At 41.8% G+C, this 57471-nt stretch carries 58 protein-coding genes, 1 tRNA gene and 2 pseudogenes (1 of these 61 only partly in view); 10 read left to right on the top strand and 51 right to left on the bottom strand.

Going from position 1 to position 57471, the window contains the following annotated elements; all coding sequences use genetic code 11:
* On the bottom strand, positions 1-41 hold the 5' end (the start) of the coding sequence (locus FZ941_RS08330; protein ID WP_045499275.1) for an efflux RND transporter periplasmic adaptor subunit. Its footprint begins 1111 nt before the window's first position; the window shows 41 of its 1152 coding nt (coding positions 1-41); the start codon lies at positions 39-41; its stop codon lies off the left edge, out of view.
* 212 nt (positions 42-253) lie between these two features.
* On the opposite strand from FZ941_RS08330, the gene gorA reads away from it, so the two are divergent.
* The gene (gorA, locus tag FZ941_RS08325; RefSeq protein ID WP_148887528.1) at positions 254-1603 is read left to right on the top strand and encodes a glutathione-disulfide reductase; all 1350 of its coding nucleotides are present in this window, start codon (positions 254-256) and stop codon (positions 1601-1603) included.
* 640 nt (positions 1604-2243) lie between these two features.
* Entirely contained in the window at positions 2244-2798 is a 555-nt protein-coding gene (locus tag FZ941_RS08320) for a biotin transporter BioY (protein ID WP_045499270.1), read from the top strand.
* 9 nt (positions 2799-2807) lie between these two features.
* Here the strand turns inward: FZ941_RS08320 and FZ941_RS08315 are convergent, their stop codons facing one another.
* Positions 2808-3023, bottom strand: a complete 216-nt coding sequence (locus tag FZ941_RS08315; RefSeq protein WP_005590703.1) for a YdbC family protein — start codon at positions 3021-3023, stop codon at positions 2808-2810.
* Positions 3024-3112: 89 nt separating this feature from the next.
* Between FZ941_RS08315 and FZ941_RS08310 the strand changes: the two genes are divergently transcribed.
* Positions 3113-3469, top strand: a complete 357-nt coding sequence (locus FZ941_RS08310; RefSeq protein WP_045499267.1) for a hypothetical protein — start codon at positions 3113-3115, stop codon at positions 3467-3469.
* A gap of 145 nt (positions 3470-3614) precedes the next feature.
* On the opposite strand, the gene FZ941_RS08305 is transcribed toward FZ941_RS08310, so the two are convergent.
* From FZ941_RS08305 to FZ941_RS08220, 18 genes are all read right to left on the bottom strand, one after another.
* Positions 3615-4901, bottom strand: a complete 1287-nt coding sequence (locus FZ941_RS08305) for a U32 family peptidase (RefSeq protein ID WP_045499264.1) — start codon at positions 4899-4901, stop codon at positions 3615-3617.
* Between the two features lie 209 nt (positions 4902-5110).
* Positions 5111-6817 (bottom strand): C69 family dipeptidase, encoded by a 1707-nt coding sequence (locus FZ941_RS08300; protein WP_148887527.1) that lies wholly within the window; start codon positions 6815-6817, stop codon positions 5111-5113.
* A 323-nt stretch (positions 6818-7140) separates the two neighbouring features.
* Positions 7141-8004 (bottom strand): SAM-dependent methyltransferase TehB, encoded by an 864-nt coding sequence (gene tehB, locus FZ941_RS08295; protein ID WP_148887526.1) that lies wholly within the window; start codon positions 8002-8004, stop codon positions 7141-7143.
* A 214-nt stretch (positions 8005-8218) separates the two neighbouring features.
* Complete coding sequence (gene smpB, locus FZ941_RS08290; RefSeq protein ID WP_002894882.1) at positions 8219-8686, bottom strand: SsrA-binding protein SmpB; 468 nt, start codon at positions 8684-8686, stop codon at positions 8219-8221.
* Positions 8649-10991: a ribonuclease R gene (gene rnr, locus FZ941_RS08285; RefSeq protein WP_148887525.1), complete on the bottom strand. Its 2343-nt coding sequence runs from the start codon at positions 10989-10991 to the stop codon at positions 8649-8651. The genes smpB and rnr overlap by 38 nt, the downstream gene beginning before the upstream one ends.
* Positions 10992-11076: 85 nt before the next feature.
* Positions 11077-11310, bottom strand: a complete 234-nt coding sequence (gene secG, locus FZ941_RS08280; protein ID WP_005590722.1) for a preprotein translocase subunit SecG — start codon at positions 11308-11310, stop codon at positions 11077-11079.
* Positions 11311-11351: 41 nt separating this feature from the next.
* Complete coding sequence (gene rpmG, locus FZ941_RS08275) at positions 11352-11501, bottom strand: 50S ribosomal protein L33 (protein ID WP_005590723.1); 150 nt, start codon at positions 11499-11501, stop codon at positions 11352-11354.
* Positions 11501-12697: a multidrug efflux MFS transporter gene (locus FZ941_RS08270; RefSeq protein WP_398587576.1), complete on the bottom strand. Its 1197-nt coding sequence runs from the start codon at positions 12695-12697 to the stop codon at positions 11501-11503. The genes rpmG and FZ941_RS08270 overlap by 1 nt, the downstream gene beginning before the upstream one ends.
* A gap of 10 nt (positions 12698-12707) precedes the next feature.
* Positions 12708-13304 (bottom strand): dephospho-CoA kinase, encoded by a 597-nt coding sequence (coaE, locus tag FZ941_RS08265; protein WP_148887523.1) that lies wholly within the window; start codon positions 13302-13304, stop codon positions 12708-12710.
* A gap of 5 nt (positions 13305-13309) precedes the next feature.
* Entirely contained in the window at positions 13310-14134 is an 825-nt protein-coding gene (gene mutM / locus FZ941_RS08260; RefSeq protein ID WP_148887522.1) for a DNA-formamidopyrimidine glycosylase, read from the bottom strand.
* Positions 14135-14141: 7 nt separating this feature from the next.
* Complete coding sequence (locus FZ941_RS08255; protein ID WP_148887596.1) at positions 14142-14585, bottom strand: GNAT family N-acetyltransferase; 444 nt, start codon at positions 14583-14585, stop codon at positions 14142-14144.
* A gap of 8 nt (positions 14586-14593) precedes the next feature.
* The gene (locus tag FZ941_RS08250; RefSeq protein WP_148887521.1) at positions 14594-15118 is read right to left on the bottom strand and encodes a DinB family protein; all 525 of its coding nucleotides are present in this window, start codon (positions 15116-15118) and stop codon (positions 14594-14596) included.
* A gap of 52 nt (positions 15119-15170) precedes the next feature.
* Positions 15171-15647, bottom strand: a complete 477-nt coding sequence (locus FZ941_RS08245; RefSeq protein ID WP_015605448.1) for an NUDIX hydrolase — start codon at positions 15645-15647, stop codon at positions 15171-15173.
* Between the two features lie 56 nt (positions 15648-15703).
* Complete coding sequence (gene era / locus FZ941_RS08240) at positions 15704-16603, bottom strand: GTPase Era (RefSeq protein WP_061422545.1); 900 nt, start codon at positions 16601-16603, stop codon at positions 15704-15706.
* A gap of 15 nt (positions 16604-16618) precedes the next feature.
* Positions 16619-17023, bottom strand: coding sequence for a diacylglycerol kinase family protein (locus FZ941_RS08235; protein WP_148887520.1), 405 nt, complete (start codon positions 17021-17023; stop codon positions 16619-16621).
* The gene (ybeY, locus tag FZ941_RS08230; RefSeq protein WP_061909641.1) at positions 17004-17501 is read right to left on the bottom strand and encodes an rRNA maturation RNase YbeY; all 498 of its coding nucleotides are present in this window, start codon (positions 17499-17501) and stop codon (positions 17004-17006) included. The genes FZ941_RS08235 and ybeY overlap by 20 nt, the downstream gene beginning before the upstream one ends.
* 138 nt (positions 17502-17639) lie before the next feature.
* Positions 17640-17712, bottom strand: a tRNA-Thr gene (locus FZ941_RS08225).
* A 49-nt stretch (positions 17713-17761) separates the two neighbouring features.
* Positions 17762-18331: a GNAT family N-acetyltransferase gene (locus FZ941_RS08220; protein ID WP_148887519.1), complete on the bottom strand. Its 570-nt coding sequence runs from the start codon at positions 18329-18331 to the stop codon at positions 17762-17764.
* Positions 18332-18506: 175 nt separating this feature from the next.
* On the opposite strand from FZ941_RS08220, the gene ald reads away from it, so the two are divergent.
* Entirely contained in the window at positions 18507-19619 is a 1113-nt protein-coding gene (gene ald / locus FZ941_RS08215) for an alanine dehydrogenase (RefSeq protein ID WP_148887518.1), read from the top strand.
* Positions 19620-19806: 187 nt separating this feature from the next.
* Here the strand turns inward: ald and FZ941_RS08210 are convergent, their stop codons facing one another.
* The 9 genes from FZ941_RS08210 to FZ941_RS08160 all read right to left on the bottom strand — a co-directional run bounded on the left by FZ941_RS08210 (position 19807) and on the right by FZ941_RS08160 (position 26835).
* Positions 19807-20367 carry a DUF3267 domain-containing protein gene (locus FZ941_RS08210; protein ID WP_148887517.1) on the bottom strand — a complete coding sequence of 187 codons (561 nt, stop codon included), beginning with the start codon at positions 20365-20367 and terminating at the stop codon, positions 19807-19809.
* Between the two features lie 13 nt (positions 20368-20380).
* Positions 20381-21073, bottom strand: a complete 693-nt coding sequence (locus FZ941_RS08205) for an ABC transporter permease (RefSeq protein ID WP_148887516.1) — start codon at positions 21071-21073, stop codon at positions 20381-20383.
* Positions 21066-21899, bottom strand: coding sequence for an ABC transporter ATP-binding protein (locus FZ941_RS08200; protein ID WP_005590738.1), 834 nt, complete (start codon positions 21897-21899; stop codon positions 21066-21068). The genes FZ941_RS08205 and FZ941_RS08200 overlap by 8 nt, the downstream gene beginning before the upstream one ends.
* A gap of 209 nt (positions 21900-22108) precedes the next feature.
* Positions 22109-22849, bottom strand: coding sequence for a DUF3169 family protein (locus FZ941_RS08190; protein WP_148887515.1), 741 nt, complete (start codon positions 22847-22849; stop codon positions 22109-22111).
* 15 nt (positions 22850-22864) lie between these two features.
* Entirely contained in the window at positions 22865-23218 is a 354-nt protein-coding gene (locus tag FZ941_RS08185) for a PspC domain-containing protein (RefSeq protein WP_148887514.1), read from the bottom strand.
* Positions 23219-23386: 168 nt separating this feature from the next.
* Positions 23387-23593, bottom strand: a complete 207-nt coding sequence (locus FZ941_RS08180) for a helix-turn-helix transcriptional regulator (RefSeq protein ID WP_005590740.1) — start codon at positions 23591-23593, stop codon at positions 23387-23389.
* Positions 23594-23604: 11 nt separating this feature from the next.
* A complete protein-coding gene (locus FZ941_RS10810) occupies positions 23605-23799 on the bottom strand; it encodes an aspartyl-tRNA synthetase (RefSeq protein ID WP_262366288.1) in 195 nt (64 codons plus the stop codon).
* A gap of 396 nt (positions 23800-24195) precedes the next feature.
* Complete coding sequence (locus FZ941_RS08165; RefSeq protein WP_262366287.1) at positions 24196-25083, bottom strand: hypothetical protein; 888 nt, start codon at positions 25081-25083, stop codon at positions 24196-24198.
* Between the two features lie 126 nt (positions 25084-25209).
* A complete protein-coding gene (locus tag FZ941_RS08160; protein WP_148887510.1) occupies positions 25210-26835 on the bottom strand; it encodes a hypothetical protein in 1626 nt (541 codons plus the stop codon).
* A 116-nt stretch (positions 26836-26951) separates the two neighbouring features.
* Between FZ941_RS08160 and FZ941_RS08155 the strand changes: the two genes are divergently transcribed.
* From FZ941_RS08155 to FZ941_RS08145, 3 genes are read left to right on the top strand one after another with little or no spacing between them, the layout of a single operon-like run.
* On the top strand, positions 26952-27938 hold the full coding sequence (locus FZ941_RS08155; RefSeq protein WP_148887509.1) for a hypothetical protein: 987 nt from the start codon (positions 26952-26954) through the stop codon (positions 27936-27938).
* Entirely contained in the window at positions 27916-28707 is a 792-nt protein-coding gene (locus FZ941_RS08150; RefSeq protein ID WP_148887508.1) for a hypothetical protein, read from the top strand. Before FZ941_RS08155 ends, FZ941_RS08150 begins: the two co-directional genes overlap by 23 nt.
* Before the next feature lie 2 nt (positions 28708-28709).
* Complete coding sequence (locus FZ941_RS08145; RefSeq protein WP_148887507.1) at positions 28710-29177, top strand: hypothetical protein; 468 nt, start codon at positions 28710-28712, stop codon at positions 29175-29177.
* Between the two features lie 183 nt (positions 29178-29360).
* Here the strand turns inward: FZ941_RS08145 and alaS are convergent, their stop codons facing one another.
* From alaS to FZ941_RS08100, 9 genes are all read right to left on the bottom strand, one after another.
* A complete protein-coding gene (gene alaS / locus FZ941_RS08140; protein ID WP_148887506.1) occupies positions 29361-31979 on the bottom strand; it encodes an alanine--tRNA ligase in 2619 nt (872 codons plus the stop codon).
* A 33-nt stretch (positions 31980-32012) separates the two neighbouring features.
* On the bottom strand, positions 32013-32591 hold the full coding sequence (locus FZ941_RS08135; protein WP_187418405.1) for an LURP-one-related/scramblase family protein: 579 nt from the start codon (positions 32589-32591) through the stop codon (positions 32013-32015).
* 138 nt (positions 32592-32729) lie between these two features.
* Entirely contained in the window at positions 32730-33806 is a 1077-nt protein-coding gene (gene prsA, locus FZ941_RS08130) for a peptidylprolyl isomerase PrsA (protein WP_148887504.1), read from the bottom strand.
* A 110-nt stretch (positions 33807-33916) separates the two neighbouring features.
* Entirely contained in the window at positions 33917-34600 is a 684-nt protein-coding gene (locus FZ941_RS08125; protein ID WP_148887503.1) for an O-methyltransferase, read from the bottom strand.
* A 1-nt stretch (position 34601) separates the two neighbouring features.
* Positions 34602-36404, bottom strand: a complete 1803-nt coding sequence (gene pepF, locus FZ941_RS08120; RefSeq protein ID WP_148887502.1) for an oligoendopeptidase F — start codon at positions 36402-36404, stop codon at positions 34602-34604.
* 20 nt (positions 36405-36424) lie between these two features.
* Positions 36425-37384: a competence protein CoiA gene (locus FZ941_RS08115; RefSeq protein ID WP_148887501.1), complete on the bottom strand. Its 960-nt coding sequence runs from the start codon at positions 37382-37384 to the stop codon at positions 36425-36427.
* Positions 37385-37542: 158 nt separating this feature from the next.
* On the bottom strand, positions 37543-38709 hold the full coding sequence (locus FZ941_RS08110) for an MFS transporter (RefSeq protein ID WP_187418408.1): 1167 nt from the start codon (positions 38707-38709) through the stop codon (positions 37543-37545).
* 87 nt (positions 38710-38796) lie between these two features.
* Positions 38797-40131 carry a DUF1958 domain-containing protein gene (locus FZ941_RS08105; RefSeq protein WP_148887499.1) on the bottom strand — a complete coding sequence of 445 codons (1335 nt, stop codon included), beginning with the start codon at positions 40129-40131 and terminating at the stop codon, positions 38797-38799.
* Between the two features lie 104 nt (positions 40132-40235).
* The gene (locus tag FZ941_RS08100) at positions 40236-40943 is read right to left on the bottom strand and encodes a glucosamine-6-phosphate deaminase (protein WP_148887498.1); all 708 of its coding nucleotides are present in this window, start codon (positions 40941-40943) and stop codon (positions 40236-40238) included.
* Between the two features lie 316 nt (positions 40944-41259).
* Here FZ941_RS08100 and queA point away from each other — a divergent pair, with 316 nt between their 5' ends.
* Positions 41260-42288, top strand: coding sequence for a tRNA preQ1(34) S-adenosylmethionine ribosyltransferase-isomerase QueA (queA, locus tag FZ941_RS08095; protein ID WP_148887497.1), 1029 nt, complete (start codon positions 41260-41262; stop codon positions 42286-42288).
* 13 nt (positions 42289-42301) lie between these two features.
* Positions 42302-42772: an arginine repressor gene (locus FZ941_RS08090; protein WP_125382432.1), complete on the top strand. Its 471-nt coding sequence runs from the start codon at positions 42302-42304 to the stop codon at positions 42770-42772.
* An 89-nt stretch (positions 42773-42861) separates the two neighbouring features.
* Here FZ941_RS08090 and FZ941_RS08085 read toward each other — a convergent pair whose 3' ends face one another.
* The 12 genes and pseudogenes from FZ941_RS08085 to FZ941_RS08030 all read right to left on the bottom strand — a co-directional run bounded on the left by FZ941_RS08085 (position 42862) and on the right by FZ941_RS08030 (position 55545).
* Positions 42862-44196, bottom strand: a complete 1335-nt coding sequence (locus tag FZ941_RS08085; protein ID WP_148887496.1) for a dipeptidase — start codon at positions 44194-44196, stop codon at positions 42862-42864.
* 20 nt (positions 44197-44216) lie between these two features.
* The gene (locus FZ941_RS08080) at positions 44217-45731 is read right to left on the bottom strand and encodes a YfcC family protein (protein WP_045499182.1); all 1515 of its coding nucleotides are present in this window, start codon (positions 45729-45731) and stop codon (positions 44217-44219) included.
* 212 nt (positions 45732-45943) lie between these two features.
* Positions 45944-46891 carry a carbamate kinase gene (arcC, locus tag FZ941_RS08075; protein ID WP_015605470.1) on the bottom strand — a complete coding sequence of 316 codons (948 nt, stop codon included), beginning with the start codon at positions 46889-46891 and terminating at the stop codon, positions 45944-45946.
* A gap of 158 nt (positions 46892-47049) precedes the next feature.
* Complete coding sequence (argF, locus tag FZ941_RS08070; RefSeq protein ID WP_005590765.1) at positions 47050-48066, bottom strand: ornithine carbamoyltransferase; 1017 nt, start codon at positions 48064-48066, stop codon at positions 47050-47052.
* Between the two features lie 57 nt (positions 48067-48123).
* The gene (arcA, locus tag FZ941_RS08065) at positions 48124-49353 is read right to left on the bottom strand and encodes an arginine deiminase (RefSeq protein WP_005590767.1); all 1230 of its coding nucleotides are present in this window, start codon (positions 49351-49353) and stop codon (positions 48124-48126) included.
* Between the two features lie 304 nt (positions 49354-49657).
* Positions 49658-50344: a Crp/Fnr family transcriptional regulator gene (locus FZ941_RS08060; protein WP_148887495.1), complete on the bottom strand. Its 687-nt coding sequence runs from the start codon at positions 50342-50344 to the stop codon at positions 49658-49660.
* Between the two features lie 273 nt (positions 50345-50617).
* Positions 50618-51397 (bottom strand): YhfC family intramembrane metalloprotease, encoded by a 780-nt coding sequence (locus FZ941_RS08055; protein ID WP_148887494.1) that lies wholly within the window; start codon positions 51395-51397, stop codon positions 50618-50620.
* Positions 51398-51594: 197 nt separating this feature from the next.
* Positions 51595-52647, bottom strand: a complete 1053-nt coding sequence (locus FZ941_RS08050; RefSeq protein ID WP_148887493.1) for a serine hydrolase — start codon at positions 52645-52647, stop codon at positions 51595-51597.
* Positions 52648-52760: 113 nt separating this feature from the next.
* Positions 52761-53366: a superoxide dismutase SodA gene (sodA, locus tag FZ941_RS08045; RefSeq protein WP_062005403.1), complete on the bottom strand. Its 606-nt coding sequence runs from the start codon at positions 53364-53366 to the stop codon at positions 52761-52763.
* A gap of 91 nt (positions 53367-53457) precedes the next feature.
* Positions 53458-54495: a DNA polymerase III subunit delta gene (gene holA, locus FZ941_RS08040; RefSeq protein ID WP_148887492.1), complete on the bottom strand. Its 1038-nt coding sequence runs from the start codon at positions 54493-54495 to the stop codon at positions 53458-53460.
* Between the two features lie 99 nt (positions 54496-54594).
* Positions 54595-54820 (bottom strand): annotated as a pseudogene (locus tag FZ941_RS10805) (XRE family transcriptional regulator).
* 26 nt (positions 54821-54846) lie between these two features.
* Complete coding sequence (locus FZ941_RS08030; RefSeq protein ID WP_148887491.1) at positions 54847-55545, bottom strand: hypothetical protein; 699 nt, start codon at positions 55543-55545, stop codon at positions 54847-54849.
* Between the two features lie 106 nt (positions 55546-55651).
* On the opposite strand from FZ941_RS08030, the pseudogene FZ941_RS08025 reads away from it, so the two are divergent.
* A pseudogene (locus tag FZ941_RS08025) lies at positions 55652-56209 on the top strand (transposase); the annotation flags it as partial.
* Positions 56210-56483: 274 nt separating this feature from the next.
* Here the strand turns inward: FZ941_RS08025 and FZ941_RS08020 are convergent.
* Positions 56484-57471 (bottom strand): LPXTG cell wall anchor domain-containing protein (locus tag FZ941_RS08020; protein ID WP_316246084.1); only part of this gene is annotated, 988 nt, incomplete at its 5' end.

The following is a 57471-nucleotide window of genomic DNA, read 5'->3' as shown; positions in this document are numbered from 1 at the left end:
CCGATAATACTAAATAGCTGCCATTTTTTCAGCTTTTTCATCTATTTTCCTCCTCTTGATGAAAACCATTTTTCTTTTATACTACATTATATCATAACCTATCATATTGTGATAGGAAAAGGGACAAAATCCCTAAAAGACCATTTTTCCTCTAAAAAAGCTGCAGGATCTCTAAATCATAGCAGATTTTTGCATTCATTTTCTAAAAAAGGTACAATTACCTCATATTGATTAAAGGAGCTTCTATCTAACTATGAAAGAATTCGATATTATTGCAATTGGCGGTGGCAGTGGGGGCATTGCTACCATGAATCGCGCTGGTGAGCATGGCGCTAAAGCAGCTGTCATTGAAGAAAAGAAATTAGGGGGAACCTGTGTCAATGTCGGTTGTGTCCCTAAAAAAATCATGTGGTACGGTGCTCAGATTGCCGAAGCCATCCAGCACTATGGACCAGACTATGGCTTTACTTCAGATAATCAGCACTTTGACTTTGCTACCTTACGAAAGAATCGGGAAGCCTACATTGACCGCGCTCGCTCATCCTATGATGGTAGCTTCAAACGTAACGGCGTTGAACTGATCGAAGGTCGCGCTCATTTCGTTGATAAGCATACAGTGGAAGTCAATGGAGAATTGATTCGCGCCAAACACATCGTTATCGCAACAGGTGCTCATGCAGCCATTCCTCAGATTCCTGGTGCCGAATACGGCGAGACTTCTGACGATGTTTTTGCTTGGGAAGAGCTGCCCAAGTCTGTTGCCGTTGTCGGAGCAGGCTATATCGCTGTGGAGCTTGCTGGTGTCCTCCATACTCTAGGTGTCAAGACGGATCTCTTTGTCCGCCGCGACCGTCCCCTCCGCAATTTTGATAGCTATCTGATTGACGGATTGGTGGCTGAGATGGAAAAATCTGGCCCTAGTCTTCATGCTCACAAGATACCCGAACGAGTGGAAAAACTTCCTGATGGTCAGCTACACCTCTACTTCCAAGACGGTAGTAGCCATATTGCCGAACGGATTATTTGGGCTATTGGCCGTAAGCCAAATGTCCAAGGGCTCAATCTTGATGCTGCAGGGGTTACCCTAAATGACCGCGGCTTCATCGCTGTGGATGAATACCAAAATACTGTCATACCTGGTATCTATGCCTTGGGCGATGTGACGGGCGAAAAAGAGCTGACGCCCGTAGCAATCAAGGCTGGCCGCACCCTGTCTGAGCGCCTCTTTAACGACAAGACAGATGCCAAGATGGATTACTCCACTATTCCAACTGTCGTCTTCTCCCATCCCGCTATTGGAACAGTGGGGCTGACAGAGGAAGAAGCTATTCGAGATTATGGTGTTGAGCAAATTCATGTCTACACCTCTAGCTTTACCTCTATGTACTCAGCTGTTACCCAACACCGCCAACAGGCCAAGTTTAAACTTATCACTGCTGGTCACAATGAAAAAGTTGTCGGCCTCCATGGCATTGGCTATGGCGTAGATGAAATGATTCAAGGCTTCGCCGTTGCTATTAAGATGGGAGCTACCAAAGCCGATTTCGACGCCACCGTTGCCATCCACCCAACTGGCTCCGAAGAATTTGTCACCATGCGCTAAAAGTTTCTTCTTTGGCCTTTCTAAAGCTCATTATTATCATAAAATAAAGAAGAGAAGGCAACCATAACTTATCCTTTCATTTTTGATTTTTATCTTACATTTTTGTAAGAAAGAAGTCTTATACGATTTGATAGAGCTAGTCACACTATCTGGCTTTGTTCTTTGGCTTCTTACTTTATTTTAAAGCATAAGATTCAATTATCATTCAAGAAATTCTAAATTAATTCTAAAATTAGGGGAGATTTATGTAAAGAATCTTCCTCTTTTTTATTCAGCATGCTTACTTGTTCTAAACAAGCTTATAAGTTGTAATTTTTCAAGACAGTCTTATTTTCTTGCTGTATTTACTTGCCAGCCATCTTTTACCCTTTCTGCTATTCAAGAAGAGGAATTTTTGATATGATAAGAAGAAATACTAAGAGAAAGGGGATTGGAAATGAGCAAAACGAAAAAATTATTAGCAGCTCTAGGAATTATTTTCTTTAATATTTTTGGCTTAATCGCCTTTATCTTACTCCTCATTCGGAGTCGCAAAAAGCGGAAATAAGCAAACAACTGTCTAGTCTGATGTAAAAAGACTTGACTTTTTTTTATTTTGATTTAGAATAGTTACCATAATTCAAAAAAGAGGTTTACTATTATGAACAAAAACAAAGCATTTCTTCTTGCCCTTCCAGCTATTGGTGCTGCTTTCCTAGCTGTGCTCTCCCAGCTTAGTTTCTCCATTGGGACCATTCCCATTACGCTACAGACCTTTGCTGTTGGTTTGATTGCAACCATTTTTAGAACCCGCGAAGCTGTCTTGTCTGTTCTGCTCTATCTGCTGCTGGGTGCTATTGGCCTGCCGGTCTTCGCTGGAGGAAGCGGTGGTTTTCAAGCCCTCTTCGGACCAAGCGCGGGCTATCTTTGGGCTTATCTGCTCTTTGCATTGGTCACTTCTAGTTTGACAAGTAAGGATAGCAAGTTTTACACGATCTTTTTGGCTAACCTGCTCGGAGATGCACTGGTTTTTGTCGGTGGCGTAATCGGACTTCATTTTCTGGCTAACATGGGATTTTCCAAGGCCATTGCTGTTGGTGTCACACCTTTCATTCTTCCTGATCTTTTAAAAATTGTCGCCATCACTCTCATCAGCATTCCTATGTTTAGGAGTCTGGCTTTTCATTCCTATTTTTCAGACAATAAAAACGGATAGACTTTGCGTCTATCCATTTTTAAATGCATCCAAAAGAACTTGAAATTCTTCATTGGAAAGGGTAATTCCCTTGCCCATCTTGCTGTGGTCAGGACTCCAAGTTCGGATATCGTACTTGGCTGGCGCACCGTTAAAACTTACGCGGTTGAGTTCTTTGGTCCATCCTTTTTCATTTTCCGATAAAACGAGCAATTTTTCCTCGATTTCAAATTTAAAATCTGCCATACTTTACCTCTTTTCTACTTTCTATCTCATTATTCGTAAAAGATTTTACTTTTTTAATTAATTTATTATATAATATATTGTAACAAGTTATGGAGATTTTATCTATGAAAAAATATCTCGAAATGATTTTACAAAAGACGAATGAGTTTATTAACTATAAAAAGACGGATAAGGAAGAGGACGACAACAGTCATATCCTACATACGATTGACTTGGCTCTGCGAAAAAATTCTGGTGTCCATGTTATTTTTCTGGATAAGAATTTTACTGGAGATATTGTCAAATATGACCGTGACCGCCAGCAGTTGATTGTCAAAAATTTCAAAAAAAACATGACGACCATCATACGTGTGCCTGATATCCATCGCATCAGTCTAGTCCCCAATAACATCCGTGAGGCCCAGAGAAAAGATATTCGACTCGAAAACCGCAAATTCAAAAAATAACTCTTCAAATCAAAAGCGATTTGAAGAGTTTTATTTTTAAAGCCAATGGCCGAATTTTTAGAACAAGGACTTCCGCTATCTATTCGTATCCACCATGTAGGCAAGGCCTACTTGATGAGCGCATTGCTCTAACTTTCGTGCCTGATTAAGCCCGAACAGTCACACTAGTGCCATCTTCTTTATACAAATTGATTAAACCTTCCTTGCGGGCACGGACCATATCACCAGGTTGGACTGGCTGCGGAACTGTAATCGTCAGTAATTCCATTGGGTTTGGCGCACGGTCAATCTTATTCCCTTTTTCATCATGGAGGTCAGTAATATAGGTTTCAAAATGGCGGAAACCAGGTCCATAGAATTCCACCTGATCGCCTTCATGGATAACATTCCTCTGGCGAATAGTCGCAGTTTGTGTCACTTCATCATAAGCAACTACTTCTGCTACAAATTTGTATTCTGGAATCTTACGGCGGGCTCCGAAAAGCTGCTCATTCTCAGTTGGCGTATGGTAGTAAAAACCAGTTGCCAGCTCACGTTGAGCTACTTTCCACATTTCATCTACTAGATCTTGCTTAATAGCTTCAAACTTTTCTGGGCTTTCCAAATAGGCGTCCACAGCTGCTTTGTAGCAGTTAGTTACTGTTGAAACGTAGTGAATGGATTTCATCCGACCTTCGATTTTCAAACTATCAACACCATTTTCAATCATATCAGGAATGCGGTCAATCATGGACATATCAACAGCTGACATAGAAAATTCTTCTGGAATTTCACCTTTCAAGCTCTTGCGTTCTTGTCCGAAAGGCATGTCGTACAAATCATATTTCCAGCGACAAGATTGCGAACAACCGCCGCGGTTAGCGTCGCGCATACTCATATGATTGGAAAGGGTACAACGGCCAGAGTAAGAAATACACATAGCCCCATGAACGAAAGCTTCGATTTCTACATCGGTACGCTTGCGAATCTCAGCTAGCTCAGCCATGGAAACCTCACGCGCCAAAACGACCCGGGTCAAACCAAGATTTTTCCAAAACTCAAGCGTTTCATAGTTGGTTGCACTAGCTTGCGTTGACAAGTGAATTTCTAGGCCAGGCGCTTCAGAAGCTGCAATCGCAATCAAGGCTGGGTCAGAAACAATAACAGCGGCAATCCCAATGTCTCTCAAACGACGGAACCATTCTCCAGCACCTGCTTCATTTCCTTCGTGCATAACCATATTGGCCGCTACATAGACCTTGGCACCATGTTCAGCCGCAAATTGGACACCTTCTTCCATTTGCTCAAAAGTGAAGTTCCCCGCACGACTGCGCAAACCATAGGCTTGACCACCAATAAAAACAGCATCTGCCCCATAGCGAACAGCTACTTTCAACTTTTCTAACGTACCAGCTGGTGACAGTACCTCTGGACGTTTTAATTTTTTTGTCATCTTTTCTCCTATTTGCAATATAAAAGTATTGATGTTTAACCCTATCTATTTTATAGCAATTTACCACTAAAAGCAAGATGGAGCCTAGTTTTTTGACAATTCTAATCTTCTATCCTCATCTCCTTACTAAGTATTTTAGGATATAGGTTTATTGTCTTAGAAAGAGGAAAAAAGCCAGAAGTCTTAAACTTCTAGCTTTCTTTCAAAATTTATTCTTCCACCTTCTTCTTATTAAATTGTTTGTATCCGAAGAATCCAGCAACTAGCACAACCAATACGCCGATGACAATCCAAGTAGTTTGACTTGAGCTATCTTTCTTCGTATCGCTAGCTTTGTCCGCTGATTTTCCTTTTTCTGCTTCAGCCAGGAGGTTTGCTTTGTTATAGCCTGTATAGACAAGATCTGCATCTTTACCTTTTTCCTTCTTAATCTTTTCTTCCATCTCTGCTTCGACTGCTTTGATTTCCTTAAAGATTTTTTCTGAGCGTTCCAAGGCTTCCTTCGTCACTTCTGGTCCAGCGGCTTTGGCTTGTTCATCTGTGTAGTTTGCATATTTGGCATCACGTTCGGTTTGTTCTTTATCCCATTCAGCTTCTTTTTCTTTCCATTTTTCTTGGATGCTGTTACCAAAGATTTCTGGATATTTCATAACCATTTGGTCAATATGCCAAACAGTCCAATACCAAGATTTTCCGTCATATTTAGTAGAGCGGTTCTTGAAAGCTTCGTAAGTATCTTCTACATTACCATAGAATGGCACATATGGTGTGTTGCGACTTTGTGCCAGACCTAGCCACATAACACCGCCAAAGGCATTTGGTAGGTTTGGTTTGATTTGATAAACGTGCGCGTCGATTACGTTTTCGTTACCTAGTGCATATTTGTAAACATTGCCATCGATCTTCTTACCGACTTCAACTAAGTCATCTGCTTTATATTCTGGCAAGTGTTCAAAACGATTTCTTTGTTCAGCGATCACATCATGAACTGTGTATTTCTTATTTGGATCAGTTGGTTCGCGCAAGAGATCAAAAGCTTCATCGTCATAATTTACTTTTGCTTGTGGATCCATCCACTTGATACCTGCATAGGTCCGAGAACGGTTACGTTCCATATATTTATCAGGTCCATAAGATTTAGCAATCATAAAGTTGCCATCTTTGTCGGTCTTATAGTTGTCTGCTTTTTTAGCTACTTCTTCCACATCTTTAGAAGCAATGACATTTTCCTTATCGTTCAAGTCAACATGACCAAGATAGTAAGTGTTCGCAAAGACAGCATACTTATTTGTTGGGAATTTGATGGCTACATATTGGTGACCAGACAGGATTTCCATATACCATAGCTCATTTTTATCTGCTGCAACGATGATATTTCCTTCTGCTGACCCCTTTTCATCCAGAACTTTCGCAACTGTCTCAATAACTTCACGTGCTGTTTTTGCACGAGGCAAAGCAAGGTCAACTAATGATGCTTCTGGAAGACCATCTTTTACAAGTGGGTCTTCTTTTAACACTTTGTCATTTGGTGTTGCTGAAACGGTCGCTGTCATAGCTACACCAAGTTCATTAAAGCCATGCGCAGCGAAGTTTCCGTTACTTCCGTTGTCACGATCAGAGTCGTAGACAGCTGTGTATTTCATTTCATTCGCTAAATGCGGATAGGTAAAGCCATTTGACTCATCTTCTATCTTATCGCCATCTTTATAGGTCTTAGCTGGCACAACTACATAGTTTTGATTGTGCCGACCACCGTCAGGGGCGTATGGGTAGTCCTCTGTCCGACCAAATAGAGTAGAGCCATCTGCTGTCAGATCTTTACCGACAATAAAAGCAGAACACGCTTGTGCCACATGAACAGGCAAAAGAGCAACTAACATTGCAAGGAACATTAGTCTGAGCAGTATTTTCTTCATAGTCTATCTCCTTTTGACTATCTGCGGGGCTGGAATCAACTCCCAGTCTAAACAACATAAACCGTAATACCTTAACATTCCTATTTTAGTATACTCTCTTTCTAAACTTTTTGCAAGCGTTTACATAAAGTTGTGTATATTTTTTATCTAATCTATATTTCCTCTACTTTTTTCTCAAATCAGAGCAGATAAACAAAAAATAGCCCCATCTTATTTAGAGGAAAGGCTATTATTTTTTATCTTATCGGAAAACATCCTGCTATAAAATATTTATAAGCAATTCACTGAAGATTTTGGCAGAGCCGACTTGAGCTTCAAAGAATTTATCTCACTTTTTTAGCTAACATCGTCGCAAAGCGGAGCTGAATTCGATTGCCGTTTTCATCACGGCGGTGGAGGTGGCCAGGATTTTCATTGTACTTAACCAGCTCCCAGTCCTTGTAATACTCCGCAAGCTCCCCTTCCTTAAAAGTAAAAGGAAAGGGCACAGAGCAAGGGAAGTCCTCTGTATCCATAGCACAGACGATGAGATTGTAGCCACCAAGCGCTGTATGTTCTTGCATATTGCGGATAATATCTGGAATCCGCTCTGCCTGCAGAAACATCAGAACAACGGTAGAGACGATCAAGTCATAAGTCTGAGTCAGACTAGCTGAGTTGATATCGTAGGTACCCACTGGCAGATCCAAATCTTCCTGCTCGACAATGCTACGTAAGATTTCCAGTGCCAGCTCATTCTGATCTACAGCCGTTACTTCAAAGCCCTGCTTGGCCAGAAAGAGAGCATTGCGACCTTGACCACAACCTAGATCTAAGGCCCGTCCTGGTCGGACCGTCTGCATGGCTTCCAAAACCTCTGAGTGAACTGGATTGCTGCCGTATTTCTTGGGGAAATAATCCTCAAGCCGACAGTAAAACTCCAAATACCACTCCAAATCATCTGTCAAAGCTTCAACCCGATGCCAAGCTTGGGGCTGGACAAAAGGATTGTCCTGACCCGCCTCAAAGATGTGCTCAGCCAACTCCTCACCTTCCTCTGACATCTCAACAAACTTAAGGCGTCCCTTGAGAACCGTGATTTTGCCCCAAGTTCCCTCTTTGGTATTGTGCTTATTCTTGACCAATTCGGGCATGGTCTCAGCTGTCCACACTGGCATGCGTTTATAGGCTAGCAATTTTTCTGTCATAAAAAATCCTTTCTCTGAAAGCCAAATTTCAAAATTTCAACTGTCTTTATCATACTCGAAAAGAGCGGACTTGACAAGTGCTAGGATATTCAAGGTATCACTAGCAAAAAAGCAAGAAATGATTCAGTAGTCAATTCTTGCTCATATCATACATTAAGTTATATTTCCTAAATTATATCCCTGCATCTTATACGGCAGCTTGTCCTGAAGTCTTTCATCTTGTATTAAAGTTCTTCATTTGTCTTGCGATGTCGCGGTTTTGCTCGCGGCGTTTGATGGACTCGCGCTTGTCATAGTCGTGCTTCCCTTTGGCTAGCCCCAGGAGCAGCTTGGCATAGCCGTCCTTGAGATAGACCTTAAGCGGCACCAGCGTCATGCCAGTTCCCTTGGTCTCCTGCTCCAGCTTTTGGATCTGCTTCTTATGCAGCAGCAGCTTTCTGCGGCGCTCAGGCTCTTGGTTCCAGATATTGCCCTCTTCATAAGGGGCAATATGGACATTGCTGAGCCAGGCTTCGCCATTCTTGATCTGAGCAAAGCCGTCTTTGAGATTGATGCGGGCTGCGCGGACGCTCTTGATCTCCGTCCCGGTCAGCACCATGCCGGCCTCAATGGTATCTACGATGGTGTAGTCGTGTCTGGCCTTTTTATTTTGCGCGACGACCTTTCCTTCTCCCTTTGCCATGCTTGGCTCCTTTCTTGACTAGTTCCTTGTAAAATGCCTTCTGGCTCTTGCCTTTCTTGGACTTTTTGTCTTTCTTATAGCCTTTTTCTTTGGCAGAATGGCTGCGCTTATCATCCTCACGACGTTTCTTTCTGCCTGACTTGCCTCTGCCAGTCTTGCTAGTCTTTTCTACCAGGTCAAATTCACTTGGCAGGTATTCAAAGTCAATCTCGCCCGTAGCCTTATCCGCTCGAACCAACTTGATGCGAATCTGCTGACCGACCTTGAAGACCACGCCTGACTTTTCGCTTTGCAGGGTCATAGTCCGCTCATTGTAGCTGTAAAACTCTGGCAGGTTGGTAACATGAATCAAGCCTTCGACCGTATTGGGCAGTTCGACGAAGAGTCCAAACTTGACCACGCTTGAGACCACGCCGTCAAACTCTTCCCCAACAAATTCTTCCATGTACTCAGCCTTCTTCATGGCTTCGACTTCTCGCTCAGCCTCGATAGCCCGACGCTCTCGGCTGGAAGACTGACTAGCAATCTCTGGAATCACTTGCTCAAAATGCTCTGCTATTTCTTTAGATTTGCCATAATCCCGTACCATTCGGTGAACCAGAAGGTCAGGATAGCGGCGAATGGGACTGGTGAAATGCGTATAAAACTCCGCTGCCAGACCATAGTGACCGTGATTGTGCTCAGAGTAGCGAGCCTGCTGCATGGAGCGCAAAAGCATCATGGACAGGACATCTTCGTAAGGCTGGTCTTTGACCGCCTCCATAATATCCTGCAGCGCCTGCTGACTCATAGAGCTAGCTGTCCCATAAATCCGAATCCCAAAGCTAGAGGCATAATCAATAAACTTCTGCACCTTCTCCGCCTTAGGCTCCTCGTGGATCCGATAGATGAAGGGCAGATTTAACTTAGCAAAATGTTCAGCCACTGTCTCATTAGCCACCAGCATAAAGGACTCAATCATGCGCTCAGCAATTCCCCGCTGACGCAAGACAATATCCAATGGCCGTCCTTCCTTGTTGACGATAATTTTGGCTTCGTTGGTGTCAAAGTTAAGGGCACCGCGTTTGAAACGCATGTTTTCTAGTATCTCATGTAGCTGGACCATACTGTCAATACTAGGCACAATGGCCTTGAACTGCGCAGCCTTTTCCTCATCTCCTGCGATGATGTCGTTGACATCGCTATAAGTCATGCGAAAGGTCGTTTTAATGACTGTCTGCGTAATGGTATGCTTGAGCACGCGCCCCTTGGCATCTATCTCCATGATAGCCGACTGGGTCAGCCGGTCCACATTGGGATTGAGGGAGCAGATACCGTTGGACAGGCGCTCCGGCAGCATGGGCACAACGCGGTCGGTCACATAGACAGAGGTCGCCCGATTGAGGGCTTCCTTGTCCAGCTCAGAGCCTTCTTTGACATAGTAGGATACATCAGCGATATGGACGCCCAGTTCAAAGTTCCCATTTTTCAAGCGCTTGATATGGACAGCATCGTCCAAGTCTTTGGCATCCGCTCCATCGATGGTAAAGGTAATCTCATTGCGTAGGTCCAAACGCCCTTCCAAATCACTCTCTGAAAGTGCATCCGGAACGCGTTCAGCCTCTTCCAAGACCTTTTCTGGAAACTCGGAGACAATATCCATGGACTCCAGCACTTCCAGTACATCTATGCCAGGGTCGTTGATATGGCCGACCACATCTACCAGACTGGCCACGAAGAAATCGTGTTTCTTGGTCGGATATTTGTCAATTGCGACCTTGAGTACCTCTGTGCCATCTAAAACCATGGCTGGTTTTTTAACATAAATAGGCTGACGGATTTTCTGATTTTTCGAGCGGATATAGCCGGCATACTTGGGCTTTTCTTCATCTAGAACCAGCTGGCCAACTGCCGACGTCAGGCTATGCTCCAAAATATCGATAATCTTAGCCTCAGCTGATGTTCCCTTAATCCGGTCTGCCACCTTTGTAATGACCACTTCCACCGTATCGCCATCAATGGCATGATTGACATCATTACGGCTAACAAAAAGATCATCCTCTTCTTCATTCAAGGTGACAAAACCAAAGCCATTTTTGTGGGCATGAAAAACACCCTTGAGCGTCAGACGCTCCTGTTTTTTCTTCTCGTAAAGCTCAATCCGCCCCTCATCATCAAAGCGAATCTGATGCTTTCTTTCCATCTGGGAGATGGTCTTGACCAAGGCACTAAAGTCCTTGGAAGACTCTTTCCCCAAAGCAGCTGCCAGTTCATGTACGCTAGCTTGCTGCCTGTCTTTTAAATATTCTATAATTTCTTCTTTCATACTTTCTTTCTATACTATGAGGGGCTCTTGATATTCCCCTCTTTTTAAACTTTAAAAAAAGGCCAAGACATAGTCAGAGCCCATTTTATTTACTAGATAATACTGCCAAAATCAAGGCAATCAGCAACCAGACAAAGATAAGAAATCCGGTCAGACGCTGCATTACAGCTTCAAATCCACGTGCTTTAGACCGCTCAAAAAGGTCGTTGGCACTAGAATCAAACACGTTACTAGATTGGTTTTTTGTTGGTTGCATAAAAATAGCAATGACAATAAAACCTGATAAAATGACTAAAATCGTTAATAATAGGCTATACATAAATAAAACTCCTTAAAATCCTTTCTATTTTACCATAAAATCTACTTAGATTCAAGATGTAAGGTTACTTTTCTTTCCTTGGGACAGTACTTCAATACCTCAATCTTATCAGGATGAGTCTTACTATTCTTACTAGTCAGATAATTCTGACTGCCGCAACTGGAGCATTTCAAATGAATTTTAACGCGCACTAGATTTCCTTCTTTTTCAATAAATTTCCAAAACAAAAAAGGTTGCTAAGGAGACTCAATCCCACTAAGCCTGCTGTAGCATAAAAGACTGAATGATAGCCTGCTGTCGCTGCAATAGCCGAGCCTGACATGGGGCCGATGACACCACCCAGATAAAAGAAAATCTGGTTGTAGCTAAAAATTCGAGAAATCCCAAACTTAGGCGTGATTTTGCTCAATAGAGCATTGACCCCCGGCACCAAAGCTCCGGTCCCTAAACCAAACAAGAAACGGTAAAAACCGAGTTGGAGTGGGGATCCTGCATGAGCACAGAGCAGGTAAATGATAATAGAATAAAACTGAGCTAAAACCAGCAGGCGATGATTGCCCATGCGATCCCCCATGCGGCCTAAAATACTTGAGCTCAGCATACTGGACAGTCCCATACTCGAAACAATCAGGCCAGATACAAAAATCAAATTGTCCGTTTGGCCTAACTCCCGAATGTAAAGGGAGAGAATTGGGCCGATAGACTGGGCTGCAAACTGGATAACAAAGCTAGTCAGAAAAAGAGTGAGCAAGAGCTTGGGATATCTAATCTGGCGAATGAGTTCCCCAAAGCCAATCTCCTCTTCCTTGGTGACTGGCCTAAAATCTTCTCTGATAAAAGCAGCCGTCATTAAGGTCGCAATTAGGAAGAAAAAACCAATCAGTAGAAAAACATTGCGGATACCAAAAGCTTCAGCAATCACTCCACCAATCAAGGGCCCCATGAGATTGCCCGCAACAACACCTGTTGCCAAAGTTCCCAGCGCATAACCAGTCTTTTCCTTAGGAACCTGACTGGCAATCAAGGCTGTACTGTTGGGCACATAGCCCGCAAAAACGCCGTTGAGAAAGCGCAAGACTAAGAGCCAAAAAATATTGGGCACAAAGGCAATGCCGCCCATGGTAAAGACCATAGCCGTAGCAGCCCGAATCATCATCGGCTTACGGCCATAGCGGTCTGCCAAACTACCCCAGACAGGAGATAGAAAGGCTGCCGAAACAGCCGAAAGAGCAATGCCAAGACCTGCATAATACTCCACCTCATGACCACGCGCTCCTAGCTGCTCCACAAAAAGGGGCATGAAAGGAGTGACTAGAGAAATGCTGGCACCTGTCAGGAAGTTCCCAAACCAAGCGATTTTCAGATTATGTTTCCAATTTACTTGTATCGTGATAGAATCATCTTCTTTCTAATTTCTGCAAAGCATCGCAAATCTGCTGTCGTGTTCCCTCAAGCGAGCCATTATTATCAATCAGAACGTCCGCCCTCTTGCGTTTTTCTTGGAGAGATAGCTGAGCTGCTATGCGTTTTTCTGCTTCTTCCTGGTTCAGAGCATTTCGATTCATAAGGCGACTGAGTTGGGTTTCTTCACTCACATCCACCAACCAGATTTGGTCAAACCAGTTATCATATTCTAGCTCAAACAGCAAGGGAAGATCCATGAAAAAGATATCTTCTGTCTCTGCTAGTAGGTCACGCCGGTGAGCCAGTTCCTCGCGGATAATCTTGTTCTGAAGCTGGCTGGACCGCGCCAAGACATCAGGATTCCCAAAAATCATAGCTCCTAGCTTGGGTCGGTCCAAGCGCCCATCTTCCTGTAAGATAGCTGTGCCAAAGGTAGATAAAAGAGCTTGATAAAGCCGTTCCCCCGGCTCCTGAAGCTCATGCACCACTTGATCCGCATCAATGACTTGGTAGCCTTGCTGCCGCAAAAACTCTGTCACAGTTGACTTACCCGAGGCAATGCCGCCAGTGATACCGATAATTTTTGCCATGGCAGCTACCTCGCTTTCTGGCAGTGAGGACAGAGATGAGTACCGCGTCCACCCAGCTTAATTTTTTCAATCGGGCTGCCGCATCTAGCACAGGGTTGACCAGTCTTTCCATAGACCTGCAGAAAATCCTGCATCGTGCCATCTTCGCCCAAAGCATTGCGGTAGGTCCGAATGGTCGATCCTCTCTTTTCAATCCCCAGCTGCAAAACTTCTATAATCTGCTCACGCAGCCGTTTCACTTCAGCAGGCTTTAGACTAGCTGCAGGCCTGGCCGGATGAATCCACACCCGCCAAAGGGCCTCATCTACATAGATATTGCCCAGACCAACGACTAAGGTCTGCTCCAGCAAATAGGGTTTGATGGGCTTCTTGGACCGACTCAAAGCTGCGGCAAAAGGTGGCAAAAGAAAGTCCGCCTCTGTCGGCTCTGGACCAAGCTTTCTGTCAGCAAAATAAGGCTCCAGCTGGTCTTTTCTAAGCAGCTCCATGGTTCCAAATTTGCGGACATCCTCATAAACAAGCGTCCCACCATCCGTCATCTCGAAAAAGACATGAGCATGCTTGCGCTCAGGCACCGCATCAGGATAAAAAAGGTACTTGCCTTCCATTCGCAGATGGGAAACCAGCACTCCACCCGTCAGGTAAAAAAGCAAATACTTACCCCGACGGCCAATCTTTTCAATGGTCTGACCTGGCAAGTCATGGACAAAAGCATCCACTCCCGTTCCAATCATCTTGGCATAGCGGACCCGCACCTGCTCAATCGTCTTGCCAACAACCAGACACTCCAAACCGCGCCGAACCGTTTCCACTTCAGGTAATTCAGGCATGAAATCTTTATCCTTTCTTATCCAAATGTAACATGTAATGCACCGTTCGACTTATTTCTTCAAATCCCGCACTCTTGTGAAAAGCTTGACTGACTGCATTGTCCATATCACAATCTGAAGCTAGCTGAGATACTCCTTTTTCTGTCGCCCACGACTGTGCAAACTCTAGAAGCTGAGTAGCAATACCATTTCTTTGAAAAGCAGGTGCTACCGCTATGCCTTCAATATATGCGATAGGAAGTTGCTCTGCTCCTTCCACATACTCCGAACGCATAGATAAGCTGATCCAAGCAACGGCTTCTCCTTCTATGTAGTACAAAAATTCATTAGGAAATTTGCCTTCAGAAAATGCTGCTAGTAATTTCTTTTTCTCTGTCTTCCAAGCTAAATGAGCAAAGTAAGCCCAGTCAGCTAGATGAGATTTTTCGACCACTCGAATTTCCCCTACCATTACCTTTTTCAATCTTCTCTTCCTAGCAGGCGGCGAGCATAGATCGCCTGACCTGAATGCATAGCAGCATCGTCAATGATCGATACTAAGCGATTCCCACGCTTAACAGCTGGAGTCCAATTCTCATCAATAACATCGTCCAGACTGTCTTCATTCACCTCTGATAAATAAGCAATTGTTGCCGCAACCGCATCAGACAGATAACCTTTGAGCAACTCAATATCTGTCACCACAACTTTATGCGCTTCTTGAGGAGTGTGATGCCAATCTTCCGTATCATCTGGTAAATCCAAAGCAAATTTTTTCTTCCAACCTTTAGAAAACCAGACTGGATTAGTCTTTGCTAAATCAGCAATCTGAAAATCCAGCTCCCGCGCCGTATGCCAAGTCAACCAAGTCACAGACTTAATGGACGGAACTGTATCCGCAACCGGAAAAGCATTCGCTTCTTCCACAGATAAATTATCCAGCACCGATAAAAAACGCTCCTCGACTCGTTCCACGTTTTCTACTAAAAGATTTACAAATTCCATTGCCCTGCCTCCTTAAAAAATTAAACTAATCACTGATTATGGCAATCTCAACTCAATGTCCCATAGCAAAGCTATCCGAGAAATACTCATCCAGCATCAGGCGGTGTTTATCCGATACATTTTCCAGCTCTGCTATTTCTTCTTTAGAAAAAAAGCCTAAACGCAGTGTTTCCTCATTATGAAAATTGGAAATATCAACATTCTCCAGTGCCTGCAATTCATACAGAAAGACAACTGTCTGCACTTTGTCACCATTAGGATAAGTTTCAGCAAAATTAGTGTAGACATTCAGCAAGCGCTTGGCTTCAACAGCAATGCCTGTCTCTTCGTAAAATTCGCGCACGGCTGCTTGCAAAGAAGTCTCCTCGAGCTCCATAGCTCCACCAGGAATCGCCCATGTTTTCTTATCGCCTCGCAACTGCAGAAGCACACGACCCTCCTCGTCTGCCAGAATTCCACCAGCAAAATTCAGGATAACTCTATCATGCCCAACCTTGGAGCGAATATAGGAAATGTAGTCTTTATTCATTCAAGTTTCCTATCTACGATTCAATCAATAATCAAAAATGAAAAATTCTTGCTCTTTTAATATTCCTTCTCATTATAGCCAAAGTCCGCCAAGTCCAGCTTCTTGTCCCGCCAGTTTTTCTTGACCTTGACCCATGTTTCGAGGAAGACCTTGTCTCCCAGCATGAGCTCAATATCGCGGCGAGCCATGGAGCCGATTTTCTTGAGCATGGAACCACCTTTACCGATGATAATGCCTTTTTGGCTGTCTCGCTCGACCATGATCGTCGCTCGGATATGAACCTTGTCCGTCTCCTCGTCTCGCTTCATGCTATCAACAACTACCGCGACTGAATGGGGAATTTCTTCACGAGTCAGGTGTAGAACCTTTTCACGGATCATTTCTGAAACCAAGAAGCGCTCTGGATGGTCGGTAATCTGATCTTCTGGGAAATATTGGAAACCTTCCTCCAGATTTTCACTAAGGATATCAATCAGACGGGAAACATTATTGCCCTGCAGAGCCGAAATCGGAACGATTTCTTTAAAGTCCATCTGCTGACGGAAATCATCAATTTGCGCCAAGAGCTGATCCGGATGGACTTTATCAATCTTATTAACCACCAAAATAACTGGCACCTTAGCCGCTTTCAAGCGCTCGATAATCATGTCATCGCCCTTGCCACGCGGCTCATCAGCCGGCACCATGAAGAGAACGGTATCTACCTCACGCAGCGTGCTATAAGCCGCTTCCACCATAAAATCACCTAGAGCCGTCTTGGGCTTGTGGATTCCCGGAGTGTCGATAAAGACAATCTGCTCCTTATCCGTCGTGTAAATGCCCATAATCTTGTTGCGGGTCGTCTGAGCCTTGTCACTCATGATGGCAATTTTTTGCCCCATGACATGATTCAAAAAAGTTGATTTGCCGACATTTGGTCGACCTAAAATGGCTACAAAGCCTGATTTAAAAGTCATTCTTCTATTCCTTCTCTAAAAAATAATATCCCACAATTTTGGCAGAAAGATAATCAAACCTGTGATAACTGCAAAAACAGAAACCACCAAAACTGCACCAGCTGCCATATCCTTGGCATTCTTAGCCCGCATAGAAAAGTGATAGTCACTAGCTAGATCCACAACATTTTCAACGGCTGAATTCATGATTTCAAAAGCGATCACCAAAAAAATACTTAGCAGCAAGAAAAGCCACTCCGTCGCTGAAATCCGAAAAATCAAACCTGCAATGATGGCAGCTAAAGCCGAAAGAACATGGCTCCGCATATTCTTTTCTTCCTTAAAAGCTGTGAAAATCCCCGTCAGAGCGAACTCCAAACTCGATATGACATCTCGATTTTTCCACTTGCGCTTGTTATTGTTATTGTCTTGTAAGTCCATAAGCTGTCAAAATTTCTTCCTGTAAGCCAAACATTTCCGCTTCTTCTTCCGGCGTATAATGATCATAGCCGTTGATATGCAGAAAACCATGCACCGCCAAAAAGCCCATCTCCCGCTCAAAGCTGTGGCCATATTCTTCCGCCTGCTCCCGCGCCTTGTCCACAGAAATGAAGAGCTCGCCAATATAAGCATCAAAATCCTCCAGCATCTCAGCCAGCTCAGGATTGTCCGCCAAATCTTCCTCGTCAAAGGCAATATCCAGCTCCGGCTTGTATTCCAAGCTGATGACATCCGTCGGCCGATCGGTGTCTCGGTACTCCAAATTGAGCTCATGGCTGCGCTCATTGGTCACAAAGGTCACAGCCATTTCCTTATTTTCTTTGCCGGTTTTTTTAGCTGCAAACTCCAAGATTTCCTGAGTCTGCTTGATGATTTCTTGAGAAACCTGACCGGTTTCATCCACCATTTCGATATACATATTTTACCTGCCTTGCTAATATTACTTTTATTATACCATATTTGAGCGCCTATGAGGACTCAAGCACACATTTTGAACTAGGAGAAATCCTGATTTAAAACCAAAAAAGGCTGAGAAAATCTCAACCTCTTTATCTAGTGCTAATTGCCGGGATCGAACCGGCGACCTCATCCTTACCATGGATGCGCTCTGCCTACTGAGCTAAATCAGCATTACCTATCTACTATATCACGTAGATAGATACTTGTCAATATTCTTTCTCATTTTTTTGCAAAATATTGGTCCCTAGTCAGATAATAATGCACCCGCGTCACTATGCGCCCTTCCTCATGCTGGTCCAAGGCTGCGTACGGATCTTCGTGCGAAAAAATCATACCTGACTTTTGCATGACACGGCCAGATGCTGGATTATCCGCATCGTGCAGCGCTACAATTTTATTCATCCCGATTTCCTCAAAAGCCAGCTCAAGCACCGCCCGATTGGCCTCCGTCGTATAGCCCTGATTCCAGTATTTTTTATTGATAATATAACCGATAGCTGCCGTTTTCAAGTCCATGCGGATCTTATGCAGGTCAATCGTCCCGATAAAGTCGCCAGTCTCCTTCAGCTCGATGCCCCAGCGTCCCAAAGGATTAGCTAGGTAAAACAAGGCAATATTATTGCGGGTTTCTTCTAGATTTCTGTTGGTCACAAAGGTATAGCGAACATTTTCCTCGTCCGCAGCATATTCAAACATGGCTGGTGCGTCATCCAAAGTCACTGGACGCAAGATTAACCGTTCCGTCTCAATTCTGGAATGTTGGCTCAGTTTAACATAGATATTTTCCATCTCTTCCTCCTGATTTTTTTTATCAGAATAGCATAATTCCCTGCCTAAAACAATCCTTTTTTTCTTGCTTTTTGCGACAGTTTCCTTTAAAATGAAAACATCACAATAATTGACCTAGGTTCCTTTGTAGTCCTGTATTCGGAGATCCTAGCGTTAGAAAAAGGAGTAAGGCTCTATGTTAATCGGAATTCCAAGAGAAATTAAAAATAATGAAAATCGCGTTGCCCTGACGCCAGCTGGTGTGCACAGTCTTGTAGGAAAAGGTCATCAGGTGCTGATCGAGACAAATGCTGGACTTGGATCTGGCTTTGCAGATGCAGACTATGAAAAGCAAGGTGCAAAAATCGTTGCCACTGCTGCTGAAGCTTGGGCAGCTGAGTTGGTTGTTAAGGTTAAAGAACCGTTGGAAACTGAATATCAGTACTTGCGTGAGGACCTCCTACTCTTCACTTACCTGCACATGGCCGCTGCTCCCGAATTAGCCCAAGCTATGGTAACTGCTAAAACTACCGGGGTAGCCTACGAGACTGTACGTGACGGACAAGGACAACTACCACTCTTAGTACCTATGAGTGAGGTTGCTGGTCGTATGGCGGTTCAAATCGGAGCTCATTTCCTAACCAAGCAAACAGGCGGATCTGGCGTTCTCCTTGGTGGTGTACCAGGTGTGCCAAAAGGTAAAGTCACCATCATCGGAGGCGGTGTGGTAGGAACTCATGCAGCCCGTATCGCTCTGGGACTAGGTGCTCAAGTTACGATTCTCGATATTAGTGCCAAACGTCTATCTGTGCTAGAAGAAGTCTTTGGCAACCAAATTCAAACTCTCATGTCCAATCCATTTAACATCGAGGCAAGCGTCCGCGAAGCAGATGTCGTGATTGGAGCTGTGCTCATTCCTGGTGCTAAGGCTCCAAAACTGGTGACTGACGATATGGTGAAGCAAATGCGCCCTGGTTCTGTTATTGTTGACGTGGCCGTTGACCAAGGTGGCGTTATCGAGACTGCTGACCGCGTGACCACCCATGATGAGCCGGTTTATGAGAAACACGGTGTCCTCCACTATGCGGTAGCCAATATCCCTGGTGCCGTGGCCCGTACTTCTACTATTGCTCTGACCAATGTCACCCTTCCTTATATCGAAGCGCTGGCTGGCAAAGGATTCAGACAAGCTATTGCAGACGACGCTGGATTGCGTGAAGGTGTCACAACCTATCACGGCCATATCACTAGCCGACCAGTTGCAGAAGGCTTGAACCTCGATTACACTTCTATTGACGAACTTATCTAATCATTTTTCTCTTATATACAAAACCCGAAGGAACTTCTAGTCCTTCGGGTTTCATTTGTCTTAAATTTAAACTTAGTATCATGCTGCCATCCATTTCGACAGGATCAACATTGCTCCACATCTTTAATTATCAAGTCGGTTACTCTTTAATAGACATTTTAAAAAAAGTATATAACACTTGTGATTGCTAGCCCTGACTAGGCTCTTCTTTCTGGTAAAAGTTCATCCCAACCTCAGTATCCTCGACCAGAATATCATCAGTCTGGCCCAACAGCAGCAAAGCGATGTAAAAGTCACCAACACAGCCCGCTGCATGAATACTAGCTAGAGGCAAGTAGAGAGTTGAACTGAGCAAGCCCAGCATGGCCAATAAAGTCAGAAGCAAGCTAATCAAAACAAAGGGAGCCAAACCAATGACCAAGAAGTCCTTACGATTGTAAAAAGTTCCTGGACTAGTCGCGTAGGCCATCCCATTTTTAAAACCAAACTTGACCTTGGCCTTCCCTTTACCAAAAAACTTGAAGAAGAAACCGTGGATGTACTCATGGATGACGACAAGGATAAAGGCAAAAACTAAAAAATAGGCAAGATCTAGACCCGAAAAATCATAATGGTCTGCACGAAAAATTAGCTGGGTCAATTTCGCAAAAAGCATTGAGAAAGGAAAAATCAGTAAGAGCCCCGCTACATTTAGACCGATTACATATTTCTTTTCTTCCATAAAGTTGATTTTTTTAATAAGTTTCATAAAAGCTCCTCCATTATTTTCGACCTTTACTCAAGACATAGGTGCTTGCACTGATAAAAATAAGAAGCCAAATCACCAAATTAGAGAAATCTTCAATTTTGAATGAATAGTCTCCTGTTTCAAAGAAGTTGATAAATGGATTCATAAAAGTAAACCGCAGAATATGCTGTATTGTTTTATCAAAACTAGCAAATAGAGGTACGAAACTAATCAGCAACAGCGGAAATAAACTATAAACCTGAGCTTGAGATTGTGTCTTGGAAATACCACCAATAAAAAGATTGATTAAAAGGATAATAACAATAATGAAGAGATTGATCAAAAGATAGATAGGCCATTTGCCGGAGAGATCTACATGCAAATAATATGGGAAAAAAAGCAAGGCAAAGACTGTAAATAGGAAGGGATAAACCAACATGGATAAGAGGTATTCGCCAGAACGAACCCCGCTCAACATTAAGGTTTTTAAATTGCGCTTCTCCTTGTCCTCTGCCATCATAATAGACACCATGTAGCCGCCACTCATAGAAAAGGTCATAGGTAGGATCATCTTCAATAGTCCTTGACCTGCATTGCCATTCTTATTTAAAATCATATTGTACAAAAAGAGGAGGCCAAAGGGCAGCAAGACGGACATAAGCAAAGAAGAGTTTGTCAATAAAATCTGAGTACGCAGCCATGTGAGAGCTTTAATTTTTTTATACATCTAGTTTTTCTCCTGTTAATTGAATAAAGATTTCTTCTAATGTAGGTTCGCAAGAATGTACTGTAATAGCCAATTTTAGGTCTTTTGTAGCCAATTCTGAGAACGAAATTTGCTCGGTTTCTCCATTTTCATAGCTAATTTTAACTTTCTTGGCTGTGTTATATTTTTGAATAATAGCTTTCGGCTCGCCATATTCTACTAATACTCCCTTATTTAGCAAGGCCAGTCGATCACAAAGGGCGCTAGCTTCATGCATATCATGAGTCGTCAGAAAAATGGTTGTTCCCTTTTTCTTCAGCTCAAGCAAAAGCTCATGAATCACCTTGGAAGTACGAGGATCAAGCCCACTCGTTGGCTCATCCAAAAATAAGACCTCAGGATTATTTAAAAGAGCTCGAGCTAGAAACATCCGCTGCTTCATACCTGTCGAAAGCTTCTCTGCTACAATATTTTTGCTTTCTAACAAACCAACCTGCTCTAAAACTTCATCTATCCGCTCATTTTTTAAACCGTATAATTTCGCATATATCTGCAGGTTTTTATAGAGAGTCATCTTCTCATAAAAGCCACTTGTATCAGATACTAGGCCAATCTTCACCAAATCCTGAGCATTAATAGCATCTGAAGCTTTACCAAGGATTTTACTTTGACCATTGTCGGCATCAAGCTGGCCTGTCAGGATATTAATTAAGGTTGTTTTTCCCGACCCAGATGGTCCTAAAAATCCGAAAATTTCTCCTTGATCGATATGAAAATTAATCCGTTCTAAAGCTTTTTTATCTCCAAAACTTTTGGAAATATTCTCTACTTGAATCACTTGTGACATAAGACCTCTTCTCACTTTCTTACTTATAATAAGGTTTAACGATTTTGTACTGGCTGACAGTAACATAAAGATAGATGACCGATACCGCAATCCAAGCTAAAATCATATCCAGTTGGAATAGAAGATTTAGCGGTATCAGTCCAATATAGATACTAGGAAAGATAAAACTCACTAATTTCAGGTGAACTCCTTTTTAGCTGACAAACAGCCTATTTGAAATATCTCTTAACTGCTCGATAAGACTCAGCATTGATATAGACAAAAATAATGGTTAAGACAATCATGCCAGATACGACCTGCATCGGTGTTCCAACTCCAAGAATAAAGAGTAAGACATAGAGGCCTGGAATGAGGCGTTGATTGAGGTTGAAGAGCGTTAAAAAGCTTTGTTCATAATGAGCCTGCAACTCTCCTTCATCATAGGACAGCGCATAGTCCTTCATCTCCTCAATGGTTGGCATAGCAGATAATTTATATTGACGAACCTTCTGAGTGGTTTTCAATACAAGAATTTGACCTAAAATCAAAGCAAGAAACAGTGCAATATCATAAAATGGAATGTCAATCGTCATGTCTGACCCTAGTAGCGGACCTAGGTAGCTCACTCCTACAAAGAGGGTGAATAGAGTCAGAGCAGACGAAATATTATATAAAATCGTCGCATATTCTAGGGTTTTAAAAGTTTGACGATAGAGCTCATAGCTTTTATCATCATCTTCTTCTCTCTGGTAAGCCCCGTGAACTTTATGCGTCTGATAGAGCAAGAAAAAGGTTACGGGATAGAGAATAAATAAACTCGCTCGACCAATGTTCTTCAGCAGTTCAACATTTAAGACGGTCGGCCAAGAGAAATGCTCAAAATGAGCCATTATAAAGCCAATTACTCCTCCTAATATAACAGCAAGAATTAAGATGCCGATATTTCTCAATATTCTTTTCTTTGTTGACATTGTTTTCTCCTATTCTTAAATAAGCGCAGTCAGCCAAGCCATGACTTGGCTAATAAAGTCAGAGGCAGTTTCCAGTATTTCACGGCCAAATAAAGGTAAAATAATCAGCACTGTCATCAGAAAAATAAAGTGATTTCTGACTTTTTTGCTCATTTTATTCCACAAATAATCCTTTTGGAACCATCCTGCCAGATAGGCATAGCCCAAGGCTACAAAAATCCCTAGCTCAGTTGACGATAGCACTACAACTGCGAAAATCAGACGAATATAAGCTACTTTTATCCCAAAATAATCTGCCAAACCTGCGCAAACACCAGCAATTTTTGCTTGTTCTTCGTTAACTTTAAAGTTTTCCATAAATTCTTGCATTGTTTTTCTCCTTGTTTTACTTTCCGTCACTTGCGGAAAAGCACTAATATACTTACACAGCTTATCAGGATCAGCTCAAGTACTACCGTGATACAGAACTTGCTTACTAGTCTTCAAGACAAGATGGCTAGCATAAAATTTCTCCAGCAACTGATTACTCCTAACGGCCTACTCTTCCTCCACTAGGCGAAAGACATTTTCGACACTTTCGTTGAAAATCTGAGCAATTTTGAGAGCAATGACCACGGAGGGCGTGTATTCATCCCGCTCCAGCAAGCTAATCGTTTGCCGCGACACGCCGGCTTTCTTGGCCAAGTCAGTTTGATTCAGCCCGTCTCTGGCCCTCAGCTCTTTAAGTCGATTTTTCAGCTTCATGACAACACCTCTCAGTCTTCTTTCAGTTCAACAGACTTGATATCGTCAATACGCATGAGCTTAATTTTTGTTTGACCTTTTTTATTGGTCTTACTCAACTTAACCCAATCGTCATCGGCATCAACAATCATCCAGCCATCCGTTCCAAAAACTTCACCGATGATGATCGGTTTTTTCCCAATCATTTCTTTAAAAAAACGTGACATTTCTCCACTCCTTTCTTTACTTCTCTCTAAACGTTTCAACTTCCTTTTTACATTTTTCAATTCACTGGATGACATCAGCCACAAGCCAGAAAATATCGGAAGTAGACACCAAAACAGTATCTCCATTTGCCCCTCCTTTTATCTTTTCTTCTTAACTTAAATACATTGTAACAGATTCTTTTCTTTTTGACAAGTATATTTGTCAAAAAAATAAAGATTTTTGTCATAAAGACTTAGATCCTTTACAAATGTTTGAGAAAGATACCATGAAGGCTGTGCAGTTGGTAAATCCGAAATAACTTTCTGAAGGCATAAAAAAAGCCCCATATGAAACCAATGAAAAGCATCATTAGAAAGATTCATATGGAACGATCTTATTTGATAAAAAGAAACTTGCTATTTTTCCTTGTATAGCTCAAGGAAATCATGATAAGACTTTAAGAGATGATCTTGGTCATCAGATGAATAAGAACGATCTAGTTTGACGTTTGTATAGAGATCGGTTTCTCCTTCAGACGCTAGAAGTCTGATACTCGTTTCATAAGAATCTTCTCCAGTTACAACCAAACTCCAGCCGCTAGCAAGTTTTTCCTCTATATTTGGAAATTGCTGGCTTAGCTTCAACTTTTTGATCTGTAAAGTTTCTTCCCCTTGAATGAGGGTAAAGTTATGTGGACTGTTGAGTAAAACCAAGCCGTACTTCTCTAGTTTATCATCCAGATTACTAGCGCCATAGACAGGATACTTGTCACGGATACTCAGGGGCTTAAAATAATCTTTTAGATAAAAGGTCTGCCCGTTTTCAATATTGGTATAGAGAGTATAGATAGGATTCTCCTCATGAGCGTTCGAGTAGTCATTTTCTTGCTTACCACCCGGTAGATAGACTTCAAAAGCAAAATAATATTGCCCATCCTGAGGATCTTGATATAGCTGATGGCTAACCTTCCCTGGTATGGCTTGACTATGCAGGCTTTGAGCCAATTGGACTAAATCGTAATCTTTATACAACGCTTCAACTTGATTAAATAGCTTAATTTTTACATGGTTCTTATGTTTATTGTCCTTAGTAAACGCCTGATAACTGTCAAAGTGAAAGGATTGATCAGAGTAATTCATTTCTTGCTGTAAGATATACTTATCAGACAAGATAGCAGAGTTAGGATTTTTCACCATATAGATCTTGTCTTCAAGTTTTTCTATCTGAACAGCCTCATCTTTCGCTCTTGTAGCTTTCTTTTCTTGGGATGTTTGAGCCTGTCTTTGCTCAGACTGAATGGTCATTTTTTCCCTCTCAGAGACATAAAAAGCTAAAAATAAACCAAGTGTAAAAGCCAAGGTATAGCCAGCAACATTCAAAAAGATTTTATTTTGAAAGCATTTTTTTATTTTTATCACTATCTTCTGCACCTACTTTTCCTCCGGAACTTTTACTTGACGAAGCTGCCCATCGATAAGAACATATATAATCCGACCAGACTTGATCATTTCATCATGATTCAAGCTAGGTACATCATTTGTCTCAAACTGTAATGAATCAAGAAGTTGATGGCCATTTTGTACTAATATTTTGGTCTTCCCTACTGCAAGATTGCTGTTAGTCCCAGTCTGATTCACTGTCATTTGCCCCTCTTCAAGACTAAATATAGAGAAGATTTTGTACAAGATTCCTTGATCCACAATTCCCTTAACGATATTCATATCGGATTCATGTACATTGTTGTTTGGTTTATATTGAAGCCAGGTGATATAGCGTGTCTCTCTCGGTTTATTGATTTTAGAATCCTCAATCATCCTACTGTAATCACTTACAGATTTTGTACCTAATTTATAAGACATGGCTGTGTCGATACTAACTTGATCAAACCGCACATCCCTTATATAGGAATAATTGGACTCTATAAAACTTAGACTATTTATATGGTCATCTAGGTTGAAATTCTGGAGATAAACAGGTCCTTTTTTGAAATCAACGGTAACTATTTCCCCAGTATTGATATCAAAGCCGATAGGAATCATCCCTTCTATCGAATTAAGTTTGCCTTCTTCTTTTACTTTCTCCATGAAAAAATCATATGAAAGGGGAGTCGATAAATCTTTTGTCTGTTTCAAAGCTCGGTCTGCCTCGTAATCTTGTTTCTGTTGAGCAGACCAAAAGGGAGCTTCACCTGGATAATTGAAAAGATTAGCAAAATTTGAAACTTGTTGAGTTAGATCTTCTTTGTATTGAAACTGTGGATAGATCGTAAAACTACCTTTTTTAGCCATTTCAAAAATATGAGGATATTCTTGGTAGAGATTGATCAGTTCTCCTCCTTGATATGGTCGCATTGTGATAGTATCATCAGTATCAATAACGAAGCTCAGATTCTTCAAGCGCTCTGCAAAGACAGGATTGGCTCTGACAACCGATAATTCCCTATTACTCCTGCTAGTGATTTTTTCCTCAGATGAAGATCCTATAAGGCGAGTAATGCGACTTTCTAAGGTCTGTAAATCAATGATAAGAGAGAACTCTCGAGCATCTCCATCAATTTCTTCCAACCCTATTTCTAAATAGGGAGCCTTGGTTGGTGAGTCAAAAGCATCTATTTTCGCCGTACTGATGATCTTATATTTCTTCTTTTCTTTGAGAAGGATATCTCTTACATCAATCTTTCTCAGTGACTGAATCCCTTCATCCTCTTTGTAAATATCAATTTGATAAAAATACTCAGACTTCTCTTTATCATAAAATGCTTGCCCCTCAGAAGGATCCTGAGTTTTGGGAATGCGATAATTCTGAGCAATAATGTAGCCTTCCTTCTGCTGGACATCACCAAACATATCAATGGCCAAAGCAAAATTTCCGATCTTTTGAAAATCTCTTACTTGCCCATAGGCGATTTGATATTTGGACTGGCTCAGTCTAGCATCTTCCTCGTTCCTGGCTGTAAGATGAGGGACAAGAGATTGATAGTAGACATGATATGTCACAAAAGCGAATAGAAAGAAACTCGATATTTTCAGGATTTTTTTGAGACGTGCTTGATTCATATTTTTCCCTTATAAAACTATAATAATACCATTTTATCATACTTTTCTTTTGCTTATAGCAGGAAGTTTACAAAAAATGATATAATAGTCCATAATCTATCTAAAAGGAGAATAGGATGAAGAAGCTAGAGAATTTCTCTTGGCAAATGTGGCAGATTTATGCTTTGGCAACACTGGTCATTTTTCTTATCGCTGGTGCTTGTTCTTTCTTTTTCACAAAAGAAGCTGCTTATGTGGTCAAAGAAAGAACTTATGTCTATAAAGGAAAGAATCAGCGTTTAACAGATTATACAACTATTGGTGAGACCGAGCCAGAATTCCCTATGATTGCTCTTTCTTTTAAAGAGAGCGACGAGTGGAGTCCGTATGATTTTGCTGTTGGACGGAAATTTTTAGCATTTCAGGATTCAAAGCAGTATGTGGGAACACTGAAAGCAAAGGACAAGGAAGAATACTTCCGAATTCGTTATTATAAACTGGGTCAGGAGCAAGGGGATGGCCAAACGATTGATGTCTTGAAACTCGTTCAAGATATGGGTTATGTCACCATAGAAGGCAAGATGGATAATCTTATGTATTCTGATGGAAAAGATGAATATGCAAAAATTCGGATAAACGATAATGATGAAATCTATGTAAACCTAACCAGTAAAAAAGCAACAAAAAAACAGCCCAAAGAGGCGATTCATTTCGGATATGGAGGGCTCTACCGGGTACTTTCAAGTCCATCATTTATCACAGGGATATATAAGTATGATAGCGAAAATGTAACTACGGATTGGCCTACTTTGTTTAGTTACAAAAAGAACGATTACCAATCACGTATAACGGATAGTGATGCTGATGATAGTGATCGCAAACCAGAGGATAGCCTACTCCTCTCAATATTGAAAAAATACGGCTATATAGTAGTTTTAAAAGAAAACATGACCCTCAACGATAGCATCACCCTAACAAAAATGTTCTTCCCCGATGCCGGCTCTTTTTACTGGAGCATTAACAAAAAGTATACAAAGAGTGGCGAAGAAGAATTAATCCGTACGGAAGAAGAGTGCAAGCAAGTCATTAAGGAGGAAGCCATTGAAAAAGAATTTAAAGATTGATACGGACAAGAGAAAAAGTTTCATGGTGCTTATATGCTTTCTAGTGGTCTCGTCTTTGTTTTTCTACCGAAATCTAGAAGCTCATCTCAAAGGCTTTTACACCAATCGTAATTTTTGGGGAGAGATTAAGATAACTGGCTTTTCCTGGGCTGAAGAAAATTGGGGCATAGATGTCAATTATACCTATACTGAAAAAATTAAGGACAAAACCATCTCTGTCCCTGTAAAAAAATCGGTCCGCTTCAAACAATTAGTCATGCCTTATTACGACAAGATGGATATAGACAAGTGGAGGAACCCTATATATGATGAATCTATCAGAGTATATGCGCCAATTATTGAAAAAGCTTTAGAAATTAACCCCGAGCGAACTAAATTGGAACAATCTTTGACGAGAAAATTAAATCAGGCTTCACACCTAAAAGGGGGAACTGTTAAGCTGAGAAGCACTCTATCTAACCAAAATAGATTTGGTAAAGGTGAGCTCTGGTATAGCGATCGTATGGAAGATGCTGTTAGCAATAACCATTCTATTCTTGAAGAATTGTACGATTTGCCTTTAAATGATGCCTTATCACATAGCGCAGTTTATGTTCAAATTATCTTACCAGAAGAAAAATACAAGGAACATTTTTATCTAAGAGACCAAATCCAGCAGTTGCTAGGACAATTAAGCTTACCTGATGGAACCTATGTATTGGGAACGATTGATGAGAAAATCGATTATTATGTTGAGGTTAAGCAAGGAAAAATCATAGAAGGGAGATAGACATGTCAGACAATAAAGAGAGAAGGAAAGAAGGTTTCTCTTGGCAAATTGGATTATTGATTGTATTTTATCTGGTCATCCTTGGCCTACCCTTTTTAAACGATAGATCACATCCAATTTATATTTTTCAAAACGAGGATTCTATCTTTTGGGGCAAAGATTTTAGAAATTTGATTAATTCTTATTTTTTAACTTGTTTTACCTTATTTTCCATTTTGCCTGCCCTAGCTCTTTTATTCAAATCCATTTTGAAAAAGAGAGGCTATCCTTTTATAGCAAGCCTACAATCCTTCCTACTTTTCATAGCTAGTTTTATCTTCATGATGTATACCCTGTTTTCTATCACTATTCAAAGAGATATTTATAGGCTAGATTGGGGATTTTACTCTTGTCAAATCATTCTTCTAATTTATATTTTTAATGATTTGCGCTTTCTGAGAGCTAGAATTAAAAGTGAGACAGTGGACTAGATAGCAAGGTATGATTCCATAGGAGTCATACCTTTTAATTTTTCTTACGAGCTATAACTTGCATTCAGAAGCATAGTAAATTTTACTTTCTTTTTTAGCTATTACAATCAAGCTAAGTCCACTCGGATTTAGCTTTTTTGCGCGTACAAAAAGACCTACCCCAGTGGATAGATCTTTATTTTCTTACAATTTACCTGCTACTGCATCCAACAAGTCTTGGATTTTCGCTTGGTTGCTTCCTCCTGCCATGGCCATGTCTGGTTTACCACCACCACGTCCATCAACGATTGGAGCCAATTCTTTGACCAAGTTACCTGCGTGGATATCTTTTATCTTGCTAGCTACAAGGACATTGACCTTGTCACCGATAGCTGCCACTAGGACAAGAAGGTCAGAGTAATCTTTTTGTTTCCAGTTATCTGCAAAGGTACGAAGGGCACCTGCGTCAGATACAGAAACTTGGCTCGCAATATAACGGTAGCCATTGACTTCCTTCACATCCTTGAAGACATCGCCAGCAGCTGCGGCTGCGGCTTTTTCTTTCAATTCTGCATTTTCTTTTTGGAGTTGACGAAGTTGCTCTTGAAGGCCTTCAACTTTATGAGGTACTTCCTTGAGTTGAGGTGCTTTCAAGGTAGCTGCGACAGCTTTAAGGGCGTCTTCTTGCTCACGGTAGGCTTCAAAGGCTTCCTTACCAGTCACGGCCAAGATACGGCGAGTTCCTGATCCGATCCCTTCTTCTTTGACAATCTTGAAGAGGCCAATCTCAGAAGTGTTGCCAACGTGCGTACCACCACAAAGCTCAACTGAGTAATCGCCGATAGTCACAACACGAACTTCCTTGCCGTATTTCTCACCAAAGAGGGCCATAGCTCCCATTTCTTTAGCAGTGTCAATGTCCGTTTCAATCGTTTTAACCGCAATTGCTTCCCAGATTTTCTCATTGACTTGTTGTTCAATGGCACGCAATTCTTCTGGAGTTACAGCTTGGAAGTGAGTGAAGTCAAAGCGAAGGAATTCTACTTCGTTAAGAGAACCTGCTTGTGTCGCATGATTTCCAAGGATATTGTGAAGGGCAGCGTGAAGCAAGTGGGTCGCTGTGTGATTTTTCATGACACGAAGACGACGATTGCTGTCGATGCTAAGTGTATATTCTTGGTTCAAGGCAAGCGGAGCATGGACTTCAACTGTATGAAGTGGCTGTCCGTTTGGTGCTTTTTGAACATCTGTTACAGTAGCCACGACGTTTCCAGCAGCATCCAAGATTTGTCCGTGGTCAGCTACCTGTCCACCCATCTCAGCGTAGAATGGAGTCTCTGCAAAGATCAGAGAAGCAGTTCCTTCAGAGACAGCTTCTACTTCAGCATTGTCCGCTACGATAGCCACCAGTTTAGAAGGCAATTGACTGGCATTGTAGTTAAAGACGCTCTCAACAGTGATGTTTTGAAGGGTTTCATTTTGCATCCCCATTGAGCCACCCTTAACAGCTGATGCACGCGCACGTTCTTGCTGTTCTTTCATGGCTGCTTCAAAACCTTCACGGTCTACAGTCATCCCAGCTTCTTCTGCGATTTCTTCTGTCAATTCCACTGGAAATCCATAAGTATCATAAAGTTTGAAGACATCTGAACCAGCAATCACTGATTGACCTTTTTCTTTCAAGTCTGCTACGATACCTTGGGCAAAGTGTTGACCTGAGTGAAGGGTACGAGCAAATGACTCTTCTTCGCTCTTAACGATTTTCTCGATAAAGTCACGTTTTTCAAGCACTTCTGGGTAGTAGCTTTCCATGATTTTTCCAACTGTTGGAACGAGTTTATAGAGGAAAGGTTCGTTGATGCCCAATTTTTGACCATGCATAGAAGCACGGCGAAGCAGACGACGAAGGACATAACCACGGCCTTCATTTCCTGGAAGAGCACCATCACCGATTGCAAATGAAAGGGAACGGATATGGTCAGCGATGACCTTGAAGCTCATGTTGTCGCCATCTTGGTCGTAGACCTTACCTGACAATTTCTCCACTTCACGGATAATCGGCATGAAAAGGTCTGTCTCAAAGTTTGTTTTAGCTCCTTGGATAACCGCCACCAAACGCTCCAAACCAGCGCCCGTATCAATGTTCTTGTGTGGCAATTCCTTGTACTCGCTACGAGGTACAGCTGGGTCTGCATTAAATTGTGACAAAACGATATTCCAGATTTCGATGTAACGGTCGTTTTCGATATCTTCAGCAAGAAGACGAAGACCGATATTTTCTGGGTCAAATGCTTCTCCACGGTCAAAGAAAATTTCTGTATCTGGTCCAGAAGGTCCCGCACCGATTTCCCAGAAGTTGTCTTCGATTGGAATCAAGTGACTTGGGTCCACTCCTACTTCAATCCAGCGGTTGTAAGAATCTTTATCGTCTGGATAGTAGGTCATGTAGAGTTTTTCAGCTGGGAAGTCAAACCACTCAGGGCTTGTCAAGAGTTCATAAGCCCAAGTAATAGCTTCATCACGGAAGTAATCCCCGATAGAGAAGTTCCCCAACATCTCAAACATGGTATGGTGACGAGCAGTTTTTCCGACATTTTCAATGTCGTTGGTCCGAATGGCTTTTTGCGCATTGGTAATACGAGGATTTTCAGGGATAATGGTCCCGTCAAAATATTTCTTAAGAGTGGCTACCCCTGAGTTGATCCACAAAAGAGTCGGGTCGTTTACAGGAACCAAGCTAACTGATGGTTCTACAGAGTGGCCTTTGCTTGCCCAGAAATCCAGCCACATTTGGCGAATTTGAGCACTTGACATTTGTTTCATTTTATTTTTCTCCTTAAATCTTTTTAATGTTTTTTATGATGAACTTTCCAGCATTTCCACATAGTCAATGGCGACGCAGAGGGAAATAACCAAATCTGAGTAAGCCTCATCATAGACACTCACCTGATAAGTGGAGGTCAGATGGAAAAGTTCCTTGGTGATCTCTGCCACGACTTGATTGCGATCATCTATTAATTTAAAATTTAAATCCCAGATATTGCCCTCGATACGAAGCCCCAGATTATCAAACTCATACTTATCTCGCCAGAAGGTCAACTTCTTACGAATAACGAAATTTGAACCGTTTCGTAACTGGATATTAAAGCGAGGAAGCAAAGTGAAAAATTCTTTGCTGATTTCACTGACTTGCTCACCATAGGCGTCATAGATTGTAAAGGTCTTGGGAATCTGGAAAAATGACCCTTCCACCTGATAAGCTACATTGCCTCGATCATCCTTGATATCAAAACGTTCACCGCCTAGGCGAAATTTTTGTTTGACAAGATAGGTCTTCATCGCTTTACCTCCAGAGTCAAGATAAAAGACAAGTTCCTTGTCTGAAGGGCGAAAAACCGCGGTACCACCTTCATTCAATGAACTTGTCATTCTCATTAGCTATTTAGTTTGAAACATGAGTAGCATGATTTTTCCTCTCACATGGCTCGCAGCACCGCCAATTCTCTGAGCTGAGATCTAGAAAATCAATTCTCAATAGTTTTATTATACTGACTTCTTGACTTTTCGTCAAGCTTATTCTGCTGCAGGAGCTGGTTTTTCTTCAGTATGAGCAGCTTCTGACTTGCTTTCTTCTGAGCTTGAAGCCTCAGATTTTGCTTCTTCCGAGCTAGAAGATTGTGATTTCTTTTCTTCTGAACTAGAAGACTGAGACTTGCTTTCTTCTTTAGACGATGAGCTAGAAGTATCTCCTTCTACATATTGGGCAAAGACATTTTGGAAAGCTGGATCCTTCACTTTCAGATTCGCTTCCTTCAATTCTTTAGAAATGACTGAACGAATAAAGCTTGCATCGTTTTGTTTTTGAGTCAGGATTCCCTCTTTTAGTTGCTTCTTGTAATCGGTCCATTTTGCAGATTTTTGAGTCTTCTTCACCAATTTAACAATGTAGTAACTTGCTGAATAATTCTGTCTACCTCTTACAGTGATCACATCAGAGACACCATTTTCTTCTAAGGCAAAAGTAGCTTTTTTAACGGCATCTGGAATCGTTGTAGAGGTTGAGTCGAATTTCACCTCGCCGCCCTTATCTTTGGTGTCCTTGTCGGTTGAGTTTTCCTTGGCCAACTGACCAAAGTCTGCTCCCTCAGCCTTAGCTTTTTCAAGCACTTCCTTAGCCTTTTCTTCACTGTCCACCTTGATAATTTGAGCCGTTACTTCTGGGGTATACGTTTCAAAGAAAGCCTTGTAGTTGTCATCTGTCAACTCTTTTTCAGCTGCTTTCTTAACAGCGTATTCAACTAATTTATTTGCGCGGATCTGGTCTCTGTATGCCTCTTCTGTCATTCCGCTTTGAGCAAGAACATTTTGGAAGGCAGAACCATAAGCGGATTTCATTTTTTCAAAGGCTTCTTCAACCTCTTTATCCGTCACTTTTTTGCCATACTTTTCTTCAAAAACTTGCTTAATGGCCATTTGAAGCAAAACTTGCTGAGAGGCACCATTATTTTTTACTTGATCGTAAAATTCATTAACGGTGATTGTCTCACCTTTCATTGTCACAATATCTTTATCTTTTGCTGTTTGTGAACATGCTGCTAAAGCCACTACAGAAAAGAGAGTTACTGCTCCTGTAAGGATTTTTTTCTTCATTATTTTATCTACTCCTTCAATAAATTCACTTTGTCTATTGTACCACAAATCTAACTTGATATCTTAATTTTTCCTAAAAATTTTTGGAAATTAAGAAAAAATCAAAGATGTCATTTTTTTCTAATCATAAGCAGTCCATCTCCCAGGGGAAGCAGACTCGCAGTCAAATCTGAACTGTCCAAAGTTGCGTCAAAAAGACTATGCAAACCACGGTAAATAGCCCGCTGGCCACGCTTAATTTCCTCAAAAGGTTTGGCAACATCTCCACCTTGGAAAACATCATCAATGAGAACCAGACCACCAGGATTGAGGCGCTTGAGGACTTTGGGCAGAAAGACCACATACTTAGACTTGGCAGAGTCCATAAAGACAAGGTCGTAAGAATCCTCCAGTGTCTCAAGCAAATCCATTGCGTCACCTTCCAGTAAGGTAATCTGCTGGCGGCTATCATACTTAGCAAAATTAGCCTTGGCCAACTCAATCATCTCTGGATTGCGGTCAATGGTCGTAATCTGAGCCTGAGGCGCATGTTCCGCCATCAAAAGGGCCGAAAAACCGATAGCCGTCCCGATCTCTAAAATCTTCTCTGGCTGCAGGCTTTCGAGTAGCAGGCGGAAATAAGCCACTGTCTCATGGGGAATCACGGGTACATTTTCAGCTCTGGCAAAATCCTCTAGTTCCTTGAGTCCACCAGTGACCGGCTGGAGACGCTGTCTCATAAAGTCTACAATTTCTTCTTTGACCACTGGCCGACGCATATTGGGATTGGAGTTTTGATTATAAGTCTCGACCATCTTATGCCAGTCCCAACTTCTCTACCAAGGCCTCGAATTCGTCTAGACGACGCTCAAAGACAGCAAAAGCAGCATTTAGGTAGTCTTCTTTTTCCATATCCACACCTGCTTTTTTGATGACATTGAGTGGATAGTCAGAGTTCCCAGCTTTCAGATAATCCAGATACTTGTCCTTGTCTTCTTGACTACCATGGACAATCTTTTCAGCCAAGGCAGAAGCCGCTGAAAATCCTGTCGAATATTGGAAAACATAGTAATCGTAGTAGAAATGCGGAATCCGAGCCCATTCGTATTGAATCTGCGGGTTGTCTTCTTTTTTCAGTCCATAGTATTTCTCGTTCAAGTCAGCGTAAAGTTCATTGAGAAACTCGCTGGTCAAAACTTGACCTTCTTGGTCAGCCTTGTGGATCGCATGCTCAAACTCTGCGAACTGGGTTTGACGGAATACCGTACCTCTAAAGCCATCCAAGAAGTGGTTGAGAATCGCAAATCGCGTAGCGTCGTCTTCTACTTCTTCCAAGAGCTTCTCTGTCAGGATGTTTTCATTAGTCGTCGAAGCAATCTCAGCTAAGAAGATAGAGTAGTCTCCGTAAACATAAGGCTGGGTCTCACGTGTATAGCTAGAGTGCATACTGTGACCCGTCTCGTGCACCAAGGTAAAAAGATTGTCTAGCGTGTCCTGCCAGTTAAGCAACATAAAGGCGTTGGTATCGTAAGAACCGCCTGAGTATGCTCCTGAGCGCTTGCCTTGATTTTCATAAACATCAATCCAGCGCTCTGAGAAAGCTGTCTTCACTCGGCTCAAATAATCCTCACCCAGAATAGCCAGAACTTCCTCAGACTTAGCCAAGGCTTCCTCATAAGTGAACTTGTAGTCTGTCTCTGACAAAGGTGTATACATATCATACATCTTCAAGTCAGAAATGCCTAAAATCTTCGCTCGCAAAGCGATATAACGCTGCAAAAGAGGCAAATGCTTATTGACAGCTGAAACTAGGCTATCATAAACACTTTCTGGAATAAAGTCAGCTGATAAAGCCGCTTCGCGGGCAGATGAAAACTTGCGGACTTTCGCATTGTAATTGTGAACCTTGACATTGGTCTGCAAAGTCTTAGCATAGGTGTGCTGATACTGCTCGTAGACGCTGTAGAGAGCCTCATAAGCTTCCTTACGGACTTCTCGATTCTTAGACTCGACCAAGGTGATATAGTTGCCGTGGCTAAGCTGAACTTCATTTCCATCTTCGTCATGCACCATTGGAAAAACAATATCTGCATTATCCAAAATAGCAAAGGTTTCGCCCGCTGCCCCAAAGATTTCCCCAGCACCGGCCAATAGCTCCTCTTCGCGCTGGGTCAGGATGTGGGCTTTCTTTTTCAAAAGCTTGTCAAAATAATGTTGGTAAAGTTGCAAACCTGGCTGCTCAGCCAAGAAAGCTTGGTACTGCTCTTCTGTAATCGCCATAAACTCAGGCTCATAGAAGGCAAAGCTTTGACCGAATTCACTATAAAGAGTCATCCCCTTAGCCTGATATTCTTGATACTTGGCCACGCGAGTATCCTGGTCGTTCTTCATATGAGCATAGGAATAAAGTTTCTCAATACGGCGCATCAAGTCCAACTGCACTTCAGTCGTTTTTAAGAGACTATCAGCCGAATCCAGCAAATGCCCAGCCAAACTAGCTGCCTTCTTCACTTCTTCTGAAACCTGCGCCAACTCCGCTTCAAAGGCTTCATCTGTTGGGAAAATTGTTGTCAAATCCCAAGTATATTTTTCTTCAATTTCATTTCTTTGTTTTGCCATAGAAATTTCCTCCATCCCTTCTATTCTATCATAAAAGTGGGGGAAATCCTCGCATAAAATACTGGTGGATAGATAATTTGAAGCTGCTTATTTTTTTCAGCCTGATAATAGCGATGAAAGTGCTGGTAATAGGACGTCAAGTCTCTTGTTATTTGGCAAAAGGAGCTGGCTTGGACAGGCCGAACCTGCGGATAAAAATCCTCGGTTGACTTGGTCAGAAGATTGTCTCCTTTTTGATAGAGCTGAGCTTGGAGCCTCATCCAGCGAGGCTGCTGGTAATAAAGCTGCTGACGAACATAGCGACAAATTTCAGGATCCTGCCGAGCCAGATAACTTTCTAGCCCTTGCTTCTGAAAGGGGCTGCGCAAGACGGATAAAAGGCAGCCTTGGCCAAAAGAAAAGGATTTGACCTTGTACTGAGCTCGTCCATGTAAGTCCTCGTGAATGAGATATTTAAGCCGAAGCTCCTGCTTTCTCTCATCCAATTCCCAAAGATGAAAGCCCATATTTTGACTGAAATAAAGAAAGTCCTTTTGCAGTCTCGTCAACGACTGTCTTAGCCATAATTTCTTGCCCAAGAGCCAGAGGACCTGATAGCCATGCTGGCGATAGGACAGGGTTCGTTCTTCAAGTCTTTCCTGACTGAGTGGACTGCATTGGACCTCCAGGGCTATACGACCGTCCAACAAAAGATCAGCAATCTGCTTTATCTCAGGCAAAAAGGCCTCCACCTGAACCTCTTGGCTTTGCTTCCCCCAGATATAAAGTCCAGCTTTCAGGTTCAAATGCTCCGCACTTTCATTTTCCGCATAAAACGAACAATTTTCAAGAGAAATATGAGCAAAATGCGGTCGCATGACCCTTCCTTTTTTGAAGCGAACCGCTCCCGAACAGGCCGGACAAAAGAGTTGTTCGCCTAGAGACGGCTGATTTTCCATGGCATTCAGCAAAATCCCCTCTTCATTTTTCGCAAGCAACATGAGTATTTCCCTTCCAAAACAATGTCTTTTATATCTTTATTCGTAATTAAAAAGCCAAAGTGAGAACTTGTGAACATAGAACAAAGAAACCACTTCCTACTTTCTTGCTAATTTCCCCAAAGAAAAACGAGCTGAAAAAATTCCAGACTCGTTTTTCCTTATCCAAATAAATTCTGATTCTTCTTTTCAGGAACTTTCAAAAAGAGGGCAAGCAAGAGTACTAGGCCGATAATGGCTGTCAACATAAGATTCATCCTATCATAGCCCAAGTGATCCAAGATAGACCCTGACATATTCTGAATGAAAATCGTGCCCAAATTTCTCCCTGTCTGGAGCAGCGCAAAGGCTGTCACCAAATATTTTTCATCTACCAGATTTGCTACGATGCGCAGACTAAGCATGGTCAGTACCATACCAGAAGCATGTTTAGAAAGCAGGGTGACTGCAATTTTCGAGCATAAGCCAAAGTTCACAGCATAAACCGCATACTGGAGGAGCATCATGCCCAAGCAAATATAGAGCAACTTTTTGACAGAGATTTTATCCATGAAAAGGTAGGAATAAAAGATTAAAGGCGCCTCGCACAGTACAGAGACAGCCACAACAGTTGTTGCCCAATCAACACTCAAACCGCTGGATTCTAGCATGGAGGGAATATAAGTGTGACCTGTATTTCCCACACCAGAGTAAAGGGCAACAAGAAAAAGATAAAAAAGATAGGTTCTGTTTTTAAGAATGGCTGAAAAGAGCGAATTTCCTCGTTTTTCAGTCTTTTTAGTTAATTTATCCCGCTTGGGATTCATGCCAAGAACCCCTATAATACTCAGCAGCATAGTCCCGATAAAGACCAGATAGATGGCCTGGGGAGAAATATTCTTATAAATCAAACCTGCCAGCTGTGAACCGACGGCGTAACCGATCGTTCCCCAAATTCGGATTTTCCCATATTTATAAGGACTTTGGGTTGCCAGTACATCCATCACGGTACCCACCCCATTGATGAGCATCAAGACAAAACTGTACCAGATGGCTAAAAGCCATAGATTATCAGCCTCCATGAAAAAGATGTCTCCCATAATAATCAGGAAAAAACTGATAAGCGAAACCCTCTTGATACCAAGTGTATCAGTTAACAGCCCCATGATTGGCTGAGCCAGCATGGAAGAAAAGAAAGAAGCTGATACGACGATAGATACTTGACCAGCCGTGTACCCCTTATCCAGCATATAAACGGATATCAAGGTCGAAAACAATGAATTGGACAGAAAATAAAAATTATACATCAAAAAATAAGCCAAATAGCTATTAGAAAACTTTTTTCCCATCATCAAAACCTCTCCAAAAATAGAATAAAACCCAGTTTTTAGGAACTGAGCTTTATTTCAGCTTGCAAGCTAAATGCAATCATTTATTTATTTTTTTCTAGCTTTTGCTTTAGCTTTTCTCGATTTCCGATTCTCAATATAGAAAATCAGGATAATAATGACAATTGGCAAGGCAATTAACCAGCGGTTGCTTAGCAAGTCACTGTACCAAGTTTTATTATTTTCTTTCTTAGTTACTTCTTCTTTGGCAGACTGGGTAACAGAAGCATCTACTTCCTCCACTTTCATCTCATCAGAGATCTTTGGAGAGAGCGTGTACAGATCATTTCCAGCCTTCAAGACACCATTCTCAACTACAGGCTTTGCCTTCGCATCTTTTTTGATTGTCGCATAAAAATCTTCTGGCAGATTGTAAGTTTTTCCATTAATCTCCTGCTTCCCTTTAGAGAACAGTTTCTTGTACTCGTAGTCAGCATAAGATTTTTCGATCAAGGCATTTCCAAATGGATGACGGTAATATTCACCGTCTTGGTCAGACCAGTCGCCAACGCCCATGATAACGCCAATCACGCGCTGATTTCCACGCTTGACAGTTGCAATGTAGTTGAAGGCACCATTTGGGCTTGAGCCCGTCTTCAGACCATCTACTCCCTCTAGAGCATAGCGAGCACCCGGCAATGAGTAATTATAAGTCTCAAATGTTTCTTCATAAGGTGTGCCAGCCTTGACAGTTACTTTAGCCTGATTGGTATAGTTTAAAATATCTGGATAGTTTTTTACAAAATTATAAGCTAAAATCCCTAAATCACGCGCAGTTGTTTGGTTGCTAGCGTAGTTATTATATCTCTGAGGAGTATAGTAACCTTTAAAGGAAACTGCTGCAGCACCACTGGCATTAAACCATTTGGTATTGGTCATGCCCAGTTCCTGCGCTTTCGCGTTCATCTTATCCAAGAAAGCATCAGGATCATTATCTGATAGGTAATTTGCCAGCATCACTGTTGTTGCGTTAGAAGAGGGCACAACTGTCATGGTAATCAGCTCAGAAACAGTATAATTAACCCCAGCTACGATTTTATTGTTGGAAATTTCATAAATTTCCGCAATAGCTTGATCTTGCGGCGTCGCTTTAATTACCGTATCTAAACTGAGTTTTCCCTCTTTAATGGCTTCAAAAACCAAGTACAAGGTCATGATCTTACTCATGCTGGCTGGATCGCGAATTTCATCAATGTTATCCTGCCACAGGATATCTCCCGTATTTCCGTCAATCATCAAAGATGACTTAGGACGATTGATTGCTTGTACATTTTCATTGGGATACATTTTTCGTGCCATATCTACCAATTCATCTGCCGCAGCAGAAAGCGGTGATAGAAAGGCAGACAAAATCAATCCAAACACCAAAAACTTCTTCTTCACATTTATCCTCCAAAAAATCATTCCTAACTAGTATATCATATTTTTAATCAGGTTTTTGATAAATATAAAAAATCCTACCTAAAAATTAGATAGGAAATAGATTATTAGGCTTCTAATGAACTCAAAGCTTCCTTGTCAGCAATAATCACGACATCTTCATGGCCTTGAAGGGCGCTAGCTGGCAAAGCTTCTGTCACCTCACCTCGAACTGTTCCTGCGATGGCTTGAGCTTTAGAAGCGCCATAGGCAAATAGAATGATTGATTTTGCATCTAAGATATTCCGAATACCCATTGAGATAGCTTGGGTTGGTACGTCCTCAATCTTCTCAAAGAAGCGAGCGTTCGCTTCGATAGTTGACTGCTCCAAATCGACGATATGGACAGTGCTATCAAAACTAGTTCCTGGCTCATTAAAGCCAATATGACCATTGGTGCCAATTCCCAAAATTTGCAAATCTACTGGGTGGTCAGCCAAGACTTGGTTGTAGCGTTTCACTTCTGTTTCCGCATCTTCTGCTGCACCATTTGGCAAAAAGCTTTCTTTAAAAGGCTTTTTATTAAACAGCTGCTCATTCATAAAGTAACGATAAGACTGAGGATTATCTTCTGAAAGTCCAACATACTCATCCAAGTTTACACTGGTCAGCTCTGACAAATCTAGGTCACTAGCAATGATTTGCTTATAAAACTCAATCGGGCTGCTTCCTGTCGCTAAGCCCAGTGTTTTAGCCCCTTGAGCCAACTTCTCCTTCAAGATTTCTAAAGCTACCTTTGCGCCTTCTACTTGATTCTCAACACGAATAACTTTCATTCTGTTCTCCTATTTTTCTTGATTGATTCCTTATTTTATTATATGGTATAGACCAATTTTTGTCAAGTAGATTCTGCTCAATTTTTCAAATTTTACTGAAGGACTTAGCGTCAAATCGTGGTATAATAAAAGAATGCTATTACCAATGCTTATAATCTTTTTACTAGAAATTGCCCTTTTTACCTCTGGGCTTTTCTTAAAAAAACATCTCGGTTGGCAACTAATTTTTTTATGCCTGGGAACTTTCTTTATCAGTATTCCCTTTTTGCTTGCCGCCTACTATATTTGGATCATGAGAACTATTTAAGGAGATAGAATGAATACTGCTGATTTTGATTTTCACTTGCCGGAAGAACTGATTGCTCAAACTCCTCTGGAGAAGCGAGACTCTTCTCGCCTGCTCATTGTAGACCGGGAAACTGGCCAGTTTAGTGACCAACATTTTGACAATATTATTGACCAACTTGAGCCAGGTGATGCCTTGGTTATGAATAACACCCGTGTCCTGCCAGCCCGCCTTTATGGAACCAAGCCTGAAACTGGTGGTCATATCGAACTCCTACTCTTGAAAAATACACAAGGAGACTTCTGGGAAGTCCTAGCCAAGCCGGCCAAACGTCTAAGAGTCGGAGCGCGTGTTTCTTTCGGCGATGGTCGTTTGACTGCCACTGTTACAGAAGAGCTGGAGCACGGTGGACGGATCGTTTGCTTTGATTATCAGGGCATTTTCCTAGAAGTTCTAGAAAGTTTGGGTGAAATGCCCCTGCCACCCTATATCCACGAGAAGCTAGAAGACCGTGAACGCTACCAGACAGTCTATGCCAAAGAAAACGGCTCTGCTGCCGCTCCTACCGCTGGCCTCCATTTCACAGAGGAATTGCTGGATAAAATTGCGGAAAAAGGCGTTAAACTCGTCTACCTGACGCTGCATGTCGGACTCGGAACCTTCCGTCCTGTATCAGTTGACAATCTGGAAGAGCATGAGATGCATTCCGAATTTTATAGCTTGTCTGAAGAAGCAGCTGAAACCCTGCGTCAAGTCAAGGCAAACGGCCACCGCATCATTGCTGTCGGCACCACGTCCATTCGTACTTTAGAAACAATCGGCAGCAAATTCGATGGTCAAATCCAAGCCGACTCTGGCTGGACCAATATCTTTATCAAGCCAGGCTATCAGTGGAAGATTGTCGATGCCTTTTCGACCAACTTCCATTTGCCAAAATCAACCCTTGTCATGCTAGTATCAGCTTTTGCTGGACGCCAACTGACACTGCAAGCCTATGAGCATGCTATCGCTGAGCGCTACCGCTTCTTTAGCTTTGGCGACGCTATGTTTATCAAATAATACAGGTGAATCTATGAATAAAATCGAAAGTAGGCATCGCCTCATCCGCTCCCTTATCATGGAAAAAAGAGTCCATACCCAGCAGGAACTCCAAGAACTACTGGAAGCAAATGGCGTCATTGTAACCCAGTCTACCCTTTCTCGTGACATGAAAACTCTCAATCTAGTCAAGGTGACTGAAAACGACAGATCTTACTATGTCATTAACAGCATCGCCCCTTCTCGTTGGGAGAAAAGGCTGCGCTTCTATATGGAAGATGCCCTAGTCATGCTCCGCCCCGTTCAGCATCAAGTCGTCATGAAAACCTTACCCGGACTAGCCCAATCCTTTGGTGCCATTTTAGACGCTCTAGAGTTGCCCCAGATTGTTGCTACCGTCTGTGGAGACGATGTCTGCCTGATCATCTGCGAAGATAATCAAGCTGCTATCGAATGCTTTGATAAACTCAAAGAATTTGCCCCCCCATTTTTCTTTAGTAAATGACAAAAGAGTTGGAAAATCCAACTCTTTTCATTTTGATTCACAGTTTTTACTTGGAAAAATCAGCAAAACTGATATCTATCCTAGCAATTTTACTCTCCTGCCAAGCGGTAAATGGTCTCAGCATAGATATCCATCGCACGATAGAGATCATCTAAAGATGCTCTTTCATTGGCTTGATGTTCCGTCTGCTCTACTCCTGGGAAAAGAGCGCCAAAGGCCACACAATTTGGCATCGTCCGAGCAAAGGTTGCCCCACCAGAGGACATAGCTGGACTAGTATCGCCAGTCTTTTCTTGATAGATAGCCATCAGGGTGCTGACCAGTTCGCTGTCCTTAGGTACATAAAGCGGAGCCAGATAGTCAAACTCTTCATAGTCCAGCTGGTAGCGCCCAGCAATATCCGCTAGTTGTGCCACTAACTGATCTTTATCCGCTAAGACAGGAATCCGAATATCAATACGGATTTCAGACCTTTCTGAGTTCAGTGTCAGACCTGCAATGTTAAAGGATAGTCTGCCAGACGGTTCATCTGAAATGTCACCAAATAAACGGCAACCAGTCGCATCTTCTCCCACCGCTTCTGCAATAAAAGCCAGAGCAGGATGAGCTTGTAAAGGCTGCAAAACTGTCGCCAGCCGAACAATAGCATTGATACCTTCAGCTGCATCCTTAGCATGCTTAGGTAGACCGAGAACAGTGACTTGCTGGTCATTTTGCTCGTAGTCAAAAGAAGCTGCTTGCAAACCTGCAACGACCTGCTTCAAAAGTTCTCCTTGATAGCTAGCCTTGCCAGGCACAACATTAAAGGCCTCTCCTGCTTCTAGCTCTAGCTGTTCTGAACCAGGACCATGCAGCTTGACCTGTAAGAGGCCTTTTTCAGCATAGGTCAGAGGGAAGGAAGAATCTGGTGCAAAGCCAAGCGTCGCTGTTTCTTCAAGTTCATTATACCGCCCCATACAGCGCCAAAGTGTCTCTTCGTCCGTACCAAAGATAAAACGAACCCGCTTTTTAAATTTTACTCCGCTATCTAACAGAGCCTTGACTGCGTAAAGAGCAGCCATTGATGGTCCCTTATCATCTTGGACACCACGTCCGAAGATCCAGCCGTCTTTGATAGTTGCCTCGAACGGCGGTGTCTGCCAATCTGCTTCATCACCTGATGGAACAACATCCAAATGACAGAGAACGGCCAGGAGCTCTGCTCCCTGACCGATTTCTGCATATCCGTAATAACCTTTAGGGTCAAAATAGGTAGTGAAACCTAAACTTCGACAAATCTCTAAAGTTTTTTCTAGGACATCTTGAATTGCTTGTCCAAAAGGTGTTCCATTTTCTCCTTCATTGAGTACCGAAGGGTAGGAGATCAAGGTTTTTAATGATGTAAGAAATTCATCTTTAACTTGATTTGTTAAATATGTTTTCATGGAATCACCTCACTCACTCTTTATAGGAATGGAATGAACGTTCCAAGGAGAAGAAGGGCGATAGTCACTACAATGATAGCAACTACAAGTTTGCCCATGAATTTCCACCAAGTACCAATGTTGATACGTCCAAGCGCAAGAGCTCCCATCACAATACCAGATGTTGGTGCGATCAAGTTCAAGACACCTGAAGCAGATTGGTAAGCAGTGATGATCAAGCTAGGACGTACATTGACAAATTCTCCGAGCGGAGCCATGATACCCATAGTCGCGCTGGCAAGACCAGATGAAGATGGGATCAAGAATGACATAGGCAGATAGAAGATATAAGTCAAAACGATAAAGACTTGTGAAGACAGACCGCTCAGGCCTTCTTTACCCCAGTTGAGGATAGTATCAGTAATCATACCATCGTTCATGATAACTTGGATACCACGGGCAATTGCCACGATCAAGGCTACACTGAGCAAGTCAGCAGCACCATTCATGAAGGCAGAGATAATCTTGTCTTCTTTAAGACCATAAACAACACCGATAAGGATACCCATAAAGGCGAAGAGCATTGCGCCCTCTGGGAAGTACCAAGTACCCAAAGCAGCTGTAGATGAGCCAACAATCTTACCGATAACTGGAAGACCAGTCAACCAAGTATTTAAGTCTCCAAAGAGAGTAATACCTAAGTCACTCCATGGAATGAAACTCAAGACCATCAAGACAAAGGTCAATACAAAGAGAACAAAGACATGTTTTTGTTTCTTAGTAAGAGTTGAATTAACGTTTTCTTCGTCTTCACCAACATTGAAGAATTTCATATCTTCATCACGTGTTGCATAAGTAAGAGACTTAGTTGGATCTTTTTGGATCTTATCAGCATACTTGTAAACGAACCAAGTGCTAAGACCAGTTAAAGCAAACCAGAAAATCAAACGAAGGATAATCCCTTCACCAAGACCTACACCTGCAGTTGATGAAGCAATACCTGTCGCAAATGGGTTCAAGGTAGATGCCAAACATCCTATTTGTGAACCGAGCAAGATAATGGCAACCCCAGTCAAGCTATCAAATCCAACAGCCATCATAACTGGCACAAGAAGAGGATAGAAGGCCATGGTTTCTTCACCCATACCATAAGTTGTACCACCGAGGGCAAACAAAGGCATGAGAACCAAAATCAACATCTTTTCGCGGCCCTTGTACTTCTTCACAATAGAAGCAATACCAGTGTCTAGCATACCAGTTTCATTGACAACACCAAGGAAACCACCAACCATGAGGATGAAGAAGGCTACATCGATCGCTGCACTTGTTTCCTTAATCAGCGAACCTTCCTCTGGATGAGTACCTAGCATAGCCCGAATCGGTGCCATGAGAACATCCCAAATCCCTTGCGGATTTTGAGGTTGGGCTTTGTAAACACCATCCACAAAGGCACCTGCAGGGATGATCCAAGTTAACACTGCCATAATAGCAATGATTATCAACAAGACGGTGTAAGATGAAGGCATCTTAAACCCTTTTTTAGCTTTTTCACTCAATTGTTTTTCCTCCTAATGTCTAACAAAGTGCAAAAAACCAACCACTTTCTTAAATAAATATTTAAGAAAAACGCTTTCTATTTATATTTATTTTACCACATTAAGGTCTAAAAAACTAGTATTTTTTGAAAATATCGCACTTATTTTCAAGAAATATTCCTAATTTGATATAAAGATGTTAGAAATTAAATACATCTTACCAGTAAAATAACTTATCCTTTTTCAATAATTGTTCCGCTTTCAGATTCAATCAAAGCTCCAAGGTTTTCAAGGGAAGTAATAACTGCTTTTCCTTCTGGACGGCCATTGACAAAAGCGATAGCTGCTTCTACTTTTGGAAGCATGCTTCCTGGTGCAAATTGGTCTTGTTTGATATATTCTTCCAGCTGAGCAACATTCACATGTTCCAATTTTGCTTGGTCTGGTTTATTGTAGTTTACAAAGACATAGTCTACACCAGTTAAGACGATGAAGAGGTCAGCTTCGACTAATTCTGCCAAGCGTTGAGAAGCAAAGTCCTTATCAATAACAGCTTCCACACCAGCCAAATGACCGTTGTCTTCCTTGATGACTGGAATTCCACCACCACCAGCAGCAACGACCACTTGACCAGCATTCAAGAGGGTACGAATTGTTTCGATTTCCTTGATATCAACAGGTTTTGGTGAAGCAACAACCTTACGCCAACCGCGGCCGGCATCCTCTTTGAAAGTCGCTCCGCTCTTTTCAGCTTCTGCTTTTGCTTCTTCTTCTGAGTAGAAGGGACCAATTGGTTTGCTCAAGTTAACAAAAGCTGGGTCATTCTTATCGACAACAACTTGGGTCACAACTGAAGCAACATCTTTTTCGATACCTTCATCCAAGAGAGCATTTTGCAAGGCATTTTGCAGCCAGAAACCGATGCTACCTTCTGTCATAGCAACAAGTGAATCGAGTGGGAAAGCAGGGTTCTTTTCAGAATCGGCAGCCAAGTGTTGGAGCAAAAGATTTCCAACTTGAGGACCATTACCGTGAGTGATGATCAAATCATCTCCATTTTTGATCAGTTTTACAAGATGCTTAGCTGTTTCCACCAAAGCTTCCTGTTGAGCTTTTGCTGACGGATCAGAAGAAAGAATCGCATTTCCTCCCAAAGCTACTACAATTTTACGATTTGCCATAAATTCTCCTTTATCACATTCAATTGAATGCCTTTAGATTTCTGTTTAATATTTTTTCAAATTTTTATAAGAAATAACAGATTTCCATCATATAAAAGAGGACTGGACTAAAGCTATTAGTCGCAGCCCTCATAGCTGTTGGTATTACGGTTTATAAATTATACTTTTGGAATGTAAAGGTTGCCGAGTGTAGCAGCCATAACAGCTTTGATTGTGTGCATACGGTTTTCTGCTTGGTCAAAGTGGCGAGCATATTTGCTGCGGAAGACTTCGTCTGTTACTTCCATTTCTTCTACGCCAAATTTTTCAGCGACATCTTTACCGTAAACAGTATTTGTATCGTGGAATGCTGGCAAGCAGTGCAAGAAGATCAAGTCTTCATTGTCAGCTTTCTTCACCAATTCCATGTTAACTTGGTAAGGTTTCAAAAGTGCAACGCGTTCTGCGAATTTATCTTCTTCACCCATAGATACCCAAACGTCTGTGTAAAGTACATCTGCACCTTTAACAGCTTCGTCTGCATCTTCAGTGATGAGGATATGTGCGCCGCTTTCTTTAGCAAAGCCTTCTGCCAATTCAACAATTTCTTTTTCTGGGAAGAGTTCTTTTGGTGAGAAGATATGAACGTTAACGCCAAGGATAGCTCCTGTTACCAGCAAGCTGTTGGCAACGTTGTTACGTCCATCACCACAGTAAACCAATGTCAAGCCTTCCAAACGACCAAAGTTTTCTTGAACTGTCAAGTAGTCAGCAAGCATTTGAGTTGGGTGCCATTCATCAGTCAAACCATTCCATACTGGAACACCTGAGAATTCTGCCAATTCTTCTACCATGCGTTGGCTGAAACCGCGGAATTCAATCCCGTCAAACATACGTCCCAATACTTTAGCTGTATCTTCTGTAGATTCTTTCTTACCAAGCTGAATATCATTAGCACCAAGGTATTCTGGATGTGCACCAAGGTCGATAGCTGCTGTAGTAAAGGCTGCACGCGTACGAGTAGATGTTTTTTCAAACAAGAGAGCGATATTCTTACCAGCAAGATAGTGGTGCTGAATATTGCGTTTCTTCAAGTCTTTCAAGTGAGCTGAAAGTCCGATTAGATATTCTAATTCTGCACGAGTAAAGTCTTTTTCTGCAAGGAAGCTACGTCCTTGGAATACTGAATGTGTCATTCTGTTATTTCCTCTTTCTAGTTATTAAATTTCTATTGATAAATTGTCGAACACGAATTAAACTTCTTCACGTTCAAATGGCATAGACATACAACGAGGTCCACCACGGCCCCGAACCAATTCACTTCCGCGAATCTTGATCAAGCGAAGCCCGTATTCTTCCAAAATCTTGTTGGTTACGGTATTGCGGTCATACACCACTACCACACCAGGAGCGATTGTCAAGGTGTTAGAACCGTCATTCCATTGTTCACGTCCAGCTGCTACGATATTGCCGCCACCGCAACGAATCAAATGAACTTTTTCTACGCCAAGGTTTTGAGCCAGAAGTTCAGCCAAGTCACCTTTTTCTTCAACGATCTTCAGTTTTTCGTTTTCATAAGTAACGGAGTAAACGCGAAGGTCGCCTTCGATTTCTGGGTGAATGGTAAACTTGTCATAGTCAACCATAGTGAAGACAGTATCCAAGTGCATGAATTTACGGTTGTTAGCAAATTCAAAGGCCAATACTTTCTTGAAGCCAACATTCTTCTTGAAGATATTCACCAAAAGTTTTTCGATAGATGCTGCGTCTGTACGTTGAGAAATACCAACTGCCAATACATCTTTAGAAAGAACTAGCTCGTCCCCACCTTCGATACGAGTATCTTCTTCACGGTTGTAAACCAATTCCACTTTTCCAGCGTATTCTGGGTGATATTTGAAGATGTATTTGCCGTAGAGAGTTTCACGGTTACGAGTATCTGCAAACATGTGGTTGAGCGATACGGCATTACCAATGGTTGCAAATGGATCGCGTGTGAAGTAAAGGTTTGGCATTGGATCAATCGCAAATGGATAATCTGATTCTACCAAGTCAGTCAGACCTTTCGCTTCGTCAGGAATTTCTGGCAATTCAGCTTTTTGAACCCCTGCCATTGTTTTTTCAACCAATTCTTGGTTGTCCTTGATACCATGCAGCAATTCACGAATAGCTTTCTTCGTTTCGCGTCCACGAATATTTGCTTCTTCCAAATATTCTTCGATGAACTGTTCACGAATTTCTGGAGAAATCAAGGATTCAGCAGCCAATTTTTCGAGATAAAGAACTTCAATTCCTTCGTCACGAAGAGCTTGAGCGAATGCATCGTGTTCTTTTTGAGCATCTTCCAAGAAAGGAATGTCATCAAAAAGAAGACGTTCTAGGTAGTCCGGTAGCAAGTTTTCCAGCTCTTTGCCCGGACGGTGCAACATAACTTTTTTCAGTTTTCCAATTTCTGAGAAAACATGAATTGGATGTGTAGACATCTATTGTCCTCCTTTTCGTTGAGGTTTGGTTTCCCAATCCCTTTTATGTTATTATTCTATCATGAATTGGAAAGGCTTACACCTAAAATCTTACATTACAAATGCCAAATCCCTTGCGTTTTTTATAAAACATTGTAATATTTATTTATTTTAAAGCGTTTTCTTTGCATATTTTGATTGTTCTATTATTTTTAGGAATATATATTTTTTTGTAAAAAATATATGTTCAATTAATATTAGAATATGATCAGAAAAAACTTTTAAATGTGTAAAAATGTTTGAAAAAAGCCAATCAAATGATTGATTAGCTTCCTTCAAAATACCTCATAAAGTAATCTTTATTCTTAAATGTCAGTTTTTTATGCTCGTATTCAATCGCTCCTTCTTCTCTTAGTTTTTTTAGAACCTGATTAACTGTTTCACGTGTGGTGGCTCCTAGCTTGGCCAACTCTTTCATACTCAATGGAAACGGAAGTGTATCCTGCTCTTTGCACAAGTCCATGCACAAAATAGATAGAGACTGGGTCACGCGATCCGTAGCACTGGCTGAGACGACATTCCGTAAGCGCAATTCCTGAAATTCTAAAATCTGCGATAAACGCTTGGTGATAAACAACAGCTGATCAACATTCTTTTTTGAATAGTCTTCAAACAAGTCCATAGGAATGCTGAAGTACTCGACATTGGTAACCGCACTAGCCGTATAATGATAACGCTCATCGAAAAACATACCTCCATATGGAAACACACTATTCATTTTAATATAATCCATATAAGAAAAAGTATCAGTTGAATCGTACTGCTCGATACGAACATAGCCTCGATGCAGGAGGAAAAGGCGATCTCTACGGTCCCCTGAAAAGAAGATAATCTGTCCCTTGGGGATCTTGCGGAATTGAATCTCAATAGCAATCTTATCAAAAATTTCCACAGGAAAATGTGCAAATGCTGGATGCTGCCTAATAATCTGATAATGTTCCTTATTGATCATAATAACCCTTCTTACTTGCTATTAGTATTATAGCATAAATCCGCTTCCAAAAACAGAAATTATTAGACCAGTTTATTTTAATAATATGAAAGCAAATCGATAGCGATTGAGCTTTACTCGCTTGCTTTGAAAATTCGTTTTAAACATTCTCTCAGAACTTTTAAAATACTCCTGCTAATTTTCTAACAAAAAGAGAGGCTAGGAATCTTTTGTCCTAACCTCTCCTTACTATCCAAACTCGTTTAAACTCTTACCTTCTTTACTTGAGCCTCATTAAGCATTTTTACTCTTGGTATTAAAAATTGATAACGATAGAAACTTCTTAGTCAGAAATACCAGAGCAAGAAATTCTACCAAAATAATCACTTCAACCAGAATCGGCTGAGTCAGCCATCCAACTTGAACCAGAGCAGGAGCCAAATCAATCAAAGCATGAAAGGCCAGAGCCGCAAGAAAATAGAATATTTTTTTGTCTTTTACAGCTGCCCAAACCCAGAAAGTCAGAAATACTTGAATCGCAAGCGCTAAAATACGCTCAAAAGCTAGTAGGTAAATCTGCCCTACTTGTAGTCTTTGCACGTAAGAAATCATCGTTTGGGGTAATTGCGCTAGCAAGGCGCTGTCCCCTTGACTGACTAGATGAGCGAGGACAAACAGACTCAAGAGACCTGAAATACCGATGAAAAGAGCTTCGATCCCGCCGTGTCCTAAACCATAGGCCAGACTATCACCGATAGTCAGTGGACGCTTCTTTTGTAAATATCTAAAAATCACATAGCGCGCCGTCTCCTCAAAGATGGCCGCCGTTGCAATGCCATATAAAATATAGAGTAAGGGAGCAGTTTTCATCAGCGCAATTGTCCCATCAGCCTGAGGCTGTAGAACCAAGCGATGTAGGAGATTTTCAAAAATCTGACTGGACAGATAAAATCCGACCCCTCCCAAGAGGAAAACAAGCAGGGAAATCTGCTTGGTCTTTTTAAAATAAATTACTGGAATGACTACAGCGGCTAAAATCAGCACCATAGCAATCAAAATATGCGTTTGAAGCATGAAATCGTCTCCTCAACTATTAAAAGTTTTACTAGAATTATACCTTTTTCCTCCCAGATGTCAATCCTCTAAAAAGGCTGGTCAGAAAACTCACATTCAGAACAAAATGCGAGGATCAATCTCGCATTCTACAACTATTTTCTATAAAGAAACCTCATTCAGCAGGTTCATTGCAGAGCCTAGTTGCTGGGCCGATTTTAATTCATGTTGACCCGGTGCCACTCATTGATGATATAGGCAATTTGACCGACCTGATCAATACCAACTCCGCTGATCTCCTCACTGGCTTCTGTACTGCCACCTAGATAGGCTGTATAAAGTGCCACAATATAAGGCTTCTCCTCCATAACAATAGCATCAACATTAAGAGCTTCTCTAACATAACCAGGCTTTTGATAGATGGTCAAATCATAAAGATAACGTTTGTAATATTCACCAGGGAAGGAAACACCGATAAAATAAAGAATATCCTTGTATTTTTCTTGGTTATTCCACAGATACTCTAGAACTTGAATATAATAATCCGTTGTTGTTTTGTTTTCTCTGCTGATCGTCTTGACTTTAGCTTTTGACCGGCCATACCTTCCAAACATGCTGTAGGCCTTATCCATACCACCTAATCGCTCTGCTAGCGCATAAGCGGGCGTATTTTCAGAGTAAACCAAGGAATACTCCTGCATATCAGGAATAGACATGGCGCCATTGAAGGCCGCTACATAGTTATCGTGCTCTTCCTTGTATTCATAGCTGGTGTTGGTAATATCAAACCGCTCTTCCAGCGATAATTTTCCTGCTGCTACCTCATCAACAACCAACATATTAAGGGGGAGTTTATAAGTAGAGCCTGCTGTCATAGGCTGGGTATCATTCATGGCATAAGTTTGCCCACTTGTCAGATCTTTATAAGAAAAAGCAATCTGAGAAGAGTCAATTCCCATGTCATCCATGTAAGCCTGAACAACTTGTGGCAAGGTCATATTCGCATAATCGTAAGATAAGCCCAAGGCTTCCATGGTCGGAAAATCCTGCTCTATCACCTCTTGCTTCTCTTCCATTGTCTTGCTAGCACGCGCAGTCCCCTCAGACTTCGTTTCCTCTCCTTCTGTAGACTGTGAAGAAGCGATTGATTGACCTGCTTCTGCTATCTTTTTATCAGCTCGCTGTGGTTCCACCAAAAGACCCAAAAAACAAATAAATAAGAAAACACCACCGAACCAGCAAGCCAGTTTCTTTATGTCATTTTTAATCAAAGTTTTTCTCCTAATATTTTAGTATTATAAAAGATTCTCATTAAAATAACAAGTAGAAAGGTCAATTTAAGGGCATTTAAAAACGAATCATTGCGATCCGTTTTATAATTCTATTATTTAGCTGCTGCGTAGAGTTCATCCACTTTATTCCAGTTGATCACTGAGAAGAAAGCCTTGATGTAGTCAGGACGCACGTTGCGATATTTCACGTAGTAAGCATGTTCCCAAACGTCCAAGCCTAAGATTGGTGTCTTGCCTTCTGAGATTGGTGTATCTTGGTTTGCTGTTGAAGTTACTTCAAGTTTCCCTTCTTTGTTGACAACCAACCATGCCCAACCAGAACCGAAACGAGTTGTTGCTGCTGCTGTGAAGGCTGCTTGGAATTCTTCGAATGAACCAAATGTCGCATCGATTGCTGCTGCAAGTTCTGCTGATGGAGCAGTTTTTTCAGGAGTCATCAATTCCCAGAAAAGAGCGTGGTTCAAGTGTCCACCGCCGTTGTTGATCACTGCTTGGCGAATATCAGCCGGAATAGACTCAACATCTGCCAACAGTTTTTCTAAATCTTCACCAATTTCAGGATGTTTTTCAAGCGCTGCATTTACGTTATTCACGTAAGTTTGATGGTGCTTGTCATGGTGAAGGTGCATTGTTTCCTCATCGATGTAAGGTTCCAAAGCGTCGTATGCATAAGGTAGATCTGGTAAAATAATTGCCATTTACTTGTCCTCATTTTCTTTATTATTATACAAATCATAACGTAAAAACGCACATTTTTCAACTATTTTGCTTATAAATTTTCCTAATCTTTTAGAAGTTTTCTGTCGCGATTTTCAGCAAGACAAGGTCAAAAAGGTAATCCTTATCATAAAGGCCAGACTTGATCTGGTAGTCCGTTTCAATCAAGCAGGTCAGGGTTCTTTTCAGAAAGTTGAGGCTAAGCCCACGCGCATCCTTAAGCGCAAACTTGACTTGGAAGGGATTCATCTTGCGGCCTAGATAGTCTGATAAGTCCGACACGATTTGGCTCTCAGATCGGCCATTATCCGCCAAAATTTTAACCTGAGTAAACATCCGAAATTGACCTAACATGATAGCAATCAACTTGATTTCATCTTCACCCTGCAAGGTCAGATCGCGCACCAAACTCCGTGCCGCATCAATTTGTTTCTGTAAAATCAGCTGAGTCAAATCAAAAATGTTGTCCTGCAAGGTTTTGGGAATGGCCTCAGCAATGTCTTCTAGACTAATTTGTCCTGACTCCTTATAAGACTTCAGAAAAGCCAAGTTTTTACTGATTTCGCTAAAATGAAAGCCTGATTTGATCAGCAAGTGGTCAAAAGCCTTCGGAGCGAAGTCCAGACCTTCAAGCTGGGCCTGTTTGGTAAAATACTGACGTAAATCTGTTTCTTTAATCTCAGCTGCTTCAAAGATCTGTCCGTCGCGCTTGAGTATCTTGACTAATCTGCGTTTGCTGTCCAGCTTACCTTCCGCAAAAATGACTAATTTGGTCGTGCCACTAGGGGCTTCCAAATACTGCTCAAAGGACTTGAGCTCTTCATCCGATAAATAGCGCTTTTTTGCTGTCGTTAGATCCGCAAAATGATCTAAAATAATAATCTTTTCATCCGCAAAAAAAGGCAGACTGACTAGATCTAACTCCACATCTGCATAAGACGTTTCTTTCATGTCAAACAACGTGACATTCAAATCCGCTGGATCGTAGTGAATCTGTTTCAAAAACTCGTCTTTGAACAGCTCAAATTGCCCCAAGTCGTCTCCCGTCAAAATCGTTAAAGGCGGAAGGTTTTCGGGAGTGATTTTCCTAATTTTTTCAATTGCTAACACAGTGGCACTCCCTTCCTTTTTCTTGATTCTTAGTCATGTATAAATTGTAACAAAAAACAGCAGGAAAGTCTGCTGTTTTTCATCATTCTGATTAGAATATCAGGAGCTAAAAAAGTGTCCCAACTGCATGATGATTGTGACCAAAAGGGTGATAAGAAAGAGAACTCCGCCCAGCACGGCAATCATGCTAAAATCTTGCTTCTCCCTTTTTAGGGGTTTCTTTCGATTATCTAGCTGTTCTCGTATATGTTCTTGTAAAATGCCATTGTCCTTATTAGAACATCTGCTCCTCCTTTTCTGTTGATAGAAAGGAATTTGCTTTCATCGAAAGCAAGCCCTTGTCTTCTTAGCTTATAAAATTGCCTTGTAGGCTTCCAGATCAGCCTGATTCGCCACCTGTTTTTGCTTAGCAAGTGCCGCTTCCATCTCTGATGAGTGGGCAAGGACACTTTGAATCTTATCCACCATGCCTGAGACATTTTCTGGCGCATAAATGTGATTATCCGCAATAAATCGATGGCTATGACAAGTGTTTGTGAAACTGAGAATCAGCATGTTGTTCTCAAAAGCTGTGCGACATGCATTGAGGATTTCATCGCTGATATTGATATCTAGATACAAGTCACATCTCTCAAAAAGCTCTGCAACCTTTGCCGGACGAATATTTGGATAAAGCGAAACATTCGGATAACGATTGAGCCCCATCAAATGGCCAGACATTTCTGTGATGGCTCCTATATGGAAAGGTACATTTGGTAGCTGAGTCAAGAGCTGCTCTATTTGCTCAAGCTGATCACTATTGGTCAAGATCAAGGCTTCTGGATTCATATTATTAAGACGCTGGTAATCATAAATATAACCAATATTGTGGAAAGATTTCTTTTCTTCTGGTGTGTCCAAATCTCCTGTAAAATAACTGTAAGGAGACTCGACATCTGGTGAAAGATAGCCATCGTCTTGTACAACAACAGGACAATCAAGTCCTGTTGCTTTTAATGAACGTAACAAATCAAAACTTGCTTGATCATAGCGGTCAAACAAACAAATCATAGTGGTTATGCCTTTCTTTCTGAATCCTACTTAGTTAGTCTGAGCCGATCGAACCAGATCAGACCAGCGCTGGGCAATATGCTCATCAAGGTAAGGCTCAGCTACCTCACTCGCTAAACAATCTTTTTGTGCGGTAAAGAAAACCTCTCCAATGCTTGAAGAGGTTCGTTACTATGCTCAAGAATTGCTTCGTCTTTCTGAACGCAGACAAGTTGTCTTAAACGACATGGTAGCTCTAGCTCAGCCTTTACCAGAGTATGACATCTTACGGTCAATTCCTGGCATCGCAGAAACCATAGCGACATCTATCATTGGCGAATTGGGAAATATTCGTCGCTTTCAGTCTACCAATCAAATCAACGCTTTTATTGGCATTGACCTGAGACACTATGAATCTGGGAACTTTCTCGCTAAGGAACACATCACTAAACGAGGTAATCCCTATGCCAGAAAAATCTTGTTCAAGTGCATTCACAACATCGCTTCAGCTAGTCATACCAATCCCTGCCATATCGCTGACTTTTATGAGAAACGAAAAAGACAATCGACAATAGCTTCAACTAAGCCACATACGATTGCCTCTATACATCGTCTCATTCGAACAATGTATTACCTCATTACGCATAACAAACTTTACGATTATACTTCTACCCAAAATCGGTAAAACTATTTATGCCGTATTATGGTAACACCTTGTTTCAAAAATACCAGATGAGGTGTTTTTTAGCATGCCCTTTTATGGATCAAAAAGTGTTAAAAATAAGACAGTAACCTCAGAATAGCTACTCTCTGATCTCTTTTTTACTTAAAGCCCTGATAGACTTGACAAATGATAGAAAAGAGCCCAAAAACCCCAGATAGCCTTGAGCCATCCGGGGTTCTTATTTTCATCGCTAAAATGATATCAACAAAATTTCATTGTAGCCGATTTGTGGAACTTAGTCTTCTAAATCCATTTCAGAAGCTGCTGATCTCTTCTTCTTACCAAGAAGAGAGGCAGTTACCAAAGCAGCTACTCCTAATCCAAGACCAGCAAATTGGTTACTTGCAGTTCCTGTATTTGGTAAAGCCTTAGCGTTTGGAGTAACTTTGACTTGTCCTGGTTCTGCAGGCTGTGGCTTAGGTGCTTGAGAGTGATTTGTAGCACTTGAGATTGAAGCACTGTCAGACAAGCTAGCTGAGGTACTTGCGCTGTTGCTCATGCTTGTGCTGATTGAAGCACTTACGCTGTTGCTCATGCTTGTGCTTGCTGATTCTGAAGCACTGATTGAAGCGGATAGGCTATTACTCATGCTTGTGCTTACTGATTCAGATGCACTGATTGATGCACTTACACTGTTGCTCATGCTTGTGCTTGCTGATTGGCTAGCACTGATTGATGCACTTACGCTGTTGCTCATGCTTGTGCTTGCTGATTGGCTAGCACTGATTGAAGCAGATAGGCTATTACTCATGCTTGTGCTTACTGATTCAGATGCACTGATTGATGCACTTACACTGTTGCTCATGCTTGTGCTTGCTGATACTGAAGCACTGATTGATGCGGATAGGCTATTACTCATGCTTGTGCTTACTGATTCAGATGCACTGATTGATGCACTTACACTGTTGCTCATGCTTGTGCTTGCTGATACTGAAGCACTGATTGATGCGGATAGGCTATTGCTCAAGCTTGTGCTTGCTGATTCAGATGCACTGATTGAAGCAGACACGCTGTTGCTCATGCTTGTGCTTACTGATTCAGATGCACTGATTGAAGCACTTACGCTGTTGCTCATGCTTGTGCTTGCTGATTGGCTAGCACTGATTGAAGCGGATAGGCTATTACTCATGCTTGTGCTTACTGATTCAGATGCACTGATTGATGCACTTACACTGTTGCTCATGCTTGTGCTTGCTGATTGGCTAGCACTGATTGATGCACTT

Source organism: Streptococcus sp. Marseille-P6264 (genome assembly GCF_902460355.1).
GTDB lineage: Bacteria > Bacillota > Bacilli > Lactobacillales > Streptococcaceae > Streptococcus.
This window is presented reverse-complemented; position numbering and strand designations above follow the sequence as displayed.

What these genes read in the sequence shown, in the direction of transcription:
- gorA (WP_148887528.1), top strand. Translation starts at nt 254, where the DNA reads ATGAAAGAATTCGATATTATTGCAATTGGCGGTGGCAGTGGGGGCATT.
- FZ941_RS08320 (WP_045499270.1), top strand. Translation starts at nt 2,244, where the DNA reads ATGAACAAAAACAAAGCATTTCTTCTTGCCCTTCCAGCTATTGGTGCT.
- FZ941_RS08315 (WP_005590703.1), bottom strand. Translation starts at nt 3,023, where the DNA reads ATGGCAGATTTTAAATTTGAAATCGAGGAAAAATTGCTCGTTTTATCG.
- FZ941_RS08310 (WP_045499267.1), top strand. Translation starts at nt 3,113, where the DNA reads ATGGAGATTTTATCTATGAAAAAATATCTCGAAATGATTTTACAAAAG.
- FZ941_RS08305 (WP_045499264.1), bottom strand. Translation starts at nt 4,901, where the DNA reads ATGACAAAAAAATTAAAACGTCCAGAGGTACTGTCACCAGCTGGTACG.
- FZ941_RS08300 (WP_148887527.1), bottom strand. Translation starts at nt 6,817, where the DNA reads ATGAAGAAAATACTGCTCAGACTAATGTTCCTTGCAATGTTAGTTGCT.
- tehB (WP_148887526.1), bottom strand. Translation starts at nt 8,004, where the DNA reads ATGACAGAAAAATTGCTAGCCTATAAACGCATGCCAGTGTGGACAGCT.
- smpB (WP_002894882.1), bottom strand. Translation starts at nt 8,686, where the DNA reads ATGGCAAAGGGAGAAGGAAAGGTCGTCGCGCAAAATAAAAAGGCCAGA.
- rnr (WP_148887525.1), bottom strand. Translation starts at nt 10,991, where the DNA reads ATGAAAGAAGAAATTATAGAATATTTAAAAGACAGGCAGCAAGCTAGC.
- secG (WP_005590722.1), bottom strand. Translation starts at nt 11,310, where the DNA reads ATGTATAGCCTATTATTAACGATTTTAGTCATTTTATCAGGTTTTATT.
- coaE (WP_148887523.1), bottom strand. Translation starts at nt 13,304, where the DNA reads ATGGCAAAAATTATCGGTATCACTGGCGGCATTGCCTCGGGTAAGTCA.
- mutM (WP_148887522.1), bottom strand. Translation starts at nt 14,134, where the DNA reads ATGCCTGAATTACCTGAAGTGGAAACGGTTCGGCGCGGTTTGGAGTGT.
- FZ941_RS08255 (WP_148887596.1), bottom strand. Translation starts at nt 14,585, where the DNA reads ATGGTAGGGGAAATTCGAGTGGTCGAAAAATCTCATCTAGCTGACTGG.
- FZ941_RS08250 (WP_148887521.1), bottom strand. Translation starts at nt 15,118, where the DNA reads ATGGAATTTGTAAATCTTTTAGTAGAAAACGTGGAACGAGTCGAGGAG.
- FZ941_RS08245 (WP_015605448.1), bottom strand. Translation starts at nt 15,647, where the DNA reads ATGAATAAAGACTACATTTCCTATATTCGCTCCAAGGTTGGGCATGAT.
- era (WP_061422545.1), bottom strand. Translation starts at nt 16,603, where the DNA reads ATGACTTTTAAATCAGGCTTTGTAGCCATTTTAGGTCGACCAAATGTC.
- FZ941_RS08235 (WP_148887520.1), bottom strand. Translation starts at nt 17,023, where the DNA reads ATGGACTTACAAGACAATAACAATAACAAGCGCAAGTGGAAAAATCGA.
- ybeY (WP_061909641.1), bottom strand. Translation starts at nt 17,501, where the DNA reads ATGTATATCGAAATGGTGGATGAAACCGGTCAGGTTTCTCAAGAAATC.
- FZ941_RS08220 (WP_148887519.1), bottom strand. Translation starts at nt 18,331, where the DNA reads ATGGAAAATATCTATGTTAAACTGAGCCAACATTCCAGAATTGAGACG.
- ald (WP_148887518.1), top strand. Translation starts at nt 18,507, where the DNA reads ATGTTAATCGGAATTCCAAGAGAAATTAAAAATAATGAAAATCGCGTT.
- FZ941_RS08210 (WP_148887517.1), bottom strand. Translation starts at nt 20,367, where the DNA reads ATGAAACTTATTAAAAAAATCAACTTTATGGAAGAAAAGAAATATGTA.
- FZ941_RS08205 (WP_148887516.1), bottom strand. Translation starts at nt 21,073, where the DNA reads ATGTATAAAAAAATTAAAGCTCTCACATGGCTGCGTACTCAGATTTTA.
- FZ941_RS08200 (WP_005590738.1), bottom strand. Translation starts at nt 21,899, where the DNA reads ATGTCACAAGTGATTCAAGTAGAGAATATTTCCAAAAGTTTTGGAGAT.
- FZ941_RS08190 (WP_148887515.1), bottom strand. Translation starts at nt 22,849, where the DNA reads ATGTCAACAAAGAAAAGAATATTGAGAAATATCGGCATCTTAATTCTT.
- FZ941_RS08185 (WP_148887514.1), bottom strand. Translation starts at nt 23,218, where the DNA reads ATGCAAGAATTTATGGAAAACTTTAAAGTTAACGAAGAACAAGCAAAA.
- FZ941_RS08180 (WP_005590740.1), bottom strand. Translation starts at nt 23,593, where the DNA reads ATGAAGCTGAAAAATCGACTTAAAGAGCTGAGGGCCAGAGACGGGCTG.
- FZ941_RS10810 (WP_262366288.1), bottom strand. Translation starts at nt 23,799, where the DNA reads ATGTCACGTTTTTTTAAAGAAATGATTGGGAAAAAACCGATCATCATC.
- FZ941_RS08165 (WP_262366287.1), bottom strand. Translation starts at nt 25,083, where the DNA reads ATGACCATTCAGTCTGAGCAAAGACAGGCTCAAACATCCCAAGAAAAG.
- FZ941_RS08160 (WP_148887510.1), bottom strand. Translation starts at nt 26,835, where the DNA reads ATGAATCAAGCACGTCTCAAAAAAATCCTGAAAATATCGAGTTTCTTT.
- FZ941_RS08155 (WP_148887509.1), top strand. Translation starts at nt 26,952, where the DNA reads ATGAAGAAGCTAGAGAATTTCTCTTGGCAAATGTGGCAGATTTATGCT.
- FZ941_RS08145 (WP_148887507.1), top strand. Translation starts at nt 28,710, where the DNA reads ATGTCAGACAATAAAGAGAGAAGGAAAGAAGGTTTCTCTTGGCAAATT.
- alaS (WP_148887506.1), bottom strand. Translation starts at nt 31,979, where the DNA reads ATGAAACAAATGTCAAGTGCTCAAATTCGCCAAATGTGGCTGGATTTC.
- FZ941_RS08135 (WP_187418405.1), bottom strand. Translation starts at nt 32,591, where the DNA reads ATGAGAATGACAAGTTCATTGAATGAAGGTGGTACCGCGGTTTTTCGC.
- prsA (WP_148887504.1), bottom strand. Translation starts at nt 33,806, where the DNA reads ATGAAGAAAAAAATCCTTACAGGAGCAGTAACTCTCTTTTCTGTAGTG.
- FZ941_RS08125 (WP_148887503.1), bottom strand. Translation starts at nt 34,600, where the DNA reads ATGGTCGAGACTTATAATCAAAACTCCAATCCCAATATGCGTCGGCCA.
- pepF (WP_148887502.1), bottom strand. Translation starts at nt 36,404, where the DNA reads ATGGCAAAACAAAGAAATGAAATTGAAGAAAAATATACTTGGGATTTG.
- FZ941_RS08115 (WP_148887501.1), bottom strand. Translation starts at nt 37,384, where the DNA reads ATGTTGCTTGCGAAAAATGAAGAGGGGATTTTGCTGAATGCCATGGAA.
- FZ941_RS08110 (WP_187418408.1), bottom strand. Translation starts at nt 38,709, where the DNA reads ATGGGAAAAAAGTTTTCTAATAGCTATTTGGCTTATTTTTTGATGTAT.
- FZ941_RS08100 (WP_148887498.1), bottom strand. Translation starts at nt 40,943, where the DNA reads ATGAAAGTTATTCGTGTTGAGAATCAAGTAGAAGGCGCAAAGGTAGCT.
- queA (WP_148887497.1), top strand. Translation starts at nt 41,260, where the DNA reads ATGAATACTGCTGATTTTGATTTTCACTTGCCGGAAGAACTGATTGCT.
- FZ941_RS08090 (WP_125382432.1), top strand. Translation starts at nt 42,302, where the DNA reads ATGAATAAAATCGAAAGTAGGCATCGCCTCATCCGCTCCCTTATCATG.
- FZ941_RS08085 (WP_148887496.1), bottom strand. Translation starts at nt 44,196, where the DNA reads ATGAAAACATATTTAACAAATCAAGTTAAAGATGAATTTCTTACATCA.
- arcC (WP_015605470.1), bottom strand. Translation starts at nt 46,891, where the DNA reads ATGGCAAATCGTAAAATTGTAGTAGCTTTGGGAGGAAATGCGATTCTT.
- argF (WP_005590765.1), bottom strand. Translation starts at nt 48,066, where the DNA reads ATGACACATTCAGTATTCCAAGGACGTAGCTTCCTTGCAGAAAAAGAC.
- arcA (WP_005590767.1), bottom strand. Translation starts at nt 49,353, where the DNA reads ATGTCTACACATCCAATTCATGTTTTCTCAGAAATTGGAAAACTGAAA.
- FZ941_RS08060 (WP_148887495.1), bottom strand. Translation starts at nt 50,344, where the DNA reads ATGATCAATAAGGAACATTATCAGATTATTAGGCAGCATCCAGCATTT.
- FZ941_RS08055 (WP_148887494.1), bottom strand. Translation starts at nt 51,397, where the DNA reads ATGCTTCAAACGCATATTTTGATTGCTATGGTGCTGATTTTAGCCGCT.
- sodA (WP_062005403.1), bottom strand. Translation starts at nt 53,366, where the DNA reads ATGGCAATTATTTTACCAGATCTACCTTATGCATACGACGCTTTGGAA.
- FZ941_RS08030 (WP_148887491.1), bottom strand. Translation starts at nt 55,545, where the DNA reads ATGATTTGTTTGTTTGACCGCTATGATCAAGCAAGTTTTGATTTGTTA.